Origin of the sequence: Rhodanobacter thiooxydans LCS2 (assembly GCF_000264375.1) — a bacterium.
GTDB classification, from domain to species: Bacteria; Pseudomonadota; Gammaproteobacteria; order Xanthomonadales; family Rhodanobacteraceae; genus Rhodanobacter; species Rhodanobacter thiooxydans.
The window spans coordinates 1-43412 of sequence record NZ_AJXW01000017.1 but is presented as its reverse complement, the minus strand read 5'-3'; the positions used below and the strand labels follow the sequence as shown (position 1 = coordinate 43412).

Genomic DNA, 43412 nt, shown 5'->3' with positions numbered 1-43412 from the left:
CTTGAACGAGTTGTTAGGCAGGAGCCCCACACGCTTAGCAGCCGCAATGAAGTTTGCTCCAAAACCCGGGTCAGAGTGCACTTCTGAGCGGTTACTTCGGGAGGAGAACAGACGTTACAGCGGCTCGGCCATCTGCCTCACTTCGCCAACTGCACCAGCACCCGATGCCAGAACTCCAGCCCCGCCTCGACTTCCGACGCGGGCAGCTTTTCGTTGAGGCCGTGGGCGAAGGTGTCGTCGGGTTTGGTGAAGGCGGCGTCGATGCCGTAGCTGGGAACGCCGGCGTTGCGGAAGTACATGCTGTCGGAGGCGCCGGCGGACATGCCGGGCACCACGTCCACGCCGGGGTAGCGCTGGTGCACGGCGTCGGTGACGGCGGCGATTACGTCCTGGCGCAGCGGCGAGGCGGGGCTGGCCACCGGCGGAGGCTGTAGTACGGTCACGCTGGCGGACTGGTCGTCGATCACCTTGACCAGGGTGTCGCGCACGCTGTCGACCGGCGTGCCGGGGAAGATGCGGCAGTTGATGTTGACGCTGGCGCTTTGCGGCAGCGCGTTGAGCGCGTGGCCGCCGTTGAGCATGGTAGCCACGCAGGTGGTGCGGATCTGCCCGACGTAGGCGGGGTCGGCCGAGATGGTGGCCGCGGCGGCGCCATCGTCGGGGTGGGCGGCGAACTGCGTCATCGCCGCACCGAGCGGTCCGGGCGTGTGCGCGCCGAGCGCACGCAGCGAGGCGCGCGTGATCTCGTTGCTCTGCGGCGGAAACTGGTAGCCGGCGACGCGGTCGATGATGCGCGCCAGGCGGTAGATCGCGTTGTCCGCGGTGGGCTCGCTGGAGTGGCCGCCAGGTGAGGTGAGGCTGATGCGAAAGTCCGCGTAGGTCTTCTCGGCGGCCTGGATTTTAGGGCCAGGGGTCAGAGTCGACTTTTTAACAAGCCAAGCTACGCCGCCTGAATCACGAATTCGCTGGCCGTGGCGATGGGCTGCACGTTGCGCAGCGTGCGGCGCATCTCGACCAGGCCATACCGTTCCATCGTCTTGAGCGTCCGCGAAAGATTGCTGGGTGCGCGGCCGGTGAGTTCCGCGAGCTGGGTCAGTGACGCGGGCTTCTGTTCCCGGATGACACGCAGCAACGCGCGGTTGTCATCGGACAACACTTCGGCCAGCGAGCGCATGGAGGTGAACCAGACCTTCGGCTCGCCGGGGCGTGGCTGATGATCGCCGCGTGCAACGGCCAGTGCGCGGGCGCGGATGGCTTGCTGGGAGGCGATGCCGATGACCAGCTTTTTCATGACTTCGTTTCCTCAAGTACGCGGTCGACTTCGTTGAAGAAATCCTCCAGCAGTTGCTGTGGGCTGGCGAATTCGTACGGTACGCCCTTGTCGCTGACGTGACGATGGCGGTGGTCGTAGGCCAGACGCCGGCCTGCATGACGCTTGCGCTTCGGCGGCCTGACGGCATGCGCATTGTCGAAACCGAGTAACCGCGTGCCGTAGCGGTCATGCAATGTCAGCGCGTAGCGTATGCCGTGCGGCACATGCTCGTTCACCTCGACACGCCATGCCTCGATCTTGATCCAGCAACCATTGCCCTGATCGTAGATCTCGCCGTTGAGCAACAGCAGCGTTTCCAGTCCTGCGTCTTCCTTTGACATGACTATATATCATCCGATGATAAATTGAACGAATCCGGCCAATGCCTGTGGCGGCTGGTCGCACGCCGCACCACGAAAACGGAGTCGGGCTTAGCTGTTCCAACGTTTGTCCGAGATCATGGGCGGCGTGACGCCAGTTCTTCCGGTCAACTCACTTCGCCAACTGCACCAGCACCCGATGCCAGAACTCCAGCCCGGCTTCGACTTCCGACGCGGGCAGTTTTTCGTTGAGGCCGTGGGCGAAGCTGTCGTCGGGTTTGGTGAAGGAGGCGTCGATGCCGTAGCTGGGGACGCCGGCGTTGCGGAAGTACATGCTGTCGGAGGCGCCGGCGGACATGCCGGGCACCACTTCCACGCCGGGGAAGCGGGCGTGCACGGCGTCGGTGACGGCGGCGATCACGTCCGGGCGCAGCGGCGAGGCGGGGCTGGCCACCGGCGGGGGCGACAGCACGGTGACGCTGGCGGATTTGTCGTCGATCACCTTGACCAGCGTGTCGCGCACGCTGTCGACCGGCGTGCCGGGGAAGATGCGGCAGTTGACGTTGACGCTGGCGCTTTGCGGCAATGCGTTGAGTGCGTGGCCGCCGTTGAGCATGGTCGCCACGCAGGTGGTGCGGATCTGCCCGACGTAGGCCGGATCGGCGGAGATGGTGGCGGCTGCGGCGGCGTCGTCCGGATGGGCGGCAAAGCGCGTCATCGCCGCGCCGAGTGCGCCGGGCGTGTGGGCGCCGGTGGCACGCAGCGAGGCTCGGGTGATGTCGTTGATCATCGGCGGAAAGGCATAACCGCCTACGCGGTCGATCACCTTGGCGAGGCGGTAGATCGCGTTGTCCGCGGTCGGTTCGCTGGAGTGGCCGCCGGGCGAGGTGAGGGTGATGCGGAAGTCCGCATAGGTCTTCTCGGCCGCCTGGATCTGGTAGACCACGGGCTTGCCGCTGGCCGGGTCCAGGGTGCCGCCGCCGGCATCGGCGTTGAGCAGGAATTCGGCGTCGTGGTAGCGCTTCGCCAGCTCGCGGGTCGAGGCCATCGCGGTCTCCTCGTCGCCGGACAGCAGCAGGATCAGGTCGTGGCGCGGCTTGAAACCCTCGCGTTTGAGCCGGATCAGCGTTTCCACCAGCACCACCACCGCAGTCTTCATGTCGGCGGTGCCGCGGCCGTAGAGGTAGCCGTTCTGCTCGATCAGGGTGAACGGGTCGCGGGTCCAGTCCTGGCGCTTGGCCGCCACCACGTCCATGTGCCCGGACAGCAGGATCGGCTTGCCTTCACCGGTGCCGCGATAGCGCGCGACCAGTGCGGCGGTTTCGCCCACCGGGATGATCTCGATGTCGCCGGCGGCGAAGCCTGCGGCCTTGAGCTTGTCGGCGAGGTACGCGGCTAGCACCGGCACCTGATGCTGGTCCTCGACGGTAGGGATGCTGATGGCGTGTTTCAGCATGGCCATGGTCTCGGGCAATGCTTCGGCAGCGCTGCCGGCATGCGCCGTGCCGATGCCGGTGCAGAAGACCAGCATGGCCGTGGCGGTGAGTCCGAGTGTGCGTGCTGATCCCATGTGAGTTTGCCTGTGCAGGTCGTGAACGGAGCCCGAGTATGCGCGGCGGCTCCGCTGCCTGCACATGCCGGATTCGCCGCGTGGTCGTGTTAACCTTGCCGCCGCGCTGGCGGTGCTGCCGCCGGCGCGATACCCCTTGGGGAGTAGCCTGCCTCGTTCGCGCGGGGCGTCTTCGTCAACATGCTCGGCAGCAAGCTGCCGTGGCGAAGACACCGATCCTGGTTGGCGAGACCAACGGCTGACGGCGCCACGACGGTCGGGCGCGCCGTCGTGCCGTTGCGCCTGGCCCGACCGAATGGCAACCCATGAATCCCGTTTCCATCCTGCTGCTCGGTTTCGCCATGTCCACCGACGCGTTCGCCGCGGCGATCGGCAAGGGCGCCGCCATGACGCGTCCGCGGCTGTCCCAGGCCATGCGCGCCGGCCTGATCTTCGGCGTGATCGAGGCGATCACGCCAGTGATCGGCTGGCTGCTGGGCAAGGGCGCCGCGCGCTATATCGAGGCCTGGGACCACTGGATCGCCTTCGGCCTGCTGCTGGTGCTGGGCCTGCACATGATCTGGGCCGGCGTGCAGCCGGATTCGGGCGAGCCGGTCGACGAGGCGAAGAAGCACGGCATCGTCGGCCTCGCCATCACCGGCCTGTCCACCAGCATCGACGCGCTGGCGGTGGGCGTGGGGCTGGCCTTCGTCGACGTCTCGATCGCCATGGTGGCCGTGGTGATCGGCCTGTGCACGTTCAGCATGGTCACGCTGGGCATCATGCTCGGCCATGTGCTGAGCGCGATGGTCGGCCGCCGCGCAGAGATCATCGGCGGCGTTATCCTGATCGGGGTGGGCGCGGTGATCCTGTACGAGCATCTTTCCGTCTGACGGGTGCCCATGAAAAACCCGGGGATCGCTCCCCGGGTTCCATGGCTCTCCCGCGCTTGCCAGGTCGCCTACAGCTTGTAGTTCACGCCGAACAGCACCGTGCGGCCCCAGGTGTCGTACTCCTTCGGGCTCGTTACCTGCACGTTGTTCGGCAGGCCGGAGATCTGCACGGACTTGTCGGGCGTGTTGGTGAGGTTGCTCACCTGCAGTAGCAGGGATAGGCCGCTCCAGTTGCCCTCAGTGAAGGCGTAGCCGAGCTGGAAGTCGGTCTGCCGGTTGGCCAGTACTTTGGTGTAGTCGAGCTGGTCGAACCGGGCCACTGCCTCGCCGGTGAAGGACGAGCGGTAGCGCTCGGCCACGCGCACCGACCAGCCGTACTTCTCGTAGTAAACCGCCAGGTTGGCGACCTTGCGCGACAGGCCGGGCAAGGTTGTAGGCGGATCCAGGCCGGGGATGGACCCAATGACCTTTTGCGAGATGCTGCTGTTGGTCAGCGAGAAGTTGGCCTGCACGCCGAAGCCGTCCAGCGCGCTCGCCAGCAGGCCGCCTTCGAGCGCACCGGACAGCTCCAGGCCGTCCATCTTGCCGCCGGTACCGTTCGCGGGGCGGGTGAACGAGCCAATGTTGCTGGTCGGGGTGAGCGTGGGGTTGTCGTTAGTGTAGTTCGAGAAGTCGTAGTTGAGCGTGGTCTGGCTGTAGATGTAGTTCAACAGGTTCTTGTGGAACGCCGCCGCGGCGAGGTAGCTGGACTTGCCGAAGTAGAACTCGTAGGACAGGTCGGTGCCGACCGCAACGTACGGCTTCAGCTTCGGGTTGCCGCCGCTGCCGGACCACAGCACCTGGCCTGCGCCGGGGCCGCTCTGGATCTTCGACAGGCCGGCCGAGGTGGCGACCTTCTCGTCGTCGATGCGCCCGCGCGCCATGGTCTTGGCGAAGCCGAAGCGCAGGTACTGGCGGTCGGTGAGCTGGGCCACCAGGTTCAGGCTGGGCAGCACGTTGTTGTACTTGGCGCCATCGCTGATGCGCCCGACCAGGGTGTCACCGTTGGTCTGCAGCGCGGTCGAGGACTGGTCGGTGCGCACGAACTGCACGCCTACGTTGCCGCGCAGGGGCACGTCGCCCAGCGCGGTGTCGATGTTGAGCTTGACGTAGGCGACCGGCACCTTTTCCTTCACCGTGTAGTTGCGGCTCCAGTCGTCCTTGCCGTTGCGCTGAGTCAGGTAGAATTGATTGGCCAGCGCGCCCAGCACGTCGTAGCTGAGTATGCCCGGGATGCCGCCGTAGCCGAGCGTGGTCGGCGACCACAGGAAGCCCGAGTTCACCGGCGTACTGAAGTGGTTGTCGTAGGTGCCCTGGGTGGACCCGTTGCCGTTCAACCAGGCGAACTGCACGTCGGCCCGCTTGGTCTTGGTGCGGTCGGAGTAGTTCACGCCCAGGTTCATGCTGCTGAAGATCCAGCCCAGCGGGTGGCTCACCTCCAGCCGCACGGCCTTGATGGTGTCCTTCTGGGTGTCGAACTCCTGGCGGCCGTTGTAGCCGTAGCCATCCGGGTCGGTGAACACCACCAGCGACGGATCGGCCAGGTTCACCGCCGGCGAGAACCAGGGGTAGCCGTTGCCAGCCGGGGTGCGGAAGTCGACGCTGGTGAACGCGCCGCCGGCCAGGCCGGTGAACAGGTAGGCGTCGTGCAGCTTCTTCTTCGCGCTGGAGTACGAAAGGTCGGCAGTGGCCGTCCAGCCGTTGCCGAAGTCGTACTGGTTGTTCCAGCCGGCTGAGAACAGCTTGTCGTGTTCCTTGGTGTACTCGTTCTGCAGGATCGGCGCGATGCCGCTGATCGTGCCGGAGGTGACGATCGGGTAGGGCTGCGCCGGCGTGACGCCGACGTTGGAGTAGCTGACGTTGTCCCACGGGCTGCTTGACCACTGCGCGCCGTTCTTGAACGTCTTGTCGCCGAAGTTGGAGTAGTACAGGTCCAGGGTGGAGTGGTAGTGGTCGCCCGGCGCCCATTCCAGCACCGTCATCAGGCCGCTGCGTTTCTGGCGCATCGACTGCGCGCGCAACTGCATGCCTTCCTGCGAGATCACGCCGTCGGGCATGCCGGGCGTGTGTGGACCACTCCATCCCTCGGGCCATGGGGCTTCAATGCTGCCCGGGCCGTTGTTCATACTCCACCACCAGGCCTGGTACTGTTTTTCCTGGATCGGCGAGTCGAGGTGGGCGAAGCCCACCGCGATACCCAGCGTGTGATCGAAGAACTGGTCGATGTAGGAGATGCTGGCACGGTGGCCCATGTCGCCGATGCCGCCGCCCGGGTTGAGGTCGCCATTGGTGGTGTGCTCGCCGCGCAGGTTCACCGCGAAGGCGCGGTTGGGCAGGTCCAGCGGATGGATCGTGTGCAGGTCGACGGTGCCGGACAGGCCCTGGCCAATCAGGCTGGCGTCGGGCGTCTTGTAGATCGCCACGCCGCTGATCAGCTCGGACGGGTACTGGTCGTATTCGACGCCGCGGTTCTCGCCGATCGTGGCCTGCTCGCGCCCGTTCAGCGTGGTGCCGGCGAAACCGGGGTCCAGGCCGCGGATCGAGATCATGTTGGCGCGGCCGTTCTGGCGCTGGGTAGCTACGCCCGGCACGCGCGACAGGCTTTCGGCGATGCTCGCATCGGGCAGCTTGCCGATGTCCTCGGCCGAGATCGCTTCGATGATGTTGTCGGAGTTCTGTTTCGCCTTCAGCGAGTTCTCGATGCTGGCGCGGATGCCGGTGACGACAACCGCGTCGAGGTCGCTGACCGTGTTCTCGGATTTCTTGTTCTTCTTCTCGACGGTCTTGCTGTCCGGCTTGGCCGGCGCGGCCTGGTTGTCGGTCGGTTGCTGTTGCGGCTGTGTTTGCTGGGCTGAGGCCGAAGCGCTCAGCGCCAGGCCAAACAGCACGGCCGCGCAGGAGGCGGCCAGCGGCCGCAGACGGAAACGGGCGAACGGCGCACGCGGCGCCTGCGACATGCAGAAAGAACTCATGGCGTCCCTCAATCGGAATGGCGAGTGCCCCACCCGGCACTCGGGCGCCGACGGAGGCGGCTCCGCGACCGGCCTATGCTACTGCCAGGCCATGCCGGCGTGTCCAGCCCCATTTTTCCTGCATACATGTTCGAGGGAGTACGGCAGCGTGCCGTTGCAATGCAGCATCGCAGCGGCGCGCGCGGCGCTACTTCGCTTCCTTCTCCATCAGTTTCTCCACCATGCCGGTGGGCACCTCCTGGTAGTGGTCGAACTCCATGCTGAAGGTGCCGCGGCCGCGGGTGGCCGAGCGCAGGAAGTTGATGTAGCCGAACATCTCGGCCAGCGGCACGAAGCCCTGCACGAAGGCGGAGCTGCCCTTGTGGCCCTGGTCGCTGACCGTGCCGCGGCGGCGGTTGATGTCTCCGATGACGTCGCCGAGGTAGTCTGCCTCCATCACCACTTCGAGCCGCATGATCGGCTCCAGCAGCTTCGGCCTGGAGAGCTTCTGCGCCTCGCGGAAGCACTGCCGCGTGGCGATCTCGAACGCCAGCGCAGAGGAGTCGACGTCGTGGTACTTGCCGTCGATCAGGCGCGCCTTGAAGTCGACCACCTCGTAGCCGGCGACCTGGCCTTCCTGCGCTTCGGCCCTGACCGAATGCTCGACCGCCGGGATGTACTCGCGCGGCACGCGGCCGCCGACTACCTCGTCGGAGAACACCACGCCCGAACCCGGTTCGCCAGGCTCGAAGATCATGGTGACCTCGGCGAACTGGCCGCTGCCGCCAGTCTGCTTCTTGTGTGTGTAGGTGTGCTCGACGGTCTTGCCGAACGCCTCGCGGAAGCTGACCCGCGGCTTGCCCATGTTCGCCTCCACCCCCAGCTCGGTGCGCATGCGGTCGATGGTCACCTCCAGGTGCAGCTCGCCCATGCCCTTGAGCACGGTCTCGCCGGTTTCCTGGTCCACTTCCAGCTTCAGCGACGGGTCGGCCTTGACCATCTTGTAGAGCGCGCTGGACAGCTTGTCGACGTCGTCGCGGTTCTTCGGCTCGACCGACACGCTGATCACCGGGTCGGGAAAGCGCATGCGCTCGAGCAGTGCCGGGTGTGTCGGATCGGACAGCGAATCGCCGGTCTCGGTGTCCTTCATCGAGACGAACGCGCAGATGTCGCCGGCGCGCACCTCGTCGATTTCCCGGGTGTGGTCGGCCTGCACCTCGACGATGCGGCCCACGCGCTCCTTCCTGCCGCGGGTGACGTTGAGCAGGGTGTCGCCCTTGTTGATCACGCCCGAATAGATGCGGCAGAAGGTGAGCGTCCCGAACTGGTCGTTGATCACCTTGAACGCCAGCGCGCGCGCCGGCGCGTCGTCGGTGACCACCTGCTCGCCGATGACGTGGCCGTCCTCGTCGACCAGCGCGATGCCGCCGTTCTCGCCCGGGTACGGAAGATAATCGACCACCGCGTCGAGCAGCTGCTGCACGCCCTTGTTCTTGTACGACGAGCCGCACAGCACCGGCACCAGCGCGCCGGTGACGGTGCCCTGGCGGATGCAGCGCTTCAGCACAGCCGGGTCGAACCCGCCGGTGTTCAGCAGGCGCTCGAACGCGTCGTCGTCCAGCGCCAGCGCGGTTTCAAGCAGGTCCTGGCGCAGCTTCGGCAGGTCGGCGATCCACGCGTTGTCGGCGCTGGCGCCGAACGTGAGGCGATCCTCCAGTTGTTCCAGCGGCACGGTTTCCCACACGCTGTCCTTGTCGTCGGAGGCCCACAGGTAGCCCACGCCGGCGACCAGGTCGGCCATGCCGACGAACTCGTCGCTGCTGCCCAGCGGCACCTGGCACAGCAGCACGTGGGCGCCCAGGCGCTCACGGATGCCCTGCACGCAGTGCGCGAAATTCGCGCCGATGCGGTCCATCTTGTTGACGTAGCAAAGCCGCGGCACCTTGTACTGGTCGGCCAGGCGCCAGTTGGTCTCGGTCTGCGGCTCCACCCCGGCGACGCCGTCGAACACCACCACCGCGCCGTCCAGCACGCGCAGCGAGCGGTTCACTTCGATGGTGAAGTCGACGTGTCCCGGAGTGTCGATCACGTTGATCTGGTGGCCCTTCCACTCCGCGGTCACCGCCGCCGACTGGATCGTGATGCCACGCTTGCGCTCCTGCTCCATGTAGTCGGTGGTGGTGGAGCCCTTGCCGTCCTTGGTGTCGTGCACGTCGACGATCTGGTGCTTGCGCCCGGTGTAGTAGAGGATGCGCTCGGTGGTCGTGGTCTTGCCCGCGTCGATGTGCGCAATGATGCCGATGTTGCGATAGAGGGTCAGAGGTTTCTTGCGGGCCACGGGCTGGACTCCGGAGAGGGCTGCACGAACACAGCCAAGTGACAGCCAAAATGCTGCCTGTTGCGGACTTTTTCAATGCGGAAATGACTTCGAGGCTGCAGCGTCGACGCCGTACCGGATGCCGATCAGGGTAGTCCTTTTTGGGCGCTGCCTTTGTGCAAGATCGCCAGGGCCCGAGGACGACTCACACTGACAGCAGGTCCTCATGGAACGCGCCGAACGGTTCGGTTGGATGCGCAATCTGGATTTCCAGTATCCACAATCCGCTCGATGGCGACGCCTCCAGTTCGCCGAGGTCGCCGCCTTTGTGGATCGCGTGCGGGAAGTCGCCGACCCGGTGGCCCTTGATCGCATGGTTGAGCCGCCAGCCCATCGCCTCGGCGCGTTCGCCGGCCAACGCATACAGCGCCTGGCCGCTCAGCCCCTGTGCTCGCCACGCCGCGGCCACTTCGCCGAACAGCGCGCGCGCCGCCTGCGCGCAGGCCTGCCGTTGCGGCGCGTGGCCGACCACGAAGCTGTCGCCCACATCGCCCTCGTGGCCCTCGAACACCAGGCCGAGGTCGATGAAGTAGCTGTCGTTCTTGCCCAGCCGCACGCCGGGGTCGGAGCGCTGCCGGTAGGTCTTCACGGTGTTCGTGCCGATGCGGATGATCGCCGGGTGCCACAGCCGATCGACACCCAGTTCGCGGAACACGTCGGCCGCCTCGATCTTCGCCTCGTCCTCGCTGATGCCCACCCGCATGCGCGCGCGGATGCCGTGCAGCGCGGCCCAGCTTTTCTCGCGGGCACGCTGCATCAGGACCGGATCGTAGCGCTGGCCGACCGTTTCGCGCGGAAGGGAAGTCATGGGCTGGCGCGCCGTCAGACCAGGTGGATCAGCACCAGCGCGACCGCTGCAGGCAGGGCCTGGAACAACAGGATCTTCCGCGCCGCGGTCAGTCCGCCATAAATGCCGGCGACCAGCACGCAGGCGAGGAAGAACACCTTCACGCTGAAGCCGGCACCCCCGTTCCCAAGCAGCAGGCCCCAGGCCAGGCCTACGGCGAGGAAGCCGTTGTACAGGCCCTGGTTGGCGGCCAGCGCCTTTGATTGTTCCGCGAATTCCGCCGTGGTACCGAACGCGCGGCGGCCGGAAGGCCGCGTCCACAGGAACATCTCCAGGATCAGGAACCAGACGTGCAGCAGCGCGATCAACGCGATCACGATGTTGGCGGCGGTGGACATGCTGAGTTCCCCGGCTGGCTAGAAGGATGGCTGGCGTGCAGTGTTGCAGCCGGGATGCCTGCCCGCAATCGGACTTCGGACGCGGCCTTCAGGCTGGCGCGGCGTCGCGTCTGAAGGTCACCACCAGCACGTCACGGTGCGCCGGCTGCTGCGGGTCGAGCGGCGTGACCGGAGTGACGCCGTGGAACACGCGGTGGTCGTCGACCAGCGCCGCGTCGAAGGCGTGGGCGAGGGTGAAGCTGCCCAGCTCGCGGCCGTCCGGCGCATGGATGGTGGTGGTGCCGCGCTCGATGTTCTCGCGGTCGATCAACAGCACCAGCACGTAGTCGACGCCGTCGCGGTGCACGCCCTCGGGGGTGGGTTCGCCGGCCTCATCCGCACGCGCCTCGATGCGGAACTGATGCACCTCGACATGCCAGCGGCTGACAGCCGGGGCCAGCGCGCCGAAGCAGTCACGGCAGAAACCGAGGATGCGGCGCAGGCTGGCGCCGTTGGCGATGGCCGGCAGCACCGGCTCGAACCAGCGCTGGATGTCGCCCTGCAGCGGGTTGTATTTGAGGCTCTGGAAGTGCGGCTGATGCGCCTCGCGGCGGATGCCGCCATTGGCGTCGACGGAAAACGTGGCATGCCGGCGGCGCCGGTGGCGACCGCTGGCGGCGAGGTAGGTGTCCGGCGCCAGGTCGTTCCAGCTGTCGGCGAACGCGGGCCAGTCGCCCAGCGTCGGCGCTTCCAGCAGCGTGCGCACGATGTCGGCGGTGACGAAGGCGAAGCCGTCGCGCTGCAGCCGGTCGTGCAGCGCGGACGTGTCGGGGGAGGGAGTCATCCGGATACGTTAGCAGGACGCAGGCAAGGCAGCGCTGGTTTTGTGGGAGCCCGCTTGCGGGCGATTGCTCCTGCGAATCCCGAATTCCGAATCCCAAATCCCGGCTTTGAAGGCATCGCCCGCGAGCGGGCTCCTACGGGAAGGCCGTGGCCAGCCAGTCCGGCACCGGGATGCTCTTGCTGCGCAGGAACGCCGGGTTGAACAGCTTGGCCTGGTAGCGCGTGCCGGCGTCGGCGAGCACGGTGACGATGGTATGGCCGGGGCCGAGTTCGCGGGCGAGGCGGATCGCGCCGGCCAGGTTGACGCCGCTGGAACCGCCGGTGCACCAGCCCTCTTCGGCCAGCAGGCGGTGCAGCAGCGGCACCGATTCGTCGTCGGGAATCGACCAGGCCAGGTCGATGGGCGCGCCGTCGAAGTTCGCGGTGACCCGGCTGGAGCCGATGCCCTCGCTGATCGAGTTGCCGCTGGCGACCAGCTCGCCGGTGTTGATATAGCTGGCCAGTGCCGAGCCGGCCGGGTCGGCCAGTGCGATGCGCACCTGTGGATTGCGTGCCTTCAGCGCGCGCCCCACACCGGCCAGGGTGCCGCCGGTGCCGGCGGCGCAGACGAAGCCGTCGACGCGGCCGCCGGCATCGTCCCAGATCTCCGGCCCGGTGCTGGTCTCGTGCCAGTCGCGGTTGGCGGTGTTGTCGAACTGGTCGGCGAACCACGCGCTGCCCGGGTCGGCCGCGTTCGCCGCCTCGGCATGGGCGCGCGCCTGGTGCGCGTAGTGGTTCGGGTCCTTGTACGGCACCGCGGGCACCAGCCGCACCTCGGCGCCGGCGATGCGCAGCGCGTCGATCTTCTCGCGGCTCTGCGTGTCCGGCATGAAGATGGTGGTGCGGTAGCCGCGACTGGCACCAAGCAGGGCCAGCCCGATCCCGGTATTGCCGGCGGTGCCCTCGACGATGCGGCCTCGGGGGCGGATTTGCCCGCGCCGCTCGGCGTCCAGCAGCAGGCCCAGCGCGGTGCGGTCCTTGATCGAGCCACCTGGGTTGAGGAACTCGGCCTTGCCCAGGATCTCGCAGCCGGTCAAGGCGGAGGCGTGGCGCAGGCGCAGCAGCGGGGTGCGACCGATGGCGGTGGAGAGGTCGGGCTGGATACTCATGGATGAAGGTTTGGTGGAGGAATGTCGATTCTGCTCCTTTCCTGCCGCATCCCAAAGGGATTTCCTTCAGTCCCAGGACCGGTACGACGGATGACATGGTTAGATAGGCATATATACACCTAGACGTTTAGACGTCTATTGACAGGATGCCTCACAACATTCAATATCCGCCCACTCATCGAGACCGGCTGAGGGACAGGCCCTTTGAAGCCGGGGCAACCTGCGGAGCGTTTCCGCCACGGTGCCAACTCCTGCGGAGGTGCTGCGGCACCCACCGGAAGATGGGCGTCATCCGGCTCGCGGCGGTCTGCCGCCGAAACCGGGGCTGGCGACCTTTCCGGTACTTCGCAGGGCGATGCCGACCGGAGAGAGTTCCATGACGTTCCAGCCCGAAGCCCGCAGCAGCGAAGCCGTAGCCACCGCCTTCCCCCTCGCCCCCGAACCGCGCGCGAGGCTGGCCACCCAGCGCGGCACGCGCCGGCTGCGGCTCAGCCCGAAGTACGGCAGCGGCCCGCGCGAGGTGGACGTGGACTACCTGTGGTGCGGGGCGGCGGGCGCGCCCACCGTGATCGTGCAGGGCGGCATCTCGGCCGACCGTGACGTCACCGCGCTGGATACCGCCGCGGCACCGGGCTGGTGGCAGGCGCTGGTCGGCCGCGGCGCGGCGATCGACCTGGAACGCTGGCGCGTGCTGTCGATCGACTGGCTCAGCCCGGACCGGCTCGGCGCCGGTTCGGTTTCCAGCGAGGATCAGGCCGACGCGCTGGCCGCGCTGCTCGGCGAACTGGGCATCGTGCAGGCGCATGCCTTCGTCGGTTCGTCCTATGGCGCGATGGTGGCGCTGGCGTTCGCCGCGCGGCATCCGCGCAGCGTCGGGCGCCTGCTGCTGCTGGCCGGCGCGCACCGGCCGCATCCGCTCAGCACCGCGCAGCGCAGCGTGCAGCGCGGCATCGTGCGGCTGGGCCAGGCCAGCGGCCACGCCGACGAGGCACTGGCGCTGGCGCGCCAGCTGGCGATCACCACCTATCGCGGCAGCGCCGAGTTCGGCCGGCGTTTCGCTGGCGGCCCGGAGTGGCGCGAGGAACGCTTCCACTTCCCGGTCGAGGATTACCTGGCGCACCAGGGCCGCCGTTTCGTCGAGCGCTTCGACGCGGACCGCTTCCTTGCGCTGTCCGAGTCGATCGACCTGCACGACGTGCAGCCCGAGCGGATTCCTGTCCCGGCCACGCTGATCGGCTTCCCCTCCGACCGGCTGGTGCCGCTGGCCGACCTGTGCGAACTGCAGCGCCGCCTGCATGGGCCGGCCACGCTTGAGGTGGTCGAATCGCCGTACGGCCACGACGCCTTCCTGAAGGAACCCGAACAGCTCGCGCCGCTGCTGCGCGAAGCGCTCGCGTAGCCGCGTGCACTGCCTTCGTAGGGCGGGCATTGCCCGCCGCTCCCGAGCCACACGCATCGTCGAACAGCTGGCGGGCAGTGCCCCCCCTACCCAAGAACCTGCATTCACCGACTGACGAAAGACCTGGAGATCGAGATGACCGAGCCCGCCCCCTGTACCCGCGCCGTGCGCGCCGGCATCGAGAGCGACACCCAGCACGGCGCCGTGGTGCCCGCGCTGCACCTGTCGACCAACTACAGCTTCGCCGGCTTCGGTCGCAAGCGCGCCTACGACTACTCGCGCAGCGGCAACCCCACCCGCGACCTGCTCGGCGAGGCGCTGGCGGAGCTGGAGCAGGGCGCCGGCGCGGTGGTGACCTCCAGCGGCATGTCGGCGGTGGCGCTGGCGCTGGAGCTGGTGCCGGCCGGCGCCACCGTGCTGGCGGCGCATGACTGCTACGGCGGCACCTGGCGGCTGCTCGACGCATGGGCGAAGAAGGGCCGCTTCCAGGTCGAGTTCGCCGACCTCACCGACAGCGTGGCGCTGGCCGCCGGCCTGGCGAAGAAGCCGGCGCTGGTGTGGGTGGAGACGCCATCGAACCCGCTGCTACGGATCACCGACATCCGCCATGTGGCGCAGGCGGCGCACGCGGTGGGTGCCCTGCTGGTGGTGGACAACACCTTCCTGTCGCCGGCGCTGCAGCAGCCGCTGCTGCTCGGCGCCGACGTGGTGGTGCACTCCACCACCAAGTACATCAACGGCCACAGCGACGTGGTCGGCGGCGCGGCGGTGGCGCGCGACGCGGCGCTGGCCGAGCAGCTGAAGTGGTGGGCCAACTGCAACGGCCTCACCGGCGCGCCGTTCGACAGCTACCTGACCCTGCGCGGCCTGCGCACGCTCGGCGTGCGGTTGCGCCAGCACCAGGAAAGCGCTGCGCGCATCGCCGAACGGCTGGACGCGCACGCCGCCGTGCGCAAGGTCTGGTACCCCGGCCTGGCCAGCCATCCCGGTCATGCGCTGGCGGCGCGCCAGCAGCAGGGTTTCGGCGCGATGCTGAGCTTCGAGCTGGACGGCGACGTGGCGCAGATCGAGGCCTTCGTCGACGGCTTGCAGTATTTCTCGCTGGCCGAGTCGCTGGGCGGCGTGGAAAGCCTGATCGCGCACCCGGCCACCATGACCCATGCCGCGATGGCACCGGAGGCGCGCCGCACCGCCGGCATCGCCGACAGCCTGCTGCGGCTGTCGGTGGGCATCGAGGACGGCGACGACCTGCTGCGCGATCTCGACGCGGCGCTGGTCCGCGCCGCCGCCGTACAGACGTCCAAACGCCGGGTGCTGGCATGAGCGCGGTGCTGGCCGAGCGCGCGGCGGGCGTCCGGAGCGAAGCCTCCTCCACCATCGCGATCGTGCTGCTCGGCACCGGCGTGGTCGGCGGCGCGCTGCTGAAGCTGCTCAACACCGCCGCCGCGGGTTCGCTGCGGCTGGTCGGCGCGGCGAACTCGCGGCGCCAGCAGACCGATCCGGCCAGCCTGGCCCGACGCAACCTGCGCGAGCAGCTGAACCAGCACGGTGTCCCGCGCGACAACGCCAGTCTGCTCACCGCGCTGGACGCCAGCGGCGCGGCGGTGAAGGTGATCATCGATGCCACCGCCAGCACGACGCTGGCCGCGCGCCACGCCGAGTGGCTGGCGCACGGCTACCACGTGGTCACCGCGAACAAGGCGCTGGCCGGCGGCGAACTCTCCGGCTGGCGCGCACTGCAGGCGGCGCTGGCGAATGGCGGCCGCTACGGCGACTCGGCCACGGTGGGTGCCGGCCTGCCGGTGCTGTCCACCCTGCGCCGCCTGCGTACCTGCGGCGACGGCCTGCTCACCCTGGAAGGTGTCTTCTCCGGTTCGCTGTCGTGGCTGTTCAACCAGTACGACGGCAGCCGTCCGTTCTCCGAGCTGCTGCGCGAGGCGCGCCATCTCGGCTATACCGAACCCGATCCGCGCTCGGACCTGTCCGGCGAGGACGTGGCGCGCAAGCTCTTGATCATCGCCCGCAACGCCGGCTTCGCGCTGGGCACCGACGAGGTGCAGGTGGAAGGCCTGGTGCCCGCGTCGCTGCGCGAACTGGATACCGAGGCGTTCCTGGCGCGGCTGGCCGAACTCGACGTACCGCTGGCGGCGCGCCATGCCGAGGCGAAATCGCGCGGCTGCGTGCTGCGCTTCCTGGCCCGGCTCAACCAGCGCGGGCATGCCCGCGTCGGCCTGGCCGAAGTGCCGCTCACCCACCCGGCCGCGCGGCTGTACGGCACCGACAACCAGTTCGCGCTCACCACTACCCGCTACCACGCCCAGCCGCTGGTGATCCAGGGTCCGGGTGCCGGGCCGGAGGTGACCGCGCAAGCGCTGCTGGGGGACGTGCTGGCGCTGGGCTGAGCCTCAGGGTCTTGCGTCGGTGGCGGCCGGTGGCGTGCGCGGCACGATGCCCACGCGCATGCCGAACGGCGCGAACACTGCATTGAGCGTGCGCACGGTGGGGTTGCCCTGGTCGTGCTCGAGTTGCTGCAGGGTGTTGAGCGAGATCCGGCACATGCGGGCGAACTGGTCCTGGCGCAGGCCGGTCAGTTCGGTGCGCAACCGGCGTACGGCCGCGCCGATGCCGGTGCGGCCGTCCAGCAGTTCCGCCTGCAATTGGGCCAGCAGGGCCTGGCGATCGGCGAGTGAGATGCTCATGCCAGCAACTCCCCGCGGCGCAGGCGTGCGTCCAAGGTGCCCAGCGCGATGCGCGGATGATTGAACACGGCTTGCGGCAATCCGAAGTCATGCAGCAGGTCGGGCAGCGCGCGCAGTGTTTCGGCGTCCGCGCGCAGGTCGTCGAACAGCCGCTGCGGGTCGCCCCATGGCTGCAGCGTCGCGCAGGCAGCTCTCCAGTCCACCTCGCCGGCAACCTCCACCGGCGCGGGCCACTTGGTGGTGCGCGAGATGCCTTCCTCGTCCATCACCATCGGCGCCAGGTCGTAGATGGGCGCCAGCTCCAGCCGGTCGGCGTGGCGCAGCACCGCGGTGTTGCGGCCGTGGTTGTCGCTATTGCCCAGCACCAGGTTGAGCAGGTCGCGGCGCAGATATTCGCGCAGCAGCGCCGGCACGTCGCCGGCCTGGCCGGCGGCGGTCCAGGCCGAAGCCAATGCGGCAACTGCCTGCGGATGGGTCATGTAGCTGCCGGGGCGGGTCACGCCGGCCAGCGCGTAGACCGATTCCACCGCGATGCGCCGCACGGCACCGGCGTCGATGGCGCGGTCGAAGCGCGGCAGCCACAGGCTGGGGCGGCCCGCTTCTTCCAGCCGCATCGCGTCGCCGCCGACCACGGCGATGTCCAGCTTCGCCAATGCGCCGTAGTAGCAGTGTTCCGCGCGCAGGATCGCCTGGTCGGTCGGCCCGCCGTCGCCGCGCGGGAACTTCACGAACCAGTGTCGGCGTGCCCGTGTGTCGTCCAGCGTCGCATCCGGGTGCAGCAGGCCGCCGGCATCCTCGGTGAGCAGCAGCTTGGGGGCTTCGCCGCCGGCGCCGGTGGCACCGCCGATCGCCGCGCCCTGTTCGTAGGCATACTCCAGAAAGCGCGCGTCGCGGGCCACCACTTCGGCCATGGGGAAACCGATCGACGGCCCGGCCAGTGCCCCGAACGCGGATTTGATGCGCAGGTGCCCGACCGGCGCCGGCGTGCACTGCGCCAGCAACTGCAGGTCGGTGGCTGCGTCGTCGGCCCGCACCGGCAGGGCCAGGCGTTGCAGCAAGAAGCGCCGCGCCGCGCCGCTCGGCTCGATGTCGAACAGGAACGCCGGCCACTGCGGCTCGGTGCGGATGGTCCAGTCCAGCGGCAGCGTCGCGCTGGTGGCGAACGTGGTCGTGGCGCCGAGCCGGTCCAGGTGGGCCACGACGTAGGTGTCCAGATAGCCCAGCGTGCAGGGGCTGGCGTGGCCGTCGGCCGGGCGCAGGAACATGAGTTCCATGGCGTCGTGCCACTGGCCATCCAGGTGAAGCTGCACGATGAGGGGGTTCATACGAACTCCTGCTACCCAATTAAATAGGTGCAGCCTACCTCACATCGGCCTATGGATACATTAAAATAGGTTTATTGGCCATGATCAACCATAAAAGCTTAATATAAAGTGTTTTAGACAGTTTGCATCAACGTCGCACAGCATCCACCTCGGCGATCGCCTCGACCTGGATGCGCAGCGTCACCGTCATGTCGAAGCCGTAGGCCTTGCCGGCGTCCATGCCGAAGGCGTCGCGCTGGAACGTGGCCAGCGCATCGGCGCCGCACAGTTCGCGTTTCAGCATCGGATGCGGCATGCACTTGAAGCTGTCGATCTTCAATTGCAGTGGACGGGTCACGCCGAGCAGGGTGAGCGTGCCGTCCACGCGGGTCGGCTTGCCGTCGACGAAGCCGGCGAGGTGGCCCTGGTAGATGGCTTGCGGATACTTCGCCGTGTCGAACAGCTCCTCGCCTTGCGCCTTCTGGTTGAGCTGGTCCTGGCCGAAGTCGGCGCTCTTCATGTCCACCACGACGTTCAGCGTGCCGCTGCCGGCCGCCTTGTCCAGCGTCACCGTGCCGCTGCTGTGGTTGAACTTGCCGCGCCACACCGACAACCCGCCGAGGTGGTCGGCCTCGAAGCTGGGGTAGGTGTGGTCGGGGTCCAGCTGGTACTTCACTTCGGTGGCGTGGGCGGTGGCCAGCGACAGCAGGGCGAGCAGGCCGAGGGCGAAGGCGGTGCGGGTCATGGACGGCATGGACGATTTCCTTGCGTGGCGGGAGAGGTGTCTGCGGGAGCGACGAATCGGATGCCGCGATTTCGACAGTGTGGAAATCCCGGCGGCAATGTCCGTCGCGGTCCCGTGTTGCGCCGCTGCGCCGTTGCCGCCAATACTCCCATTCTTCTGGAAGTCCGGATGCAGAGGAAGGTGACTCGATGAATTCCCGTTCGCCGGTAGCGCCGGCTTCTCCGCATGGCGGTCGCGCGATCCATCCGGGCAGGCGCCGCGCATGAACACACCAGCCAACCGCTGGTTCGCCCCCGGCGACCTCAACGGCTTTCTCGGCCTGGTGGTGGACAACCTGTCCATCATGGGTTTCCTCGCCGCGGCGCTGATCGGCCTGTTCGGCTTTCCCGCGGACATCGTGTTCCTGCGCATGTTTCCGGGCACCGCGCTGGGCGTGCTGCTTGGCAACCTCGCCTATACCGCGATGGCGCGCCGGCTGGCGCGGCGCAGCGGCCGCGACGACGTCACCGCGATGCCGCTGGGGCTGGATGCGCCCACCAGCATCGGCATCGCGCTGCTGGTGCTCGGCCCGGCCTTCCTCGGCTTCAAGCAAAGCGGTATGGACGAACACGCCGCCGCGATCGCGACCTGGCAGCTGGGCATGGCGTCGCTGGTGGTGATGGGCGTGCTGAAGTTCGTGCTGTCGTTCTTCGGCGCGATGGTGCAGCGGCACGTGCCGCGCGCAGGCCTGCTCGGTTCGATCGCCGGCATCGCGCTGGTGCTGATGGGCTTCCTGCCGCTGGTGGAAATTCTCAAGCTGCCGGTGGTGGGATTCGCCGGGCTCGGCGTGGTGCTGTACGCGCTGTTGGCGCACGCGCGGATGCCGTTCGGCCTGCCCGGGGTGCTGGTGGCGTTCGTGGTCGGTGCGTTGCTCTACTACGGGCTCGGCCCGTCGGGCTGGCTGGGTGCGGGCTACCACGCGCCGACGGCATGGCAGTGGCGTTTCGCGCTGCCGTGGCCGACGCTGCAGTGGGTGGACGGGCTGGCGTACATCGTGCCGTACCTGCCGCTGATCCTGCCGTTCGGCCTGCTGATGGTGGTCGGCGGCATCAACGTCACCGAGAGTGCGCGCGCCGCCGGTGATGACTATTCCACCCGCGACATCCTGCTGGTCGAGGCGCTGGCCACGCTGGCGGCCGGCTTCTGCGGCGGCGTGGCGCAGACCACGCCGTACATCGGCCAGCCGTCGTACAAGGCGATGGGCGCGCGCAGCGGCTACACCCTGCTCACCGGCATCGTGGTCGGGCTGGGCGGCGTGTTCGGCTATCTGTCGAACCTGGTCGAGCTGCTGCCGCTGCCGGTGCTGGCGCCGATCCTGGTGTTCGTGGCGATCGGCATCACCGTGCAGGCATTCGAGGCGACGCCGATGCGCTACGCGGCCGCGGTGGTGTTCAGTTTCTTTCCGGCGATCGCGCGGATGCTGACGATCAAGCTGAGCGACCCGACCTACGTCTCGCCGGAGCACTTCGCCCGACTGTTCAACGATGGCACGCACGGCATCTCCGAGCTGGCGGTGATCACCGTGCTGGGCAATGGCTTCATCATCACCGCGATGGTCTGGGCCAGCTTCGTGGTGGCGCTCATCGACCACCGCCCGCGGCGCGCCGCGCTGATCCTGCTGCTGGGCGGGGCGCTGAGCCTGTTCGGCGTGATCCACTCGGTGGAACCGTCCGGCGGCATCTATTTGCCGTGGCTGCTCGATGCGGCCTCGCGCAGCATCGTGTGGCAGTTCGCCGGAGCCTACCTGGTGCTGGCGATCGTGCTGATGCTGTTGTCGCTGGGCGACGCGTGGCGCACAGCTGCCGTTCGCTGAAAACAAAAACGCGCGGCTCGTCGCCGCGCATTCCGTGGCATCGGCCAAGGGCCGCTCAATGCCCGGTGATGCGCTCGGCAGCCTGTTCGTCCGGCGGCACCAACGGTGCATCCGGATGCGCGCCGGCCTCCAGCTCGGCTGCTTCCACCGACGGCGTGCGCCAGCCCGAGCGCACGCCCCACAGGTAGAACACCAGGCCGATCACCGCCACCACCATCAGATCCCAGCCGTAGGACAGGTAGCCCTTGCCGCCGAAGGTGGTGCTGCCGGCCCAGGAGACAAAGGCGATCGTCGGCAGGTAGGCAACCAGCCACCAGGCGCCCTTCAGCTGGCGGCCGAAGTCGTGCCAGCCGCTCTTCGCCTGGTAGTAGAAGTAGATCGGCAGCGCCACGACCATCAACAGGATGATCTCGCCGGTCAGTGGCCACCTGGCCCAGTACAAAAGCTCGGTGGACATGACGAAGGCGACGCCGGCCAGCAGCGGCAGGCCGGCCAGGCGCAGCGGGCGGTGCAGACCCGGCGCAGTGCGGCGCAGGGTCATCACGCTGACCGGGCCGGTCAGGTAGGAGACGATCGTGGCCACCGAGATCACCGCCGCCAGCGTGCCCCAGCCGCGGAAGAAGAACAGGAACAGGAACGACACCACCAGGTTCACCCACATCGCCGGGCGCGGCACGCCCCACTTCGGGTGCACAGTGCCGAGGATCTTCGGCAGCGTGCCGTTGCGCTCCATGCCGTAGAGCATGCGCGCGGTGGTGGCGGTGTAGGTCATGCCGGTACCGCTGGGGCTAATCACCGCGTCGATGAACAGCAGCGTGGCCAGCCACTGCAGGCCGAGGATGATCGCAAGATCCGCGAACGGCGAGCTGAAGTCGATGCCGTGCCAGCCCACGTTCGCCAGCATTTCGCGCGGCACCGCGCCGATGAACGACACCTGCAGCAGCACGTAGATCACCGTGGCCAGCGCGATCGAGCAGACGATCGCGAACGGGATGCTCTTGCCCGGGTTGCGCGCCTCGCCGGCGAGGTTCACCGGGCTCTGGAAACCGTTGAAGCTGAACACGATGCCGGCGATCGCCACCGCGGTGAGCACCGAGGCGAAGTCGGTCGAATGCACCTCGCCGTGGATGCCGACGCTGAAGTTCTCCGGATGGAAACCGGTCATCATCAGCAGCACCGCGGTGAGCGCGGGAATTACCAGCTTGAACAGCGTGATCGCGGTGTTCGAGCGCGCGAACAGCTTCACGCTCCAGAAGTTCAGCAGGAAGTAGACGATCACCAGCGCCGCGGCGATCAGCAGGCCATTGGTGCTCAGCTCGCCGTGGCCACCGGGGGCCTGGTGGTAGAGGTCTTTCGCCCACTGCCACTTCCACGACGACATGTACTGCGCCGAAGCCTCGGCTTCCACTGAGATCACCGAGACGATCGCGATCCAGTTTGCCCACGCCGCGATGAAGCCCACCAGCGAACCGTGCGAGTAGTGGCCGTAGCGCACCATGCCGCCGGATTCGGGGAACATCGCGCCCAGCTCGGCGTAGGTCAGCGCGATGGCGAGGATCACCGCCGCGCCGATCACCCACGCCCAGATCGCGCCGGGGCCGGCGATCTGCGCCGCGCGCCACGCGCCGAACAACCAGCCCGAGCCGATGATCGAGCCCAGGCCGGTGAGCATCAGGGCGAACGGGCCGACATCGCGGCGGATCGCGCGTTCTTGGGTCATGTGAGGGTTCCCGTGTCGACGCGCAGCGCGCCGGAAAGGGGCCGATGGTTGCAGAATTGACCGTCCCGTGTCACGCCGCAGCAGTCACGACCCGGCACGACCCCGCTGGCAGGAGCCCGTTCGCGGGCGATGTTCTTGGCCGGGATGACCAGACATTCGTCTGTTGAAAGCCGGGATTCGAAAAGCATCGCCCGCGAGCGGGCTCCTGCGGGACGCGGCGCACTGGGCGGTGGGGATGAACTTAGTTGTCCAGCGCCAGGCCGCCCTGCGACTGCGCCGTGGGTGCCGCGCGAGCCCGTGAGAACGCCAGCAACTCGCCCAGTCGGGCGCCTTTCTCGCGCCAGTCGTGGAACAGCGATTCGCCGACCAGTGCGTAATACCAGCTGCGCCCGCCGCGTTGCTCCGGCTCCAGCGCATTGATCCGCTCGCACCAGGTGGTTGCGGCCTTCAGCTTGCGCTGCACGTTCGGATGGCTGACCTGCTGCTGCGCCTTGGTCTCGACCAGGTAGGTAGCATCGCCCGTACGCACCAGGAAGTCGGGGATGTACAGCGCTGACATGCCGTCGTCCTTGACGTAACGCAGGCGCACGAAGTCGTGCCGGTTCTCGCTGATCTTGCAGAACGCCTCCACGCTGGCGTCGGCCTGCGCCCACTCGATGAACGCCCGTTCCAGACCGCCGCTGCGGGTGGGGTAGGGCAGGCGCGTGTAGATGCACTTGGACACTTCCAGCGAAGCGCTCTCGCGCACCATCAGCTTCGTCACTTCGGACAGGTGACGATGACGTACTTCCGTCGCTCCAGTGGTGGTGTGTTCTTCGGAGCGATGAAGAGCAAGGCCGAAGATCCTCACGATGTGCTCGATCACCGGCTGCAGCAGCAACAGCCGCCAGCCCTCGTCCTCGAAAGGCTCGAAGGATTCGCTGAACAGCCGCTCGCGGATGTAGTCGTCCAGCGCGGTGGCCAGCGCCGCGGTATTCATCTGCAGATACGGGCGATCCAGGTGGGGGGAAACCTTGTTGCCCTTCGGCAGCGGGTGGTTCAGCGCCTGGCTGACCCGCCGGGTCAGCCGCGACAGCAGCTCGTTGTAGCCGCTGACGTTCATCGCTGCGCCATCGACGCGGTAGTCGCCAAACAAGGTGGTGCTCTGCAGGTCCTGCGAGGTAAAGGTGTCGCCCTTGCCGAGCAGTTCGGCCAGCTTCGCGCGGCTCATCAAGGTGAACGGCTGCAGCGCGGCGGCGTCGATCGGCAGGTGCTCGACGCTCTCGTCCGCCTCGCGCAGGATGAACGGGATCGCGAAGTCGTACGTTTCGTAGCCTTCGCGGAGTTCGGCGGCGATCAGGTCGCCGGTGCTGCTGCCTTCATCGTCACCGGTGGTGCCAACCAGGCCTGCGGCCATCAACTCGTCGTAGAAACTCTGGAATGCCGGATGCTCGACGATCGACAGGATGTCGATCAGCGAACCCGGCTCCTCGCCGTGGTTGATCCGCTCGCGGTTCTCGCGCTTGATGTCGGCGTATTCCGGGTCGCGCCACATCAGTCGCAGGCCGCGGCCGATGGTCTGTTCCAGCAGGATCTGCGCCTGGCTCGAACGCAGCGGCACGATCACGCAGATGTTGTTGACGTCGAAACCCTCGCGCAGCATCAGCACGCTGACGATCACTCGCGGTTGCACGTGCCTGTCCACGTTGAACAGGCGCTGGCGCAATGGCGCCCAGTCCTTCTCGCCCAGTTCGGCCTTCCTGCCAGAGTCGACGGTGAGGACGTCTTCGTCATGCAGGCCTTCGTCGAGCAGGAACTGCGCGACCAGCGGCGATACTTTCGTGTCCTCGCACACCACCAGCATCTTCGGATGGCGCGTGGCGTCGAGCCGGACGAAATCCGCCTCCAGCTTGCGCAGCTTCTGCAGTCCGGCGCGCAGCATCACGCGCTGGCCTTCGGAAAGCGCCACGTTGCCGTCGACATCGCGCTCGGCGGTGAACTCCAGCGGCAGCGCGCCGAGTTCCTTGCGCTTGTCCAGCACCAGCGACTTCACGAGGCCCAGCCGCATGGCGTCCTTCAGGTCGAAATCCACCACGATGTGCGGGAAATACACCTTGCGCCGGTTCCTGCCACCACCGACGTCGTTGTACGGCGTAGCCGAGAAATCCATCTGCACGAAACGGCGGCTTTTGCCGGCGGCGATGATCGACAGGCTCTTCTGCCACTCGACCTCGGTGGTCTCGCCGCCCGACTTCAGCTCGTGGATGTGGTGTGCCTCATCGTTGAACACCATCAGTTCGGGCAGGTCGGCGAGGTAGCTCAGCACATTGCCGCGCACCCAGCGCCGGTCCAGCACGTCGAGGCTGTTGCCGGCGGCACGGCCGGGCACCAGCGGCAATACGTCGTAGGCGACGCGGGAAGCATCGGCGACCATGCCGGGCGCGTCGATCCACTCGGCCTTGTCCTCTTCGATTTCCTCTTCGGCCTCACTGAGCAGGTGCCAGTTGGTGATCGCGATCATGCCGTTGCCGGTGGCCTTCAATCCGATCTCGGTCTTGGTGCAGACGTTGCCGCGCACGAACTGCGCGATGCGCTCGCGCCGCGCCGGCGGCGCGAACAACTGGGCGTAGCTGGCGATGTCGGAACTGGCGAAGTCGCGGCTCTTGTCCTCGTTCTCCTTGCCGAGGAACGCGTCGAGCAGCCGTTCGTACACGATCAGCCCCGGCGCCACGATCAGGAAGCGGCGGGTGAAACGCGGGTCGTCGCGCCCCTCGTCCAGTGCCGCGGTTTTGTTCAAGAGCTGCCACACCAGCAGCGCCTGCAGCACCCAGGTCTTGCCGGTGCCGGTGGCCATCTTCAGGCAGTACTTCGGATGGTGCCTGCCCTGCGCCACGTCGGCCAGCCGCGTGCCTTCCAGCAGCGCTTCGGCGCAGACCTGCTCGTACAGGTTCTTCAGGTTCGGACTGTCCAGCACCTCGTGCGCCACGATCACGTTGAGGATCGCCTGCTTCTGGCCGGGGTGGAAATTGAACGTGCGCGACTGGCAGGCATCCTCGCCGAACCACCAGCGCAACAGCTCGGCGGTCACTGGCGTCACCAGCTCGTAGATGTCGGCGATGCCCTGCTCCAGGCCGATGCACAGCTGCTCGGCGCGGCGGGTAAGGGCGGCGGCGAGCGCCATCGGGTTGTCGGCGACGCTCATGCCTTCGGCTCCGCCACCACCTGCACCACTTCAGCCTCGAAGCCGAACACATCGACCACGCGCACGCACACCCGGCGTTCGCCGGCCTTGCGCGGCACGCTGAACTCGGCGCTGGTCACCACCCGCAGCGGGTCGTCATCGTTGGCGGTGTTGCCGCGGTAGTCCTGCCATACCGAGCGGAACACCTGTCCGTCGTAGTCGGGGTCGACCGCCCAGTATTCAATCAGCGCCAGCGGTTCGGCGTTGGCCACCTTGAGCAGCTTCTTGCGGTTGTCGTCGTCGAGGTTGATCGCCTCGGGCGAGAGCAGCACGTAATTGTCCAGCGTGACCCGCAGCTGTTCTTGGCTCCCCTCTTCCTGCGGGAGAGGGGTTGGGGGTGAGGGTACGCGCCGCACCGGCTTGATCGTCAGGTACTGCAGGCTGGAGAAGCGCACCTGCCCGCGCAGCTTCTCGATGCCGCCCCTCTTGCGCAGGCGGTCGAGCAGGTCGGGCGGAATCACCAGCACTTCCAGGCGCGCATCGTTCAGCGCGGTGATGCTCCGGCCGATCGACGGCTCGAAATTCCAGCCCAGCACCACCACTCGATCCCAACCGCCGAGCAGGTGGTCGCGCTGGGCGATCGCCTTGCGCAGGGTGGCGTCGCCGGTGAGCTTGTTCGGCGAATCGACCAGTACCAGGGTCTTCTGGCCGCCGTAGACCACCGCGCCGAGATTGCGCAGCGGGTTGTCCTCCGGCTGCAGCGGCAGCGCGCCGTACAGCGACAGCACGATGCCGGACAGGTCGCCGACGCGGAAGCTGCGCCCCATCGCGCTCTTCGCCACCTCGACCTGGTAGTCGCCGATCGCCTGGTACAGGAATGGCTTGGCGCCCTGGTCGATCAGCCGCTTGCGCATGATCATGCAGGCCGGCTTGCCGAGGTCGGTGGTGATCCAGCGACGTCCTAGTTTTTCAGCGACGGCAGCGGTGGTGCCGGAGCCGCCGTTGAAGTCAGCGATGAGGCCGCCTTCTGGGCAAGAGCTGCGGATAATTCGTTCCAACAAGGCTTCAGGCTTTTGTGTCGCGTAGTTCAGCCTTTCCGCGCCGGACTTCGTCATTTTTATGTCTGTCCATACTGACTGGACAGGTCTCCCGGGGCTTTCGTCAAGATATTGCTTGACGTAAGGCATTCCGGTTTTGGAAAAGACGATCTTTCCCTTATTGATTAGCTCGTCAATGGTTTCTTGGCTGTACCGCCAATGGGTTCCCGGCGGAGGACTTCTGAGCTCTCCATTGAAGAAACGAGCAGGCCCAGGACCGGCAGCTGTCGCGGTATTGAGCCAATAGCGCCGACCTGTTTCTTCCTCGGCGTTCCTGAAACGATCTTGTATATACTCCTCGTCGTACGGAGTATGCGTTTGGAAAAAAGATCGGGAATGGGTTTTCCCGTAAAAGAACAGGATGTCGTGGATGTTGCCAAATCTGTTGGAGTCGTTATGGGCACCAGTTCGTTGCCATACAATTTCATTGGCGAAAAAATCCTTGCCAAAAATTTCATCCATCACCACCTTGACGTAATGTCCTACATGCCAATCCAGATGCGCATACATGGACCCACTATCGCTCAGTAGTTCCCGCATCAGGATCAACCGCGGCGTGATCATCTCCAAGTATGACGCAGTGCCTCCGGACCAAGTGTCGGAATAGGCAAATTGCTCCATGGCCGTGGGCCGCTGCTCCAGCTCCACGATGGGCAGGAGCCCGAGGCCCCCGGAGGCCATGGATGGCCGAGAGGGGCCGCCAGGCAGCGAAACCTTGGTGCGGTAGTCGGCCTTGGAGTCGAACGGTGGATCGATGTAGATCAGGTCGACCTTGCCGCGCAGGCTGGGCGTGTGTTCGTCGCCGGCCAAGAGCGCGGCCATCGCCAGCAGGTTGTCGCCGTAGATCAGCCGGTTGGTCCAGTCGGCCGTGCCTTCCTCGCCCAGGTGCGCCCGTCGGTTCGCCGCGGCGATCCAGTCGCTGTCGCGCGTGTCCTTCGACGGCAGTACCCACTCGCGCGTCTGCAGACTGACCCGGTGCCGCCCTTCCAGGCTCTCCAGGATCTTCTCGGCCTGCTGCCGCCCGCGGGCGACGATCTCGGGGAGCTGTTCCAACAGGGACTTGGCCACGCGATCGTTCCCCATGATTAACGTCAAACGTCAATCATAGTGAACTCTATACGTTAACTGGTAGGCGGGGTGGTCGGTAAGTTGCCAAGGAATGAGCAACGAACGCGCCGAATTCTCGAAACGCCTGGCTGCCGCGATGGTTGCGCAGGGCTACGACCCGCGCCCCGTCGTGCTGTCCACGCAGTTCAACGTGCGGTTCAACGGTGCCTCGGTGACCTTTACGACCGCTTCGCGCTGGCTGAATGGCAACGCGATTCCCGAGTACGAAAAGCTGGTCGCGCTGGCGGACTGGCTGAAGGCCGATCCCTGCTTCCTGCTGTTCGGCGATCGCGCACTGCGTGGTGGTCGCGCGACCCGGCAGGTCAGGGAAGACGCGCCTGTTTACGACGACCATAAGGTTTTCGGCATCTACCGTACACTGCCAGCGACGCAGCAGAAGGCCGTATGCGAGGTGATCATGGCCTTCGCGGCGGCACCTTCGAGACGGTCGCGCCCGACCAAGCCGGTGGTGGGCGCCAAGTTGCCGCGCCGCAAGTCCTAGCTCGAAGTACACCGGTTTTTGTAGGAACGCACTTGTGCGAGATGCTGTTTTCGTCGTGTGGCCGAAGAGCATCGCCCGCGAGCGGGCTCCTACAGAATGGGCCTCAGCATTCGATCACATTGACCGCGAGGCCGCCGCGCGAGGTTTCCTTGTACTTGTCCTTCATGTCGCGGCCGGTGTCGCGCATGGTCTTGATGACCTTGTCGAGCGAGACGCGGTGCTTGCCGTCGCTCTTCAGCGCCATGCGGCTGGCGTTGATCGCCTTCACCGAGCCCATCGCGTTGCGCTCGATGCAGGGGATCTGCACCAGGCCGCCGATCGGGTCGCAGGTGAGGCCGAGGTTGTGCTCCATGCCGATTTCGGCGGCGTTCTCGACCTGCATCACGTTGCCGCCGAGCGCGGCGGTGAGGCCGCCGGCGGCCATCGAGCAGGCCACGCCGACTTCGCCCTGGCAGCCCACTTCGGCCCCGGAGATCGACGCGTTCTCCTTGTACAGGATGCCGATGGCGGCGGCGGTGAGCAGGTAGTCGATGATGCCGTTCTCGTCCGCCTTCGGGCAGAAGCGCAGGTAGTAGTGGCCGACCGCGGGCACGATGCCGGCGGCGCCGTTGGTGGGCGCGGTGACTACGCGGCCGCCGGCGGCGTTTTCCTCGTTGACGGCGAGCGCGTAGAGGTTCACCCAGTCGAGGATGGTCAGCGGGTCCTTCAGCGCGGCCTCGGGCTGGTTGCGCAGTTCCTCGGCCATCGCCGGCGCGCGGCGCGCGACGTGCAGGCCGCCGGGCAGGGTGCCGGGCGAGCGCAGGCCGCGGGTGACGCAGTCCTTCATCGCCTGCCAGATGGTCAGCAGGCCGGCGCGGGTTTCCGCCTCCGTGCGCCACACGCTTTCGTTCGCCATCATCAGCTGGGCGATGGTCAGGCCGTGCTGCTTGCACAACGCCAGCATCTCGTCGCCACTAGAAAACGGGTAGGGCTGCGCGGTGGTGTCGGCGACGATGCGGTCTTCGGCCGCCTCGTCGGTGTTGACCACGAAGCCGCCGCCGACCGAGTAGTAGTCGCGGCTGGCCAGCTCGTTGCCGTCGACGTCGTAGGCGGAGAAGCGCATGCCGTTGGTGTGGAACGGCAGCTTCTGGCGCTTGTTGAAGACGAGGTCGGCCTTTTCGTCGAACGCGATCTCGCGCTTGCCGAGCAAGTGGATGCGGCTGGTGCCGCGGATGCGCTCCAGGGTGGCGGGGATCTGGTCCGGGTCGACCGTGTCGGGATGCTGGCCTTCGAAGCCCAACAGCACGGCCTTGTCGGTGCCGTGGCCGCGGCCGGTCATCGCCAGCGAACCGTACAGCTCGGCGCGCACGCGGGCGACGCGGTCGAGCACGCCCTTCTCCTCCAGCCAGTGTTCGGCGAAGCGCGCGGCAGCGCGCATCGGCCCCACCGTATGCGAGGAGGACGGCCCGATGCCGATCTTGAACAGGTCGAATACGCTGACGGCCATGGATGTGCTGCTGGCTAAGTGGGTGAACCGGCTATTCTACGCGGCACCCCTGGTTTTGGCAGTCCATTCGCAAGCGCATGTCCGACCTGATCCTGTACCAGCGTGACTACTGCCACCTGTGCGATTTCGCCCTGGCGGTGATGGCCGAGGCATGCGCGCCAGATTTCGACAGCGTGTGGGTGGATGATTCGGGCGAACTGGAACGGCGCTACGGTACCCGCGTTCCGGTATTGCGCGACGTGCGCGACGGCCGCGAGCTGGACTGGCCGTTCGATGCGGCGGCGGTGCGTGCGTTCCTGGAGAAATGAACTCCCTCCCCTGCGCAGCAGGGGAGGGTTGTGACCGAAGGGAATCCCTTTGGGGAGGGTGGGGTTCGCTCTTGATCTAAAGTCAAAAGCCTTACCCCCTCCTGACCTCCCCCTGCCCCAAGGGACTTCCTTCGGTCGCAAGCAGGGGGAGGAACACGAAGCTAGACGCGGCGGGCTTTCAGCCGCTTGAGGATCTCCTCGCGCGCCTCACGCAGGATCGAGTCGCGATCGAGCCCGGCGACGATGTCGGCGACGGCGCGCTTGGCGCCGGCTTCACCCCAGGACTTGCCGGCGACCAGATAGCGTTCGGCGGCGCGGCCGATCAGGACGGTGGCATACCAGCCCAGTGCGCCCTGCGCGGCGGCGGTAACCAGAACCGACAGGCCGGCGCTCATGCCTTTCAAGGCCGAGGCGACCAGCTGCATGCCCCAGATCGCGCCCATCAAAGCGGCCAGTTGCGCAGAGATCACCGCCACCAGCCGGCCGGATTCGGCGCGGGTCAGGGGCAGGCCGTAGACGCGCGACAGCTGCACCACCATCGCCGCGTCCAGCCCGGCCGCAGCGAGCAGGTCGGCCACCGGAATCGGATTCAGCGCCACCGCCACGCCCTTGGCGAGACAGTATTGGCGGATCAGTTTCGCGGCCACCGCCTGCCGGGTCTGCGCGATGCGCGCGCTGACCTGGTCGGTGAGCCGGCCGGCGTAAAGGCCAGCGTTGATCGCCGAGAGCGTCTTGCCCTCGCGCACGGCGATCGCCAGCAGGCGTTCGCGCAGGGCGGCGACGTCGGGCATGCGTGCCTGCTCGCGGATCTGCTCGTGGCCGCGTGGGTCGACTTCGACGACCCGTTGCGGCGCCGGCCGCGCGGCCACCGCCAGCACGTCTTCCGCGCGCACCAGCCCGGCCACGCGCAGGCGCAGGTGCTGCAGCAGAGTGTTCAGTTCATCGTGGCCGTAGCGGTCGGCCTTGTTCAGTGCCAGCAGCAGCGGTCGCTGGGTGGCGGCGAGCGTTTTCAGCGCGTCGAGTTCTTCGCGGGTGAGGTCGCCGTCGCCGACGAACACCACCAGGTCGCTGACCTCGGCCACCTCGAACGCCAATCGCTCGCGCGCTTCGCCGTCCAGCTCATTGATGCCGGGCGTGTCGATCAGCACCAGGCCGTCGTGCTGCGCCTCGTCAAGCGGCGCATGGTCGGCGTCGGTGGTGGTGCCATGGAGCACGCCCACCGCGAACGCCTCGCGGCCGAGCAGCGCATTGCCCAGCGCCGACTTGCCGGTGGAGACGCGGCCGAACACGGCAACGTGCAGCTCGCCGCGTTCGAGGCGGTCCAGCATGGCCTCGATGCGGGCGAAGTCGCCGGCCAGCTCGCCGCGCACTACGGCCGGAATGGTCGGGTCGTCCAGCAGCGCGCGCAGGCTGTCGGCGACCTGGGTCGGGCCGGTGCTGCCGCGGGGCGGCGGCGCGGTCAGGTGGCGGCCGGGGCCGAGCCAGCCGCGCAGGCGTAGCCACAGCGTGTCGCGCGCCACCGCGGCGGCTTACTTCGCGGCCAGCTGCAGGTGCGCGGTCACCTTCACCTCGCCGCCGATCACCGAGGTGTCGGCGTAATCTCCGGTGCCCACGTTGAAATCCAGCCGCTTCACGGTGCCGGCCACGTCCAGCGTGGCGCCGCTGCCCTGCGGCTTGAACGTCACGTCGAGGCTCACCGGTTTGGTCACGCCGCGCAGGGTGAGCGTGCCGTCGGCGATCACCTTGCCGCCGCTCTGGCGGAAGCCGGTGGTGACGAAATGCGCCTTGGGGAATTTCGCCACGTCGAAGAAATCCGTGCCGGGCAGTGCGCCGTCGCGGTCGCTGTCGCCGGTCTTCACGCTGGCCAGGGTCACTTCCACGTCGAACTTCGACGCGGCGAGATTGGCCGGGTCGTAGCTGATCGCGGCGGTCCACTGGCCGAAGTGGCCGTTGAACGACTCGCCCTGGAAGGTGTTGCTGAAGCCGAGCGTGCTGGACGCCGGCTGTACGGTGTAGTCGGTGGCTGCAACGAGCCCGGGCAGGGCGAGCGCCAGCAGCAGGGTGGCAAGGCGTTTCATCGGGAGTCTCCTTCGGAAGCAGGTGGGGCGCGCAGGCGGCCGAACGGCAACATCCGGCGCAGCGTATTGTCATGGTCGAGCAGGTGGTGTTTCAGCGCGCCGCCGACATGCGCCACCAGCACCAGGATGAGGAACCAGAACAGGTACTCGTGCACGCCGTGCGCGAAATCGCGCAGCGCGTCGTTCTTCTGCGCCAGCGCCGGCAGGTTGAACAGCTTGAACCACTGCAGCGGCTTGCCGGTGACCGAGTTGAACCACCAGCCGCTGAGCGGCAGCAGCACGATCAGCACGTACAGCGCGCCATGCGCGGCATGCGCCGCGAGCTGCTGCCAGCGCGGCGCCGGTTCCTCGGCCGGGCGGCGGTCGGTCCAGCGCCAGGCGATGCGCAGCAGCACCAGCGCCAGCACGGTGAGGCCGATCGACTTGTGCAGGGCCAGCCAGTTGATCTTCTGCATCGGCGAGCTGGCCAGGTCCATCAGCAGGCCGAACAGTCCGTTGCCGAGGATGCCCAGCGCGATGATCCAGTGGAAGAACTTGGCGACCGAACCCCACCGGCGGTCGCTGCTGCGCAGGCTCATGGTGTTTCCTTGCGTGGTGGAACGGTGTGGTCGTCGCGGATTGTCTCCAGTTCCAGCCACACACTGACATTGGCGCCGATCGAGTTGCGGTTGGCGGTGATGCCGAAGTCGTTGCGGTCCAGGCTGGCGGTGGCGGAGAAGCCGGCTACCTCGTGCGATTCATAGAGGGTCCGGGCGGCGCGGTTGAAGGTGAACGCCAACTGCAGCGGGCGGGTGACGCCGTGCAGGCTCAGCTCCCCGTGCAGCACGCCGTGGCGCTCATCCTTGCGCTCCACTCCGGTGCTGCGGAAGTGCGCGTAGCGGTGGTTCGCGCAGTCGAGCAGCGCCGGCTTGCACACGGCCTGGTTCCAGTCGGTGTCGCCCATGTCCAGGCCGGCCAGGTCAATGTCCAGCTCGGTGGCGGCGGTGCTCCAGTCGTCCGGATCGAAACGCAGCCAGCCGCGCGCGATGTGCAGCCGCCCGAACGGCCGCGAATAGCCGTTGTGGCTGATGCTGAAGACGACCTGGCTGTGCACTGTGTCGTAGCGCCAGCCGTCCGCGGCGGCGTGTGCCGACGCCAGCGGCAGCAGGGTTGCCGCGAGACACCACAGCCAGCGGGTTGGGCGCAGTCGGAACATATCGTGAAGTCTGGCCGATCGGCGGCGCAGCTGCCAGCGCTGGCGGCTGAACAATGGGTTTCCGCGGGTGATCCAATGGAAACGGTTGATGGCGGCGCTGTGGGGTGCGCCTTGCCCATTGGAGGCTCCCTTGGTTGTAGCGGCACTCCGGGGCGCGAGTTGCGGAGGCGAACAGCTTTCACCTGCCTTCGGTGGCCGAGTTACTGCTCTCTTGCGTATCCCCTGTAGGGGCGCACTCTGTGCGCGATGCTTTTGTTTCGTTCAGAGCGAAAAGCTGCAGAAGCAACAGCTTTCGTGCGCCGAAAGCGATCGACCGCTCTTGGTTTTGATCACGCCAGGAACACGAGCAAGAGCATCGCGCGCAAGCGCCCTCCTACAAATGCGCGCGGACAGACAGGCTTCGCGCCAATGGCAAATGTTCAGTACGTACGTTGCACCGAATACTCGGCCAAGGTCGCCAAGGCATCGCGATGCGCCGACGTCGGCAACGCGGCGAGAGCCACGCGGGCGGCGCGGGCATGCAGCAGGGCGCGCTCGCGGGTGCGTTCCAGCGCGCCGGAATCGCGGATCGAGGCGATGATGCGGTCCAGCGAGTCGAGCCCGCCGTGCTCGATCGCGTGGCGCAGCGACTGCGCCTGTTCCGGGTTAGCCTTCTCCAGTGCGTAGATCAACGGCAGGGTCGGCTTGCCTTCGGCAAGGTCGTCGCCGATGTTCTTGCCCAGGGTGCCGGCGTCGCTGGTGTAGTCGAGCAGGTCGTCGGCGATCTGGAACGCGTAGCCCAGTTCCATGCCGTAGCGGCGCAGTGCGGCCACTTCGCCATCGGACAGGCCGCCGAGCAGGCCACCCAGTTCGGTGGCGGCGGCGAACAGCACGGCGGTCTTGCGTTCGATCACCGCCAGGTAGGCAGCCTCGCTGACGTCGGCGTTGCCGATGTTGAGCAGCTGCAGCACTTCGCCCTCGGCGATCGTGTTGGTGGTGTCGGCGAGGATGCGCATGATGCGCATGTCGTCCAGTTCCACCATCAACTGGAACGAGCGCGAGTACAGGAAATCGCCGACCAGCACGCTGGCGGCATTGCCCCACAGCGCATTCGCGGTCTTGCGGCCGCGGCGCAGGTCGGACTCGTCGACCACGTCGTCGTGCAACAGGGTGGAGGTGTGGATGAACTCGATGATCGCGGCGAGCTTGACGTGGCGATCGCCGCGGTAGCCGGCGGCGCCGGCGGCCAGCACGTGCAGCATCGGGCGCAGCCGCTTGCCGCCGCCGGCGATGATGTGGTCGGCGATCTGGTTGATCAGCACCACGTCGGAAGACAGCCGCTGGCGGATCAGCGCATCGACCCGCTGCATGTCGGCGGCGGCGAGGTCGCGCACCTGGGCGAAGTCGGCGGGGCGGGTGGCGTCGGCGGTCATCGTGGTCATGGGGGCTTCGGGTGCGTGTGTGTCGCTTCGCGGATTATAGGGCCTGCAGCATTTTGCGCCGCGACATGTCGCCACAGTCGCCGCGCGCGGCACCATCTATAATGCCGGGAATGTCTTTGGCGACGTGCCTCTCCCAGTGAGCAAACTCTCCAGCCTCGAACTGCGCAGCGCACTGACCCTCGCCTGCGTGATCAGCCTGCGCCTGTTCGGGCTGTTCCTGATCATGCCGGTGTTCTCGCTGTACGCGAAGGCGATGCCTGACGCCACCGGTTTCATGATCGGGCTGGCGCTGGGCGTGTACGGCATCGGCCAGGTGCTGCTGCAGATTCCGCTGGGGCTGCTGTCGGACCGGATCGGGCGCAAGCCGGCGATCACCATCGGGCTGGTATTGTTCGCCATCGGCGGCCTGATCGCGGCGATGTCGCACACGCTGGCCGGCATCGCAGTCGGACGCGCGGTGCAGGGCATGGGCGCGGTGGCCGGTGCCGGCATCGCCCTGGCGGCGGATCTCACGGCGGAGGAAAACCGCAGCAAGGCGATGGGCATCATCGGCGTGTCGATCGGGCTGGCGTTCCTGCTGGCGCTGATCCTGGGGCCACCGCTGGAGGCGGTCGCCGGGCTGCCGGGGCTGTTCGGCGCCACCTCGATCCTGGCGCTGGCCTCGCTGGCGCTGCTGTGGCTGATCGTGCCCACGCCGGCGCATGCGCGTGCGCCGGCTGCGGCCGGTCTCGGCCAGGTGCTGGCGATGCTGCGCGACGGCCGCATGCTGGTGCTGAACGGCTCGGTGTTCTTCCTGCACGCGCTGCTCACCGCCAGCTTCGTCGGCCTGCCGCTGCTGCTGGCCGACACGCTGCACCTGCCGGTGAACCGGCACTGGGAGCTGTACCTGCCGGTGATGACGGTGGCCGCGTTCGTGATGGGCGCCACCATGCACCACATGCGTGAAGTGGCGCAAAGCCTGCGCATCGTCACGGTGTGCGTGGTGGTGATCGGGCTGGCGCTGCTCGGCTTCGCGCTGTCCGGCCGCCACTTGGCGGCATTCGGCGTGGCCGCGGCGGTATTTTTCTCCGCCTTCAACCTGCTGGAGGCGGCGCTGCCCAGTCTGGTCTCGCGGCTGGCGCCTGAGCAGCTGCGCGGCGCGGCGATGGGTGCGTATTCGACCAGCCAGTTCATCGGCGCATTCGTGGGCGGCGCGCTCGGCGGCATCGCGCTGGGCCGCCTCGGCCCGAACGGCGTGTTCGTCTGCGCCGCGGCGCTGACCCTGCTGTGGCTGCCGTTGGTGGTCTCCGGCGCGCGCCGGATCACTCGTCGCGCCGCGACGACGCAGGCGCGCCTCGCCTAGGAGCGATGGCGGCCGCCGCTGCCGCGGCGGGGTTTGCAATAGCGGTGAGGCGGCCCAATCATGGGTTGCCGCGACCCGCTGGTCCGCGAGCCGAGAACCGCCCGATGGCCCATGAAATCATTGCGCTGATCGCCGAATACGGCGTGCTGCTGGTGTTCCTCAATGTGCTGCTGACCCAGCTCGGCGCACCGCTGCCGGCGGTGCCGACCATGGTGGTGGCCGGCACGCTGGCGGCAGGCGGGGAGCTGGCGCCGGCGGCGGCGATCGGTGCGGCGGTGGCGGGCGCGGTGCTGGGCGACCTGGCCTGGTTCGCTGCCGGCCGGCGCTACGGTGCCGGGGTGATGCGCCTGCTGTGCCGCATCTCGCTGTCGCCGGATTCGTGTGTGGCGCGCTCCGAGCTGCAGTTCCAGCGCTGGCGCGGCCGGGTGCTGCTGGTCGCCAAGTTCGTGCCGGGGCTGTCGACGGTGTCGTCCTCGCTGGTCGGCGCGATGGGCTTGCGGCTGCCGGTGTTCGTGCTGTTCGACGGGCTGGGTTCGCTGTGGTGGGCTTCCCTGGCGGTCGGGCTCGGCTATCTGTTCGCCGCGCAGGTGGACAGCCTGCTGGCCGCCATCGCCAGCGCCGGCACGCTGGCGATCGAGTTGCTGGCGGTGCTGCTGGTGCTTTACGTGCTGCTGCGTTGGTGGCGTCGCCAGCGCCTGCTGCGCACGCTGCGGATGGCGCGCATCTCGGTGGACGAGCTGTACCGCAAGATCGCCGACGGGCACGCCCCGGTGGTGGTCGACGTACGACCGGCACAGACGCGCCAGCTCGATACGCGGGTGGTGCCTGGCGCTTTGCTCGTCGACGATGGCGGCCTTGAGCAGGTGCTGCGTGGCGTGCCGCTGGACCGCGAGCTGGTGGTCTATTGCAACTGCCCGAACGAGGTCTCCGCGGCGCGGGCGGCGAAGCTGCTGATGGCCCAGGGCTACAGGCGGGTGCGCCCGCTGCAGGGCGGGCTGGAGGCGTGGGACGCCGCCGGCTATGGCGTGGAGCGTCTGCCGGAGGCGGCTGCGGCGACCTCGCCCCCCGACGGCGCGCGGGCCTGAGCCGACCGCCGGGGCCGCCCGCGGCTGGCAGGGGTGCGGGTCGGTGGCCGCTGGATTCGTCGACCGCCGCGGTTATCATAGCCAGCCCGATCCATCACTCCGGGCGCAACCCAACGCAGACTTGCGGCCGGCTCAACGAGGACACTCCCATGGCACGTGGCGTCAACAAAGTCATCCTGGTCGGCAACCTTGGCGCGGACCCCGAAATGCGCCACACCGGCGGCGGTACCGCCATCTGCAGCTTCAACCTGGCCACCACCGAGTCGTGGACCGACAAGCAGAGCGGCGAGAAGCAGGAGCGTACCGAATGGCATCGGGTGAAGATCTTCGGCCGGCTGGCCGAGATCGCCGGCGAATACCTGAAGAAGGGCCGCCAGGTCTATATCGAAGGTTCGCTGCGCACCGACAAGTACACCGACAAGCAAGGCATCGAGCGCTACTCCACCGACATCATCGCCAGCGACATGCAGATGCTTGGTGGCCCCGGCGGTGAAGGCGGCGCCGGCGGCGGCTACCAGCGCGAGCGCCCACAGGGTGGCCAGCGCCAGGGCGGCGGCAGCTACGGTGGTGGCCAGTCGCGCGGCGGCGACTATGGCAACGCGCCGAGCCAGTCCCCGGCGCCGGCTCCGGCCGACAACGGCTTCGCGGACGACGATATTCCGTTCTAGGACATACCTTAGGCCGTCCTTGTACTGATTTCATCCATAAACCCCCGATTCATCGGGGGTTTTTTCGCTCTGCTTCTGCCTCGCACGCCTGGGTCAGGGCGTGCCGGGCGAGGCGGCGGTGACCCGCCACACCGCGTCGCCGACATCGTCCGCGATCAACAGCGCGCCGTCCTTGTCCTGTGCCAGGCCGACCGGTGCGCCGTACAGCTCTGACTCGTCGTCCGAGTAGAAGCCGGTGACGAGCGGCTCGGGGACGCCAGTCGGCTTGCCGTCCACGAACGCGACGTGGACGACGGCGTAGCCGCTCAGCGGCGAGCGGTCCCAGCTGCCGTGCTCGCCGACGAAAGCACCATGTTGATACTTCTCCGGCAGCGCGTTGGTGTCGGAGAACAGCAGCCCGAGCGCTGCGACGTGCGAGCCCAGCGCGTAGTCGGGCTTGATCGCCTTCGCCACCAGGTCGGGCCGCTGCGGCATGACGCGGCTGTCCACGTGCTGGCCGTAGTAGCTGTATGGCCAGCCATAGAAACCACCCGGCTGGACCGAAGTCAGATAGTCGGGCACCAGGTCCGCGCCAATCTCATCGCGCTCATTGACGATCGCCCAGGGCTTGCCCGTGTGCGGCTCGATCTGCACCCCGGTCGGATTGCGCAGACCCGAGGCATAGATCCGGCTGCTGGCACTGGCCACGTCCACCTCGAGCACGACCGCGCGCCGATATTCCTGATCGATGCCGTTCTCGGTGATGTTGCTGTTGGAGCCGACTCCGACATACAGCTTGCTGCCGTCCGGGCTGGCCGCCATCGCCTTGGTCCAGTGGTGGTTGATGGTGGCCGGCAGGTCGGTGAACTCCACGCCGGGCGTGGTGATCTGCGTTTCGCCCGTGACGTAGGGGAACTTCACGATCGCGTCGGTGTTGGCCACGTACAAGGTGTCGCCGATCAGCGCCACGCCGAACGGCGAGTGCAGGTGCTCGATGAAGACGTGCTTCTCCCATTCGCCGCCCGCATTCCCGTCGTGGCGCAGCAGGGTGATCCGGTTGCCGCCCTTGGCGCCCTTGCCCGACAGGTTCTTGACCTTGTTGGCGATCAGCTGCTTCGGCGTGGTCACCGGCTCGGAACCGGGGCCGTTGGATTCCACCACCAGCACGTCGCCGTTGGGAAGGGTGTAGAGCTGGCGCGGGTGCTTGAGTCCGCTGGCGATCTTCTCGATCTTGAGCCCCGGCGCCACCTTGGGCGTCTGGCCCTGCTTCCAGCCAGCGTAGCGGGGGACCTGCATCGGCGGGACCAGGAAGTTGCGGGCGGCGGGCAGCGGCGGAGCGTCGCCCGACTGTTGTGCGGGCTGATACGACGCCTTGCCGCTGCAGCCGGCCAGGAGTAGCGCGGCGGCCAGCGCCAGCAGGCCGTGAAGGACGGGCTTGTTCATGGCTGGACTCCTTCGCGGGCGGAATCGTGTACGGCCATCAGCACTTGGGCGATGGCCAGCAGGAGCACGGTGATTGTCGACAGCCACACGCCGGTGGGCACCACCGCGTAGGCGTCGCGGCTGTGCGCGAAGGCATTGAAGATCGCCACGACGATGGCGAGCAGGTTGAGCCAGAAGTCCAGCTTGTCGGCGCGCTGGGCGAGCTGCCGGGAGGTGATCCAGACCTGGGCGAGGCTGACGAAGCGCGGGATGATCGCGAGCAGTAGGCCGAACACGATCAGCCAGGCGGCGCCCTTGTTCCACAACACACCGGCGGTCCGCACATAGAGGATGTCGAAAATCAGCGCGGCGACGAAGAAGCCGAACGGCAGGGGATTGAGCAGGCCATAGACCGCGTTGGCCAGGACGGAACGATGTGGTGCGGTGTTCACGGGCAGCTCCTTGGCAGGAAGAACACTATGGACAGCGGGGAACGATCCGCGTCGGGGCGAAGGGAGAAGTGGTCGTCAAGCGGAATGGCGTGCCTCCTCCATCCACAACTCCTCTCGCCTCGAAGAGGCGTGGGCAGTTGCAGGAAACCGTGCCGCTACCCGCCATGTTGTGTGCGATTGCGTGACGCGTGCGTGATGCGCGCATGACATGCACTGGTCGTCGCGCTTCATGACACACTGGCGAACATGTGCCCGCGATTTTTCGACTGTCACGCCCTGACCATCGTCGCGGCGTTGTCTTGCCTCGGACTCGCTTCGCCACGGGTCGCCGCGCAGGAGACGGCGGCCGCGCGCGCGAAACCGACGACCTTGCCCGCGGTGCAGGTCACGGCGATCCGCATGGATATTCCTCCGTTCGACCTGCCTGCCGCACTCAGCATGGTGCAGATCGAGCCGGCTGCATCCGGCCAGCCGGGCGTGAATCTTTCCGAGTCGTTGGTCGGCGTGCCGGGCATCCTTGCGCGCGACCGGCAAAACTATGCGCAGGATGCGCAGATCTCGATACGCGGCTTCGGTTCGCGCGCGACGTTCGGCGTGCGCAGCATCCGCCTGTATGTGGACGGCATCCCGGCGACGCTGCCGGATGGACAGGGCCAGGTCTCGCACTTCAATTTCGATTCGGCCGAGCGGGTGGAAATACTGCGCGGTCCGTTCTCGGTGCTGTACGGCAACGCCGCCGGCGGCGTGGTGCAGCTGTGGAGCGCCGAGGGCACGCCGGTGCCGGTGACCACGCTGGGCGTGAACGCCGGCAGCAACGACACGTTTCGCTACAGCGTCGACACGCGCGGCACGGTGGGGCGCGTCGACTACAACGTCGCCGGCTCGCTGTTTCTTTCCGGCGGCTATCGGCGGCACAGCCGGGTGCGCCGCGAATCGGACAACGCCAGGTTCGGGGTGGACCTGGGCGACGGCAAGAAGCTCACCATCGTGGCGAACCGCCTGAACCAGCCGGTGTCGCAGGACCCGCTCGGACTCACCCGGGCGCAAGTCGATGCCGACCCGCGGCAGGTTGCTGCAGTCGCCAACCAGTACAACACCCGCAAGAGCATCCTGCAGAACCAGCTCGGCGCCGTCTACGAACAGCAGCTGGACAGCGACGATCAGTTGCGGGTGATGGGCTATGGTGGCCAGCGCCGCATCCGGCAGTACCAGTCGATTCCGGTGAGTGCCCAGCGGAATCCGCTTTCGGCCGGCGGCGTGGTGGCGCTGGACACTGACTACGGCGGCCTCGACGCGCGCTGGACCCGCAGCGGCCAGCTGGCCGGCCGCGACTACGAGTTCGTGCTGGGTGCGAGCGCCGACGGGCAATGGCAGCATCGCCGTGGCTACGAGAATTTCGTCGGCGGCACGCTGGGGGTGACCGGCGCGCTGCGGCGCAACGAGGACGACAACGTCCACAGCGTCGACGAGTACGCGCAGTGGTACTGGCACTTCGCCAAATCATGGTCGCTGCTGCTCGGCGTGCGGCACGACGACGTGCGCTTCCGCGCACGCGACCACTACGTCACGGCGACCAATCCAAACGACAGCGGCAGCAAGAACTACACGGCCACCACGCCGGTGCTCGGGCTGGGCTTCCGACCCAGCGACAACCTGCGGCTCTACGCCAGCTACGGCAAGGGTTTCGAAACGCCGAGCTTCAACGAACTCGGCTACCGCAGCGATGGCCGGCCCGGCATGGCCTTCGACCTGCGCCCGGCGCGCAGCCGCAACCTGGAGCTGGGCGCCAAGTGGCAGGTCACGCGTGGACTGGCCTTCGACACGGCGCTGTTCCGCGCCGACACGCGCGACGAGCTGGCGGTGGGGACCAACCGGAACGGCCGTTCGACCTACCGCAATGTCGGCGACACGCGGCGCCAGGGCGTCGAGCTTTCCCTGGACGGCCAGTTGGCGGACCACTGGCGGATCAGCGCCGGCTTCACCCACCTGCAGGCGCGCTTCCGCAGCGCGTTCCTCGCCTGCCGCGCCACGCCATGCAGCGCAGCCACCGTGCCGGTGGCGCGCGGTACCCGCATGCCGGGCGTGCCCGAAAACTATGGCTCGCTGCGCATCCGGCACGGCGGCGAACTCGGCTGGCAGGAAGGCCTGGATGTGACCGGCGTCGGCGCGGTCACCGTCAACGACACCGCGACCCAGCAGGCCGCCGGTTATGCCCTGGTGGGCGTGGACGTCGGCTACACGTTCGCCCTGGCGGCGTCCACGCGACTGCAGCTCAGTGCCCGCGTGGACAATCTGGGCGACCGCCGCTACATCGGTTCGGTGATCGTCAACGACAGCAACGGGCGCTACTTCGAACCGGGTCCGGGCCGTACCTGGATGCTGGGGGCGCGGCTGGTTTTCTAGGCGGCTGCGCACCCGGCCGGCCTTGGCGTCGTGTGCACGCGTGGCGCGCCTATCATCGGCACCCTCGCAGCGGGTGGCAGGATCAACGGCATGCACGAATCCGGTTCGACTCCCGGAGTGGCGAGAGAGTTCCTACGCAAAAGTGGACACCGGTGGGTTAGCCGCGTGAGCCTCGAACTCGATGGGAGAACGATAGCCCAAGGCGGAGTGTAAGCGCTTGGTGTTGTAGAAATCGATGTAGTTTCGTACGGCGGCTCGCAACGACGATTCGGTGCTGAACCACTGGCGGTGGTACATGTCCGATTTCATGGACTTGTTCCACGACTCCATGTGCGCGTTGTCGGTCATGCGATGGGGTCGGTTCACGCTCTGCACCAACCCGGCGCTAGCCAGAGCCTGCTTGAAGTCGCCGGCCAGGAACTCGACGCCGCGATCGCTGTGCAACAACGTGCCAGCCGGTGGCTTGCGTTGGCGCAAGGCGGCGGCCAGCGCCCGGCGGGTCAGCCGGGAGGTCCTGTCCGTTCCCAGCGACCACCCCAGCAAACGCCGCGAGTAGCGATCCATGACCGTGGCCAGGTAGCGCCACGTTCCCGACACTTTGAGGTAGGTGACGTCGGTGACCCAGACCTGATCAGGCCGATCCACGGTCAGCTCGTGAATCCGGTTGTCGACGCTGGCGAAGAAGCGATCGACCCCCGGGCAACGTCGATACAGATCCGCCGAACAGCCGCGGATGGCGTGATCGCGCATCAGACGCTCAATCCGTCGCCGCCCGACCGACTCGCCGTCGCGTTGCAGGCCGGCGTGGACGCGCGGACTGCCATAGGTCTGTTCGCCCTCGTTGTGTACCTGGCGAATGCGCTCAAGCAGGCGCACATCTTCCTGCGCCCGCGCGCTGGCCGGGCGATCGCGCCAGGCGTAGTACCCGCTCGGACTGACGCCGTACAGCCGGCACAACCACCTCACCGGGTGCTGATTTTGCTGACGGATGAAGGCGAAGATGTCGGCCTTGGAGCGGAAGTGAACGCGATCGCTTTTTTTAAAAGGTCATGCTCGACCTTCAGCCGCACGTAGGCCTTCTTCACCCGGCGCAGCTCCTTGAGCTCTGCCGCCACTTCTTTGTCGACTGCCACACCCTTGGTCATGATCAAACCCTCGCGCGCCTGTTTGCGACAACGAGACAGCATGAACGGATGGATGTAAAGCGACGCGGCGACGTCACCCACTGCCACGCCGGGCAGCTGGCTCAGACGGACGGCGGTTGCCTTGAACTGATCGGTATAGCGGTAGGTGGTTCGTGGCCCTGGCTTGGGCATCTCGTGGACTCCTGAAAAGTTAGTTCAGGGTGTCCACTAAAGCGTAGGAGCTGTCCCGTCCGCCTTGAACGAATTG

38 protein-coding genes and 1 riboswitch are annotated in these 43412 nt (G+C 67.3%); of the genes, 11 read left to right on the top strand and 27 right to left on the bottom strand.

Annotation, left to right across the window (positions count from 1 at the left end; genetic code table 11):
- Nucleotides 1-137: 137 nt before the first annotated feature.
- From UUA_RS04295 to UUA_RS04280, 4 genes are all read right to left on the bottom strand, one after another.
- Nucleotides 138-899, bottom strand: a complete 762-nt coding sequence (locus UUA_RS04295; protein ID WP_255324875.1) for a M20/M25/M40 family metallo-hydrolase — start codon at nt 897-899, stop codon at nt 138-140.
- Between the two features lie 41 nt (nt 900-940).
- Nucleotides 941-1291 carry an HVO_A0114 family putative DNA-binding protein gene (locus UUA_RS04290; RefSeq protein ID WP_008434569.1) on the bottom strand — a complete coding sequence of 117 codons (351 nt, stop codon included), beginning with the start codon at nt 1289-1291 and terminating at the stop codon, nt 941-943.
- Entirely contained in the window at nt 1288-1653 is a 366-nt protein-coding gene (locus UUA_RS04285; RefSeq protein WP_008434567.1) for a toxin-antitoxin system TumE family protein, read from the bottom strand. Before UUA_RS04285 ends, UUA_RS04290 begins: the two co-directional genes overlap by 4 nt.
- 151 nt (nt 1654-1804) lie before the next feature.
- Nucleotides 1805-3163 carry a M20/M25/M40 family metallo-hydrolase gene (locus UUA_RS04280; RefSeq protein WP_008434565.1) on the bottom strand — a complete coding sequence of 453 codons (1359 nt, stop codon included), beginning with the start codon at nt 3161-3163 and terminating at the stop codon, nt 1805-1807.
- Nucleotides 3164-3507: 344 nt separating this feature from the next.
- Between UUA_RS04280 and UUA_RS04275 the strand changes: the two genes are divergently transcribed.
- On the top strand, nt 3508-4074 hold the full coding sequence (locus UUA_RS04275; protein WP_008434563.1) for a manganese efflux pump MntP: 567 nt from the start codon (nt 3508-3510) through the stop codon (nt 4072-4074).
- 68 nt (nt 4075-4142) lie between these two features.
- Here the strand turns inward: UUA_RS04275 and UUA_RS04270 are convergent, their stop codons facing one another.
- From UUA_RS04270 to UUA_RS04245, 6 genes are all read right to left on the bottom strand, one after another.
- The gene (locus UUA_RS04270) at nt 4143-7085 is read right to left on the bottom strand and encodes a TonB-dependent receptor (protein WP_153022804.1); all 2943 of its coding nucleotides are present in this window, start codon (nt 7083-7085) and stop codon (nt 4143-4145) included.
- 187 nt (nt 7086-7272) lie between these two features.
- A complete protein-coding gene (gene fusA, locus UUA_RS04265; RefSeq protein WP_008434560.1) occupies nt 7273-9402 on the bottom strand; it encodes an elongation factor G in 2130 nt (709 codons plus the stop codon).
- A 184-nt stretch (nt 9403-9586) separates the two neighbouring features.
- Nucleotides 9587-10249, bottom strand: a complete 663-nt coding sequence (locus tag UUA_RS04260; protein WP_008434558.1) for a M24 family metallopeptidase — start codon at nt 10247-10249, stop codon at nt 9587-9589.
- Between the two features lie 14 nt (nt 10250-10263).
- On the bottom strand, nt 10264-10626 hold the full coding sequence (locus UUA_RS04255) for a DUF1304 domain-containing protein (protein WP_008434556.1): 363 nt from the start codon (nt 10624-10626) through the stop codon (nt 10264-10266).
- An 88-nt stretch (nt 10627-10714) separates the two neighbouring features.
- The gene (locus UUA_RS04250; protein WP_008434554.1) at nt 10715-11449 is read right to left on the bottom strand and encodes a 2OG-Fe dioxygenase family protein; all 735 of its coding nucleotides are present in this window, start codon (nt 11447-11449) and stop codon (nt 10715-10717) included.
- 133 nt (nt 11450-11582) lie between these two features.
- Nucleotides 11583-12596, bottom strand: a complete 1014-nt coding sequence (locus UUA_RS04245; protein WP_008434552.1) for a cysteine synthase A — start codon at nt 12594-12596, stop codon at nt 11583-11585.
- 172 nt (nt 12597-12768) lie between these two features.
- Nucleotides 12769-12884, top strand: a riboswitch (SAM riboswitch).
- An 88-nt stretch (nt 12885-12972) separates the two neighbouring features.
- Here UUA_RS04245 and metX point away from each other — a divergent pair.
- From metX to UUA_RS04230, 3 genes are all read left to right on the top strand, one after another.
- Complete coding sequence (gene metX, locus UUA_RS04240) at nt 12973-13995, top strand: homoserine O-succinyltransferase MetX (protein ID WP_008434550.1); 1023 nt, start codon at nt 12973-12975, stop codon at nt 13993-13995.
- 135 nt (nt 13996-14130) lie between these two features.
- On the top strand, nt 14131-15318 hold the full coding sequence (gene metB, locus UUA_RS04235) for a cystathionine gamma-synthase (protein WP_008434549.1): 1188 nt from the start codon (nt 14131-14133) through the stop codon (nt 15316-15318).
- Complete coding sequence (locus tag UUA_RS04230) at nt 15315-16397, top strand: homoserine dehydrogenase family protein (RefSeq protein WP_008434547.1); 1083 nt, start codon at nt 15315-15317, stop codon at nt 16395-16397. Before metB ends, UUA_RS04230 begins: the two co-directional genes overlap by 4 nt.
- 3 nt (nt 16398-16400) lie before the next feature.
- Here the strand turns inward: UUA_RS04230 and UUA_RS04225 are convergent, their stop codons facing one another.
- The 3 genes from UUA_RS04225 to UUA_RS04215 all read right to left on the bottom strand — a co-directional run bounded on the left by UUA_RS04225 (nt 16401) and on the right by UUA_RS04215 (nt 18752).
- Complete coding sequence (locus UUA_RS04225) at nt 16401-16694, bottom strand: helix-turn-helix domain-containing protein (protein ID WP_008434546.1); 294 nt, start codon at nt 16692-16694, stop codon at nt 16401-16403.
- Nucleotides 16691-18019, bottom strand: a complete 1329-nt coding sequence (locus tag UUA_RS04220; protein ID WP_008434544.1) for a HipA domain-containing protein — start codon at nt 18017-18019, stop codon at nt 16691-16693. Before UUA_RS04220 ends, UUA_RS04225 begins: the two co-directional genes overlap by 4 nt.
- Nucleotides 18020-18146: 127 nt before the next feature.
- Nucleotides 18147-18752 carry a YceI family protein gene (locus tag UUA_RS04215; RefSeq protein ID WP_008434542.1) on the bottom strand — a complete coding sequence of 202 codons (606 nt, stop codon included), beginning with the start codon at nt 18750-18752 and terminating at the stop codon, nt 18147-18149.
- A 253-nt stretch (nt 18753-19005) separates the two neighbouring features.
- Here UUA_RS04215 and UUA_RS04210 point away from each other — a divergent pair, with 253 nt between their 5' ends.
- Nucleotides 19006-20595 carry a hypothetical protein gene (locus UUA_RS04210; protein ID WP_008434541.1) on the top strand — a complete coding sequence of 530 codons (1590 nt, stop codon included), beginning with the start codon at nt 19006-19008 and terminating at the stop codon, nt 20593-20595.
- Nucleotides 20596-20650: 55 nt separating this feature from the next.
- On the opposite strand, the gene UUA_RS04205 is transcribed toward UUA_RS04210, so the two are convergent.
- The 3 genes from UUA_RS04205 to UUA_RS04195 form a co-directional block, all read right to left on the bottom strand.
- Nucleotides 20651-22315, bottom strand: a complete 1665-nt coding sequence (locus tag UUA_RS04205) for an APC family permease (RefSeq protein WP_008434538.1) — start codon at nt 22313-22315, stop codon at nt 20651-20653.
- 241 nt (nt 22316-22556) lie between these two features.
- Nucleotides 22557-25496, bottom strand: coding sequence for a DEAD/DEAH box helicase family protein (locus UUA_RS04200; protein WP_008434536.1), 2940 nt, complete (start codon nt 25494-25496; stop codon nt 22557-22559).
- On the bottom strand, nt 25493-27640 hold the full coding sequence (locus UUA_RS04195; protein WP_039953547.1) for a site-specific DNA-methyltransferase: 2148 nt from the start codon (nt 27638-27640) through the stop codon (nt 25493-25495). The genes UUA_RS04200 and UUA_RS04195 overlap by 4 nt, the downstream gene beginning before the upstream one ends.
- Before the next feature lie 91 nt (nt 27641-27731).
- Here UUA_RS04195 and UUA_RS04190 point away from each other — a divergent pair, with 91 nt between their 5' ends.
- The gene (locus UUA_RS04190; protein WP_008434529.1) at nt 27732-28181 is read left to right on the top strand and encodes a hypothetical protein; all 450 of its coding nucleotides are present in this window, start codon (nt 27732-27734) and stop codon (nt 28179-28181) included.
- 103 nt (nt 28182-28284) lie between these two features.
- Here the strand turns inward: UUA_RS04190 and UUA_RS04185 are convergent, their stop codons facing one another.
- Entirely contained in the window at nt 28285-29667 is a 1383-nt protein-coding gene (locus tag UUA_RS04185; RefSeq protein WP_008434528.1) for an L-serine ammonia-lyase, read from the bottom strand.
- Nucleotides 29668-29744: 77 nt separating this feature from the next.
- On the opposite strand from UUA_RS04185, the gene UUA_RS04180 reads away from it, so the two are divergent.
- Nucleotides 29745-29975 (top strand): glutaredoxin family protein, encoded by a 231-nt coding sequence (locus UUA_RS04180; RefSeq protein ID WP_008434527.1) that lies wholly within the window; start codon nt 29745-29747, stop codon nt 29973-29975.
- Between the two features lie 161 nt (nt 29976-30136).
- On the opposite strand, the gene UUA_RS04175 is transcribed toward UUA_RS04180, so the two are convergent.
- The 5 genes from UUA_RS04175 to UUA_RS04155 form a co-directional block, all read right to left on the bottom strand.
- Entirely contained in the window at nt 30137-31495 is a 1359-nt protein-coding gene (locus UUA_RS04175; RefSeq protein ID WP_008434525.1) for a GTP-binding protein, read from the bottom strand.
- Nucleotides 31496-31504: 9 nt separating this feature from the next.
- On the bottom strand, nt 31505-32053 hold the full coding sequence (locus UUA_RS04170) for a YceI family protein (protein ID WP_008434523.1): 549 nt from the start codon (nt 32051-32053) through the stop codon (nt 31505-31507).
- Entirely contained in the window at nt 32050-32631 is a 582-nt protein-coding gene (locus UUA_RS04165; protein WP_008434521.1) for a cytochrome b, read from the bottom strand. The genes UUA_RS04170 and UUA_RS04165 overlap by 4 nt, the downstream gene beginning before the upstream one ends.
- Nucleotides 32628-33248: a YceI family protein gene (locus tag UUA_RS04160; RefSeq protein WP_039953545.1), complete on the bottom strand. Its 621-nt coding sequence runs from the start codon at nt 33246-33248 to the stop codon at nt 32628-32630. Before UUA_RS04160 ends, UUA_RS04165 begins: the two co-directional genes overlap by 4 nt.
- Before the next feature lie 419 nt (nt 33249-33667).
- Complete coding sequence (locus UUA_RS04155) at nt 33668-34669, bottom strand: polyprenyl synthetase family protein (protein WP_008434518.1); 1002 nt, start codon at nt 34667-34669, stop codon at nt 33668-33670.
- 136 nt (nt 34670-34805) lie between these two features.
- Here UUA_RS04155 and UUA_RS04150 point away from each other — a divergent pair, with 136 nt between their 5' ends.
- The 3 genes from UUA_RS04150 (at nt 34806) to ssb (ending at nt 37764) form a co-directional block, all read left to right on the top strand.
- A complete protein-coding gene (locus tag UUA_RS04150) occupies nt 34806-36011 on the top strand; it encodes an MFS transporter (protein WP_008434517.1) in 1206 nt (401 codons plus the stop codon).
- 104 nt (nt 36012-36115) lie between these two features.
- Nucleotides 36116-37096, top strand: a complete 981-nt coding sequence (locus UUA_RS04145; protein ID WP_008434515.1) for a DedA family protein/thiosulfate sulfurtransferase GlpE — start codon at nt 36116-36118, stop codon at nt 37094-37096.
- A 149-nt stretch (nt 37097-37245) separates the two neighbouring features.
- Complete coding sequence (ssb, locus tag UUA_RS04140) at nt 37246-37764, top strand: single-stranded DNA-binding protein (RefSeq protein WP_008434513.1); 519 nt, start codon at nt 37246-37248, stop codon at nt 37762-37764.
- 93 nt (nt 37765-37857) lie between these two features.
- Here the strand turns inward: ssb and UUA_RS04135 are convergent, their stop codons facing one another.
- The 3 genes from UUA_RS04135 to UUA_RS20185 form a co-directional block, all read right to left on the bottom strand.
- Nucleotides 37858-39186, bottom strand: coding sequence for a PQQ-dependent sugar dehydrogenase (locus UUA_RS04135; RefSeq protein WP_008434511.1), 1329 nt, complete (start codon nt 39184-39186; stop codon nt 37858-37860).
- The gene (locus tag UUA_RS04130) at nt 39183-39617 is read right to left on the bottom strand and encodes a DUF2231 domain-containing protein (protein ID WP_008434509.1); all 435 of its coding nucleotides are present in this window, start codon (nt 39615-39617) and stop codon (nt 39183-39185) included. The genes UUA_RS04135 and UUA_RS04130 overlap by 4 nt, the downstream gene beginning before the upstream one ends.
- Nucleotides 39618-39886: 269 nt before the next feature.
- Nucleotides 39887-40018, bottom strand: a complete 132-nt coding sequence (locus UUA_RS20185; protein ID WP_268793774.1) for a hypothetical protein — start codon at nt 40016-40018, stop codon at nt 39887-39889.
- Here UUA_RS20185 and UUA_RS04125 point away from each other — a divergent pair.
- Entirely contained in the window at nt 40017-42020 is a 2004-nt protein-coding gene (locus UUA_RS04125; RefSeq protein ID WP_008434508.1) for a TonB-dependent receptor family protein, read from the top strand. The genes UUA_RS20185 and UUA_RS04125 overlap by 2 nt on opposite strands.
- Nucleotides 42021-42152: 132 nt before the next feature.
- Here UUA_RS04125 and UUA_RS04120 read toward each other — a convergent pair whose 3' ends face one another.
- Both UUA_RS04120 and UUA_RS04115 read right to left on the bottom strand, forming a co-directional pair.
- Nucleotides 42153-43010: an IS3 family transposase gene (locus UUA_RS04120; protein ID WP_235605835.1), complete on the bottom strand. Its 858-nt coding sequence runs from the start codon at nt 43008-43010 to the stop codon at nt 42153-42155.
- Nucleotides 42983-43336, bottom strand: coding sequence for a transposase (locus UUA_RS04115; protein WP_008434505.1), 354 nt, complete (start codon nt 43334-43336; stop codon nt 42983-42985). Before UUA_RS04115 ends, UUA_RS04120 begins: the two co-directional genes overlap by 28 nt.
- Nucleotides 43337-43412 lie beyond the last annotated feature (76 nt).

Excerpts from the sequence above, each read along its gene's own strand:
- UUA_RS04290 (WP_008434569.1), bottom strand. The coding sequence starts at position 1,291 with ATGAAAAAGCTGGTCATCGGCATCGCCTCCCAGCAAGCCATCCGCGCC.
- UUA_RS04285 (WP_008434567.1), bottom strand. The coding sequence starts at position 1,653 with ATGTCAAAGGAAGACGCAGGACTGGAAACGCTGCTGTTGCTCAACGGC.
- UUA_RS04280 (WP_008434565.1), bottom strand. The coding sequence starts at position 3,163 with ATGCTGGTCTTCTGCACCGGCATCGGCACGGCGCATGCCGGCAGCGCT.
- UUA_RS04275 (WP_008434563.1), top strand. The coding sequence starts at position 3,508 with ATGAATCCCGTTTCCATCCTGCTGCTCGGTTTCGCCATGTCCACCGAC.
- UUA_RS04270 (WP_153022804.1), bottom strand. The coding sequence starts at position 7,085 with ATGAGTTCTTTCTGCATGTCGCAGGCGCCGCGTGCGCCGTTCGCCCGT.
- UUA_RS04260 (WP_008434558.1), bottom strand. The coding sequence starts at position 10,249 with ATGACTTCCCTTCCGCGCGAAACGGTCGGCCAGCGCTACGATCCGGTC.
- UUA_RS04255 (WP_008434556.1), bottom strand. The coding sequence starts at position 10,626 with ATGTCCACCGCCGCCAACATCGTGATCGCGTTGATCGCGCTGCTGCAC.
- UUA_RS04250 (WP_008434554.1), bottom strand. The coding sequence starts at position 11,449 with ATGACTCCCTCCCCCGACACGTCCGCGCTGCACGACCGGCTGCAGCGC.
- UUA_RS04245 (WP_008434552.1), bottom strand. The coding sequence starts at position 12,596 with ATGAGTATCCAGCCCGACCTCTCCACCGCCATCGGTCGCACCCCGCTG.
- metX (WP_008434550.1), top strand. The coding sequence starts at position 12,973 with ATGACGTTCCAGCCCGAAGCCCGCAGCAGCGAAGCCGTAGCCACCGCC.
- metB (WP_008434549.1), top strand. The coding sequence starts at position 14,131 with ATGACCGAGCCCGCCCCCTGTACCCGCGCCGTGCGCGCCGGCATCGAG.
- UUA_RS04230 (WP_008434547.1), top strand. The coding sequence starts at position 15,315 with ATGAGCGCGGTGCTGGCCGAGCGCGCGGCGGGCGTCCGGAGCGAAGCC.
- UUA_RS04225 (WP_008434546.1), bottom strand. The coding sequence starts at position 16,694 with ATGAGCATCTCACTCGCCGATCGCCAGGCCCTGCTGGCCCAATTGCAG.
- UUA_RS04220 (WP_008434544.1), bottom strand. The coding sequence starts at position 18,019 with ATGAACCCCCTCATCGTGCAGCTTCACCTGGATGGCCAGTGGCACGAC.
- UUA_RS04215 (WP_008434542.1), bottom strand. The coding sequence starts at position 18,752 with ATGCCGTCCATGACCCGCACCGCCTTCGCCCTCGGCCTGCTCGCCCTG.
- UUA_RS04210 (WP_008434541.1), top strand. The coding sequence starts at position 19,006 with ATGAACACACCAGCCAACCGCTGGTTCGCCCCCGGCGACCTCAACGGC.
- UUA_RS04205 (WP_008434538.1), bottom strand. The coding sequence starts at position 22,315 with ATGACCCAAGAACGCGCGATCCGCCGCGATGTCGGCCCGTTCGCCCTG.
- UUA_RS04200 (WP_008434536.1), bottom strand. The coding sequence starts at position 25,496 with ATGAGCGTCGCCGACAACCCGATGGCGCTCGCCGCCGCCCTTACCCGC.
- UUA_RS04190 (WP_008434529.1), top strand. The coding sequence starts at position 27,732 with ATGAGCAACGAACGCGCCGAATTCTCGAAACGCCTGGCTGCCGCGATG.
- UUA_RS04185 (WP_008434528.1), bottom strand. The coding sequence starts at position 29,667 with ATGGCCGTCAGCGTATTCGACCTGTTCAAGATCGGCATCGGGCCGTCC.
- UUA_RS04180 (WP_008434527.1), top strand. The coding sequence starts at position 29,745 with ATGTCCGACCTGATCCTGTACCAGCGTGACTACTGCCACCTGTGCGAT.
- UUA_RS04170 (WP_008434523.1), bottom strand. The coding sequence starts at position 32,053 with ATGAAACGCCTTGCCACCCTGCTGCTGGCGCTCGCCCTGCCCGGGCTC.
- UUA_RS04165 (WP_008434521.1), bottom strand. The coding sequence starts at position 32,631 with ATGAGCCTGCGCAGCAGCGACCGCCGGTGGGGTTCGGTCGCCAAGTTC.
- UUA_RS04160 (WP_039953545.1), bottom strand. The coding sequence starts at position 33,248 with ATGTTCCGACTGCGCCCAACCCGCTGGCTGTGGTGTCTCGCGGCAACC.
- UUA_RS04155 (WP_008434518.1), bottom strand. The coding sequence starts at position 34,669 with ATGACCACGATGACCGCCGACGCCACCCGCCCCGCCGACTTCGCCCAG.
- UUA_RS04145 (WP_008434515.1), top strand. The coding sequence starts at position 36,116 with ATGGCCCATGAAATCATTGCGCTGATCGCCGAATACGGCGTGCTGCTG.
- ssb (WP_008434513.1), top strand. The coding sequence starts at position 37,246 with ATGGCACGTGGCGTCAACAAAGTCATCCTGGTCGGCAACCTTGGCGCG.
- UUA_RS04135 (WP_008434511.1), bottom strand. The coding sequence starts at position 39,186 with ATGAACAAGCCCGTCCTTCACGGCCTGCTGGCGCTGGCCGCCGCGCTA.
- UUA_RS04125 (WP_008434508.1), top strand. The coding sequence starts at position 40,017 with ATGGATATTCCTCCGTTCGACCTGCCTGCCGCACTCAGCATGGTGCAG.
- UUA_RS20185 (WP_268793774.1), bottom strand. The coding sequence starts at position 40,018 with ATGCGGATCGCCGTGACCTGCACCGCGGGCAAGGTCGTCGGTTTCGCG.
- UUA_RS04115 (WP_008434505.1), bottom strand. The coding sequence starts at position 43,336 with ATGCCCAAGCCAGGGCCACGAACCACCTACCGCTATACCGATCAGTTC.